We start from the raw sequence: 57,671 nt of genomic DNA, 5'->3' as shown, positions 1-57,671 counted from the left end.
TGCCATTTTAGCAATAACACCAACGCCAGCACCGAGTTTAACGTACGTTTTGATTAAGCCGGCATCTGCTGTATTAAAAACAATATTAGCAGACTTACCCGCTTCAATAAAGGTTTGCCCAATATCGGTTCCATCTTTAGTTGAATCATAACTAATTAATGGGTACTGGACTAATTCATCTAGTTGAATAATTGTTTTGTTAGCTAAAGGATGTTCTTTCGTAACGACAATAGCATGATTCCAATGATAGCAAGGTAGAGCTATCATTTCATCATTTAAATTACTAATGTCAGTCATTACTGCAAAATCGGTAACCCGATTTTTAAGATTACTAATACTTTGAGCTGCATCACCTTGCTCTATTTTTAAAGCGATTTCAGGATACACTTGCATAAATTTCTGGATCACTGATGGCAATGCATAACGGGCCTGAGTATAGGTCGTTGTGATCGAAAGTGTACCAAGATTGGGCTTGGTAAACTCTTGAGCAATGACTTTGATATCGTGAGTTTTATTAAGAATATCTCTGGCAACATCAATTATTTTCATGCCAATTGGTGTAATGTCTGATAAGTGTTTGCCCGAGCGCAGAAAAATTTGTACTCCGAGTTCTTCTTCTAATTGTTTAATCTGTTTGCTGATCCCCGGCTGTGAGGTATAAAGCTTTTCAGCAGTCAATGAAACATTAAGCTCATTATTGGCAACTTCAATAATATAGCGAAGCTGTTGTAGTTTCATTGCTGCCTTCTCCTAGCCATCAGATATTATTCAATATTCAATATTCATTTTTTACTATTGACCCATTTACCATCAATGTAGTTCATGACCCAACCAGTAGACTTACCATTAACTTCTGATGTGACGTATTGTTGCTTATTTTTACGACTAAAACGAACTATAGCATCATTGCCATCAGGATCTTTTTCTGGCGCCTGCGCTAAATAAATAAATTTATCAGATAAACGATCTTCAAAGCGTTTAAGCTCGGCAACTGACGGGGTTCTTGTCTCTCTAGATTTAGGGAAATTATGCGCTGCGAGGAAAATACCTGAAGCGCCATCACGAAGTACAAAATGCGCATCTGATTTAGTACATTTTAGTTCAGGTAAATCAACCGGATCTTCTTTTGGTGGCGCAACATCACCATTTTTAAGAATTTTACGGGTATTTTTACACTCAGCATTAGTGCATCCCATATAGAGGCCAAAACGCCCTGATTTAAGATGCATTTCACTGCCACATTTATCGCACTCAACAACCGGACCTTCATAAGTTTTAATTTTGAAAGTGCCTTCTTCAACGATAAATCCATCACAAATAGGATTGTTACCACAAATAAGAAGTTTATGGCTATTGTCAAGCAGGTAACTATCCATCGCAGTATGACATTTAGGGCAGCGCTTACGAGCCCGTAAGGCTTCTGTCTCAGCGGTGCTATTTTCGCTATCATCTTCTAAAATATTGAGTGCTTCGTGCTCTGGAATTAAATTAATGGTTTGTTTGCAGCGTTCTTTCGGCGGTAAACTATAACCAGAACATGCTAAAAATACGCCCGTACTCGCGGTTTTTATCCCCATTTCACGCTGGCAATTTGGGCATTTTACCTCTGGTGTTAAGACTAAAGGATTTAACTGCATGCCCCCTTCATTTGGTTCTTTTTCAGCAACATCAAGGTGAGATGAGAAATCTGCAAAAAAGGTATTGAGTACGTGTTTCCAATCATTCTTTTTATTCGCCACATCATCAAGCGTATCTTCCATGCGGGCGGTAAAGTCATAACTCATTAAATCATTGAAATTTTCACTTAATCTATCTGTTACTATTTCACCAATTTTTTCAGCATAAAAACGTCGACTATCAAGCCTTACGTAACCACGATCTTGTATTGTTGAAATAATCGTTGCATAAGTTGATGGACGACCTATTCCGCGTTTTTCAAGCTCACGAACTAAAGAGGCCTCATTATAACGAGCGGCTGGTTTAGTAAAGTGCTGCGTTGGTGTTAAGGTTAGTAGTTCCAACATTTCATCAATTTTAACTGCCGGTAAAATTTTATCGTCATTATTTTTCATTAATTGAGGTTGTACTTTTGTCCAACCATCAAAGCGTAACGTTCTACCTTTTGCTTTTAAGGTAAAATTACCCGCTTGAACACTAATTGTTGTAGAACTGTACTCAGCCACCGTCATTTGACATGCTACAAACTGGCGCCAAATAAGTTGATATAACTTACGCGCATCTGATTCTAGATCAGTTAAGTGTTCACCTAGTAATGACACGTCTGAAGGGCGAATTGCTTCATGCGCTTCTTGTGAATTTTGTTTACTCGCATAAAAATTAGGTTTCTCAGGCAAATATTTTTTACCAAATTCTTTTTCAACATAGCCTCTAACCATATTTAACGCATCTTGGCTTAAATTAGTTGAGTCTGTACGCATATAAGTAATATAACCAGCTTCATATAGGCGCTGAGCTAAAGTCATGGTCTTTTTAACCCCAAAACCAAGCCTTGTACTTGCTGCTTGCTGTAGTGTTGAAGTAATAAATGGCGCGGTAGGATTACTTTTAGTTGGCTTTTCTTCAATATTTTTAACTTGATATTGGCAATGATTTAACTCATCTAATGCCATATCAATTGCAACCCTATCTTTGGGTTCAAATGCTTTATTTTTAAAATGGGTCACTTGCATGGCAAGTTTATCTTTCGCTTTAGTTTTAAGATCAGCATAAAGATCCCAATACTCTTGCGGAATAAAGGCATGAATTTCACGTTCACGCTCAACAACTAGCGCAACGGCAACGGATTGAACTCGGCCGGCCGATAATCCTCTAGCCACTTTTTTCCATAATAGTGGTGATAACATAAAACCAACGACTCTATCCATAAAACGGCGCGCTTGTTGGGCATTAACACGATCTATGTCAAGTAAACTTGGCTTTTTAAATGCATTTTGGATTGCAGCTTTAGTAATTTCATTAAATACTACACGGCGATATTTTTCGTCCTCACCACCAATGACTTCTTTTAAATGCCAAGCAATGGCTTCCCCTTCTCTATCCAAGTCGGTCGCGAGATATATAGTGTCTGCATCTTTGGCGAGTTTTTTTAGTTCAGCAACAACCTTGCTTTTACCAGGTAAAATCTCATAATTTGCCTGCCAGTCATGATAAGGATCGACGCCCATACGATCTACAAGCACCTGCTGCGGTGAACGTTTTACTTTTTTGCCAGTTGCTTTTTTTGTCTCTTCAGATGTACTTGTAGACTTATTACCGCTAACAGGAAGATCGCGGATATGACCAATACTCGATTTAACAACATATTCTTTACCAAGATATTTGTTAATCGTCTTTGCTTTTGCTGGTGATTCCACAATAACTAGGGATTTTCCCATGATTCTTACCTATATTTTCAATATAATATATTATTTAACTTTCTACTCTTTAGTATCAAAAAGTAAAGACATTAAGTCATCTTTAATTGTTGAGACTTTATCAGCGTATAACTCTTTTTGTTCCGCATCATCAATTAGTTGAATGATAATTTCTGATAAAGTGACGTTACGGCGTTTAGCTAAATTCGCTAAACGCTGCCAAACTAAAAATTCAAGATCGATAGACTTTTTACGAGTATTTTGATGCTCAGCATTAAAATGACGTTTTCGTCTTGCTCGAATGGTTTGTTTCATTCGATTATCTAACTCAGGATTTAAGTGCTCAGTTATCCAGTCCGCCACTTTAGTCGGATTATGCTCTAAAGACAATAATTGTTGTATGGCATTTTTGGCTTCACTTCTTTCAAGATGACGGGTAATATCTTCACCTTCTTGGTGTTTTTTAGTTAAGTACTTCCATTTCCAACCATATTCTAAATTTTCTAACTGTTGATATTTCATACTATTTTCTTAGTGACGCTGTAACTTAGGCGTTATATTTAACACTGTTTTTTACTAAACTCAACCTATTAATTATTTTAATTAAGAAAACAGTAAAATTTTGCTTGTCAGACACCATAAATCTGCTATCTTCTCTTGTCCATTTTTTTCTTCAGTCAAATGTTACAAGGAATGTTATCAATGGTAACGGATCATTCTTACGCAGAATCAGTTTATATCAATGGTTATATCTATACTGCCGATAGTAAAAATACAGTTTGTGAGGCTATCGCAATTGCTGATGGCTATATTATAGCGTGCGGCTCGACTTCGCAAATTAAATCATTGGTCAATCAAGATACCGATATTATCGACCTACAAGGTAAAACGATGCTTCCAGGTATCATTGATGCCCACTTACATCCTTTTTGGGGCGGTATGCAGCTATCTGGGTGTCACCTTGATTATGCAAGTTTGACGGTTGAAGATACATTAACGAAAATTCAAAATTACTTAGACCGCGATCCTTGTAATAGTTCTAATGACTGGTTACAAGTTCGTGGTTGGCTACGCCAAGAAGTCTTACCATTAGGTACCGATATTACCCGTGCAGATTTAGATCGTCTGCAAACAGCAAGGCCGGTTATTTTATTCTCGAATGATTGCCATACATTAGTTGCCAATACTCGTGCTCTTGAAAAATTCGCTTTAGATCGCAATACGCCAGAACCTAAAGATGGTAAAATTGGAAGAACGGCAGATGGTGAGCTAAATGGAATTTTAGAAGATGCCCCTGCAATGCGAGCATTTGATAGTATTCCAGCATTAAATGATAAACAAGCAATTGAAGTTGCAAAATTAGTTCAGCATGAATTAAATAAACAAGGTGTTACAACAGCTATGGATGCAAGGGCTGCTGAGCTGCAATTTAATGCATTTAAAGCACTTTCTCATCAAGATAATTTAACTATCCGATTATTTGGCGCTGCCGAAATTACGCCTGATGATGCAATAACGCCGTCAGACATAGTTAAATCTATTCATAAAGTTAAGCTATTTGCAGAGAGTTATAGTGATACAAAAGCACAACCAAAACCTGGATTAAAAATATCATTAGTTAAATTTTTTGTTGATGGTGTTTTGCAAGCACCGTTAATGACCGCCTCATTATTAAAGCCTTACCGCATCAATCAAGGATCTTTTGAACAACCCAATTTTGTTGAGTCAAATCGCTTAGGTGATCTTTATTATGATAATGCTATTTTAGCGCAATTAATTATTGCAGCGAGTGAAGCTGGATTTAATCCTCATATGCATACCGTTGCTGATGGCGCAATTGAAACGGTACTTAACCATATTCAAACTATGCGTGAGCAATATCCACATTTAAATCACATTCGACCTAGCCTTGCACATAATGAACTTGCCGCACCCCATCAATATAAAAGGTTTGCCGATCTCAATGCGATTGCCACAGTTTCATTTCAATGGGCTGGGCCTACAAATGAAATGATGGAACAGTTTAATCTTATGCTTGGTGCTGAGCGTTATAATGACTTAGAACCATGTGCTAAATTTATCGATGCTGGCGCTAAAGTTGCTTTTGGTAGCGACTGGCCAATTGATCCATTAAATGAATGGTATAACTTTAAGGTGGCAATGACTCGCACTGGCTATAGCCATGTTGGTAAAAAGACTAAACGACTTGATAGTGACCGAAACTTGACCATTACAGAGGTGTTAAGGGCTGCAACTATTGATGCCGCATTTATGTTAAGCCAAGAGCAATATATTGGTTCAATTGAGACGGGTAAATTTGCAGATCTTATAATTGTTGATAAAAACCCATTTACAATTTCAGCTGATGAAATTGAACATATTAAAATTATCAAGACTATCGTTGGAGGAAAATTAGTTTATAAACATGAGTAAAACCATAACCAAATGATATATTTTCATCATCAACGGTTAAAAGGGAGTCATCAATATTGATTGACTCTGAACTTGAAGGCATAAAACTATATTAGTAGTTTTTTATTGTTAATCTGGACACAGGAGTAAAAGGTCAATGTCCGCAATAAAAATGAAACGAGTTTTAACCACTCCAGCATTAATTGCGTTTGGTTTAGCTTATATGGTTCCATTAGGAATATTTACGACTTATGGACAAGTAACCGTCATCAGTAATGGGCATTTACCTATTGCCTATGTTATTACATTGATGATGATTTTTTTTACCGCTCTAAGTTATTGTCGCATGGCGAATCGCTTACCGCTTGCCGGTTCAGCTTATTCTTATGTTTTACATACTTTCGGTGGCAAGATAGGTTTTTTAATCGGTTGGGCGCAGATCCTAGATTATCTCTTTTTACCTATTTTAAATTATATCGTGTTAGGACTTTACTTACATGAAGCCTTCCCCGCTATTCCTGCAAGTGTATTTGTTTTAGCATCATTAATTAGTGTTAGTATACTTAATTATTTAGGAATAAGATTAATCAATTCTGTTAACTTTACCTTAATCGTTATTCAATTAATTTTTATTGTGCTTTTTGTCGTATTGGCATTTACTAGCGTTTCACATACTAGCGATTCACTATTAAAACCACTACAATTTGGTTCTGGCCAATTAGGTGGACTCTTTTCGGGAGCAGCAATATTGTGCTTGGCATTTTTAGGTTTTGATGCAATTGCAACCCTAGCTGAAGAGTCTAATAATGCGAAAAAAACCTTACCTAAAGCTATTTTGTGGACGGTTGCTATTGCAGGAATTATTTTCCTTCTCGTTTCATATAGTGCACATCTTGCTTATCCATTATGGCAAGATTTTGTTGGTAACGAAAATATAGCAAGTTTAGATGTTGTTTACCGAGTAGGTGAAATCAGCCATTTCGGTGGGCAATTTATGTATAATTTCTTCCTTGCTGCCTACTTAACTGGTGTTTTTGCTTCAGCAATGACAGCGCAAACCAGTGTTTCTCGTATTTTTTATGCCATGGGCCGTGAAGGTGTACTGCCAAGGCGTATTTTTTATAAAATACATCATCGCTTTCGTACCCCACACTTATCTATTTTATTTGTGGCCGCGTTTTCATTACTATCCTTAATATTACCACTCGACTTAGTCGTTTCGATGATTAGCTTTGGTGCTTTAGTTGCATTTACTTTCGTTAATTTATGCGTAATTAAAAGCTATTTAAGTTCTGAGCGACTATCTATCATGGTACTAATTAAGTTTGGCCTATTACCGAGCATTGGTGTGCTATTATCGCTTTGGTTATGGACAAGTTTAGAAAAAATGGCAATGACAATCGGGGTTATCTGGCTTGCATTTGGTATTGTTTATTTATTAATTATTACTCGCATGTTTACTCGGGCGATCCCCTCACTAAGTGATGATGAAGTAAAAGCACTGATCACTTAATCTTAATTGCAGTTCATTTAATATCTTAGATGAACTGCACTACAAACGCACTATCTCGTTAAAATATTGTTGTAAGGTATTATTATAGTGTAACAATGGATGACAATTTAATACAAATAGATAGATATGACTTGCTTTTCAATGTGCTCAACACACCTTATTAGCTTTAAATAATTAGCGATAGATCCCTATAATTTTGCTTCTTTTATAATTTATATCCTCATGCTACACCGTAAAGAACAGATAAGAAGAAATAAAAAAGGGACTGTTTATGTCCCTTTTAATATCGAAGATTATTTAGCTTTACGCATTTCTTGTTCTCGGCGTTTCTCTCTTTGTCTCATTAATATCCATGAAATAAATCCAATGACAGTTACAATAAGTAAGATAATCGTTGCAAGAGCATTAATGTCAGGACTTACACCAAGCCTTACTTTTGAGAAAATTAACATCGGTAACGTTGTTGCACCAGGCCCTGCCACAAAGCTTGCAATAACTAGATCATCAAGAGATAGTGTGAATGCTAATAACCAACCTGAGATTAACGAAGGAATAATCATTGGTAAGGTAATGATAAAAAATACCTTGAGTGGATTTGCGCCCAAGTCCATTGCAGCCTCTTCAATCGAACTATCTAACTCGCGCAGCCTAGCACTGACGACAACAGTTACGTAAGCCGTACAAAATGTCACATGTGCAAGCCAAATTGTAATTGCACCTCTATCTTGTGGCCAACCGATCAATTGCCCCATCGCTACAAATAAAAGCAATAATGCTAAACCAGTAATTACATCGGGCATAACGAGTGGTGCCGTTGTCATAAAAGAGAATAAATTAGAGCCTTTAAAGCGCCTAAAACGCACAATTACATAAGATGCTAAAGTGCCTAATATAATTGCGGCTGTCGCAGAGGCTGCAGCAATTGATAAGCTTAACGCAACCGCTTTAAGTAACGCTGAGTTATCAAGTAATTCACTATACCATTTAGTTGAAAAACCAGCCCATACCGTTACTAATCGCGAACTATTAAATGAATAAATAATTAACATTAACATCGGAATATATAAAAAAGAGAAACTTATAAACAAAATAAATTGTTTAAGCCCTCTTAAATATAAGGCCAGCATAATTATCGCCGTTACAATAACAGTAAAAATAAGTACGCCTAGATAAAATTCAGCATACTCAATTGGGCTAAATATAATATCAAAACCCGTTGATGAAATTAATACGGTTAAAATAAATGAACCGATTAATGTACCAATAAATACGAAAAATGATGACCGAACCATAATAGGTAAATTTTTCATCGATTATTTACCCCCTACTTGGCTATTTTGAAATTTATTAAAATAGAATATCGGTATAATAAGAATTGCTAACATTACCGAAGCAACTGCAGAAGCTGCAGGCCAATCACGATTATTAAAGAACTCTAACCACAACTGTTTACCTATCATTAAAGTATCAGAACCACCTAAAAGTTCAGGGATCACATATTCACCTACGGCAGGTATAAAGACTAACATTCCGCCAGCAATCATGCCGCTTTTAGTTAATGGCACAATAATACTAAAAAATGTTTTCAAAGGTTTACAACCTAAATCAAGTGCGGCTTCAATTAACGTATTATCAATTTTACTCAATGATGTATAAATAGGTAATACCACAAACGGTAAATAAGAATATACAATACCAATATAAACCGCTAGGTTAGTATTTAAAATAATCAGCGGCTGATCAATTATACCAAGCCACATGAGGAAGTTATTCAATAAACCGTTATTCTTTAAGATCCCCATCCATGCATATACCCTAATTAAAAAAGATGTCCATGATGGTAGAATAACTAATAATAATAAAATATTTCTGGTTGATTGCTTACATTGTGTTATAGCCCATGCTAGAGGATAACCAATCAAAATACATAAAAAAGTTGAAATACATGCAATTTTTAGGGATTGTAAATAAGCATCAATATAGATAGTATCATCAACCAAATTAAGGTAATTACCAAAATTTAGGACGATATTAAATAATCCATCAGCATAACTAATTAGATTGGTATATGGCGGAATCGCTCTGATCATCTCAGAAAAACTGATCTTAAAGACAATCAAAAATGGTAATAAAAATAACAGTAGCATCCACATATAAGGAATACTCGTTACTAAAAGACGACCATATGAAGTCATTAGATCTGATTTATCTTGTAACTTTTTAATTCGCTTAATCACATAATAAATAGCAATTGCGCCAACTGGAATTAATGTCGGGATAAAAATAATATAACCCGCAATAATCACCCAATATGAGAAACGAGTTGTTTTATATTGTGTTAAAAATAGCCCAACGAAAGAAGTTATTAATCCAAATATCATCGCTGTAAATAATAGATCTACAGCTGTATTGGAAAACGCACCACTGTTAGTAAAACTAACGTAGCAACCTATTAAGACGAATACATTAAATAAAACACAAGACCCAATGATACGCACTGAGAGCCTCCTATTATCAAACGGGAAAATATATTATTCCGTTAATACAACACAACTATCAACATCCCAACTTAGGTACATATCATCTCCCCATGTTGGCATCCCTTTTCGATAACGATCTTCGTTTTGCAATTGAGCAATAATCGTTTGTCCACTATGTAAGCGAACGTGATAAATAGAAAGATCACCTAAATATGCGATATCAGCCACTTCACCAACAGCAAAGTTATAACCATCTTGAGGGATTTCTTCACATAAACGAATTTTTTCAGGTCTGAGTGCTACCATAATAGGTACACCTTCAGCGGCAGGGGAATCGTAATCAACTTTAATTGGATGTTTGAGCATCGGGCAATTAATCACTAAACCATCTTCTAAGGTTTCTTGTAAAATTCCTTCAAATATATTAACCGAGCCAATAAATTCAGCACTATAACGACTATTAGGGTGTTCATATAGTTCTTCTGGCTCACCAATTTGTACAAATTGGCCTTTATTCATAATAGCAATACGCCCAGCCATTGTCATTGCTTCTTCTTGATCATGGGTTACCATCACACAAGTTGCACCAACTTGTTCTAGAATTGATACGACTTCTAGTTGCATGCGATCACGTAGTTGCTTATCTAAAGCGCCCATTGGTTCATCAAGTAATAGTAATTTTGGTCTTTTAGCAAGGCTACGAGCCAGTGCTACACGCTGACGCTGTCCACCGGATAATTGATGCGGCTTTCTTTTACCATATTGTTCCATATGGACTAATGTTAGCATCTCTTTCACTCGCTGATGAATTTCGTCAGCCGGTAAGTTATCTTGCTTAAGCCCAAAAGCAATATTTTGTTCAACAGTCATATGAGGGAACAATGCATATGACTGAAACATCATATTTATTGGCCGTTTATAAGGTGGAACAGTTGAAAGATCTTTACCGTCTAAAATAATTTTTCCCGAAGTTGGTTGCTCAAAACCAGCAAGCATTCGTAATAATGTTGATTTACCACTACCCGATGCACCAAGCAAAGCAAATATTTCACCTTCATAAATGGTTAGATTTATGTCATCAACGGCATAATAATCATCATTAAATATTTTAGTGAGATTTTTAATCTCCAATAATGGAGTTATCATCTTCTTTTTAGGCTGAACCTGAACTGTTGCTTTATTGTTCATTAACCTTTTTCCTTATAACAACAAGCCAAAAAAAAGTAGACGGTAGGCTTTAAAAAAGCCTCCGTCTAAGTATTGTAAAGCAAATAGTATTACCTATTTACCTGTCTTAAATTTTGTCCATGTACGAGTAATAATACGTTCAAGTTTCGGATCTTGCACTTTTAACGTAAATAATTTTTCCATTGTTGCATCAGATGGATATACTGTAGGATCGTTTCTTATTTCAGCCTTAACAAAACCATCGTTCGCTGCTTTATTGGCACTAGCAAATTTAACATCATTAGTGACTTCGGCTGCAACTTGCGGCTCTAAAATAAAATTCAAAAATGCTAATGCTTCATCAACATTATCTGAATCTTTAGGGATGGCAAAGGTATCAAAAAATACTAGCGCCCCTTCTTTAGGGATAGAGTAACCAATATGCACGCCATTATTTGATTCATTCGCCCGATCTCGTGCTTGTAAAATATCACCAGACCAACCAAGAACAACACAAATATCGCCATTAGCTAAATCATTAATGTATTGAGAAGAGTGAAAATAACGAATGTCAGGTCTTACTTTTGATAATAAATCATAAGCTGGGCCAGTATAGTCTTTAGCATTCGTACTATTTGGATCTTTGCCTAAATATTGTAATGCACTGGCAAAAATTTCTGTTGGCGCATCCAAAAATGCGACGCCACAGTCTTTAAGTTTATCCGCATATTTAGGATTAAATACCAATTCCCAGCTATTAACAGGTGCATCTTCACCTAAACGGGCTTTAACCATATCGATATTATAGCCAATACCCGTTGTCATCCAAACATAGGGAATTGCATATTTATTGTCAGGATCATGCGTTGCCATTAATTTCATTAAATTAGGATCGAGATTACCCCAATTTGTTAATTTACTTTTATCTAATGGTAAATAGATATCTGACTGTATTTGTCTAGCTAAAAAGCTATCTGATGGTGAAACGACATCAAAACCTGAATGGCCAGCCATTAATTTTCCTTCTAACACTTCGTTAGAATCAAAAACATCATAGTTAACCTTAATTCCTGTTGTTTTTTGGAATTGAGAAACAGTCGTCGAACCAATTTGTCCTGCCCAGTTATAGATATTAACTGTTTGATCTTTAGCAATAGCGACTTGAGACAATGCCATTGATAGACCTGCAACGATTGAAAGAATTTTAATTGAAGATTTGCTATTTGATTGATTACGTTGAGCAAACATGTGCACCACTCCCTATCGGGTAATTACATGTTAAACACAATGTCTATTGCTCTAAGGAAGACCCTTAATTAAGCACAATAGACACCCAAATTTTGTCTACATAAGACGAAACCGAGGTAATGGGGTAGATCTAAATTAGACTATATTTAAATGCTACTTTTCTATTACGGTGGCATAACATACCTTATTTTGCAGATATGTCCAATCATAAATTATGAATGGTGATAATTATACAATCAAATGATTGTTTTTTAAACAAAAAAATCAAATTTTAGCGCAAGTAATAAAATACTTTAAATAACAATTATTTATCAATGGAATATATTTGAGGTTTGAAAATGCACTTCATCGCTGAGGTGATTGTTACTATTCAATAAATCACAGTTGTATAACTCACTAATAACTTGTAAAGCCTCCTCTTCTAAACTTGCAAGTGAAAGGCTAAATTGGTTAAATGTCAGTCCTTCAGCTACATGCATAGCGTAAGAGAAAACAATTTTAGGCTCATTATTATCATTCACATCTAAATATACTTTTGTTAAAAAAGTACTTTTATTAATTTGACTCAGCTCGCTTAGCAAACTCATTATAGCGGAGGTTTTAACCTCGGCCTCAATAGATATGATTAATATATCATCAATCAACTCAATTTTTGCATCATGCACACCTTCTATTTTCTGCAGATAAGAAAGATGAAGAGCAGCACAATTATCACATTGATAAAATTCTACATTTAGTTTTTTAAGCCATTGAGCAATGGTAGATAGATCCGAAATTATTATCATAATATACAAAGAGTGCTAAATTTGTCGCTATACTAATGAAAGCATTTTAATAAAGCAATAGCATTCATTCTTATGAATTTTATATAAACTCACATAAATAATTGTTTATTCAATTTACTTAATAGTAAATAACAAGTTAGATGTAACTTTTAAATCGCATTATTGTCACTTAAAATAATAACCTTGCGGCAGCTCACGATTTACAATTAATAGTCAATATCTATTTAAACAACCACTATTAACTGCTTCACTTTTTTCTTAAGTGAAGTATAGTAGTTGGCAGTATTTAAAATAAAGAGGTGTTTAATGTACGCAGTCATTTTTGGGAGACCTGGTTGCCCATATTGTGTCAGAGCAAAAGAGTTAGCTGAAAAATTATCACATGAAAGAGATGATTTTTCTTTTCGTTATGTCGATATCCATGCTGAAGGGATCACAAAAGAAGATTTATCTAAAAGTGTTGGTAAACCAGTTGAAACGGTTCCCCAAATCTTTATTGATGAAAAACCAATTGGTGGATGTACTGACTTTGAAGCTTATGCAAAAGAGAATTTAGGCTTATTTAAAGATCAAGAATAGTTGTTTTTATTCTCACTAAAAAAGGGAAATTTTTCCCTTTTTTATTCCCTTCCTGGTAATTTTTTCCATGTAACTTCATTACGTAAATAGGCTGCCTCAACATCTTGTACCGCAATCAAATTACCATTTATGTATTCTTGCTTTGCAATTATTAGCATATCCTCAGCCTTTGGTAATAAGGTTCCACCATCTTTTAGACCTATCATCATATCAGGATAAGTACTCCAACCAGTACCGGCATAATAAGTAATATTTTCTGTAAAAGAAAAAGAGGCTAAATGATTCGAAACGAGTTCAGGTTTAATAACACACTCTTCCATCATTAATTGCACATTACCCTCATCTGTCACTTGGTAAGCACCTAAATAGACCTCCCCCATGCGAGCATCAATTGCCGTAATAATTCTTGATGCACCTTTTACTCGATAGGCGCCTTGGGCAAGTGCTTTTAATGTCGATACACCAATCATCGGTTTATCAAGCCCCAAGGCTAGCCCTTGGGCAATACCAATACCAATTCTAACCCCAGTAAAACTACCAGGACCTTTAGCAAAAGCTATAGCATCAATTTGTGACAAAGGACAATTGGCTGCCTTTAATAAATTATCAATCATCGGTAATATTTGTTTGGTGTGATCTCTTTGAGATATAGCAAAATCACTACTCAACTCATTATTAAACATCAATGCAACTGAACACGCCTCTGTTGATGTATCTATCGCTAATATATTGGTCATAGTATTACTCGTTAAAAAAATTTTTGATTATTGATTGGTTAAAAGAAAATCAGTAACTCTTTCAATACTTCGGGTTCTTGGTGAAGGTGGTAAACTATTAATAAATATTGAACCATAAGATCTCATGACTAATCGATTATCACAAATAATAATCGCCCCTCTATCTTGATGATGTCGAATTAATCTTCCTACACCTTGTTTTAAAGTAATGACAGCCTCTGGAATTTGTATATCATTAAATGGTTCACCACCTTGCAATAAGCAGTCCTCAATCCTTGCTTTCATTAATGGGTCATCTGGTGAGGTAAACGGTAATTTATCGATAATAACGCAAGATAAAATATCGCCTCGCATATCAATACCTTCCCAAAAACTACTGGTTGCAACTAGTAAGGCATTCCCTTTATCAATAAACTGCTCAAGTAACTCTGTTTTACTCGTTTCACCTTGAACCAATACCGGCAATAATGTTCTTTGCTTAAATAACTTCGCCAATTCATTCATTATCATATATGACGTACATAAAAAGAAACAGCGTCCTTTATTTGCTTCAATCATAGGTAATAATATATCAACTAACTTACTTGCAATATTTTTATCATTTGGTGATGGAATATACCTTGGTACACAAAAAATAGTTTGGTTTGCATAATCAAAAGGGCTTTCTAAAATTAAAGATGCGGCATCTGAAAGCCCAAGTCGCTTAGTAAAATAGTCTAAATTATTATTTACCGATAACGTTGCCGAAGTAAAAATCCATGCGCCTTTTCTCTCTTCCATTAACTGGGTAAATTTATCTGCAATGGACAATGGTGTTACCGCTAAGCTAAAATGGTTACCAATGCATTCATACCAATAGCTATAACCTGTCACGGTTAAATTTAATAGACGCAACAATAATGTTTGATATTGATTTACACGTTCGAAGCAATTATCCAAAGTTGATGAGCGGCCAATATGTAATTGCAATACTTCTTGACAAAAGCTGAGTGCATTTTTTAGATAATCAATTTCAGCTTTGACTAACTGATGATGTAATAAGTCGCGTAAATTGCCTTTACTGCTGATATTACCAATTACAATGCGTAGATCCTGAGTACATTTTAGTAATTTATCTGCACATTTTTGAAGCTGCGCAGCATCACGAACTTCGGTATGATAGCAAAGCGATATTTCTTTTGCCAAATCAAATAGTTGACGACTATCTAATTGTTGGCCAAAATATTGGCACGCTAAATCAGGAAATTGATGCGCTTCATCAAAAATTAAGACATCAGCTTGAGGAATTAACTCACCAAATCCAGTATCTTTAACAACAATGTCAGCAAGAAATAAATGATGGTTTACAACGACAACATCGGCATTAAGTGCTCGCCTTCTCGCTTTAACTACGTAGCAATCATCATACTGCGGACACTCACTGCCTAAACAATTATCGTTAGTACTTGTTAAAATAGACCATATAGGATTGTTTTCAGTAACAAATGAACACCGACCGATATCACCATCCAAAGTTTTAATCGCCCACTGCTTAACGCGGGTTAAATCGACTTGCATTGTTTTCGATAATTCACCACCAGCGCCACTATTGTTGGCAAGCCTTTCTAAACAAAGATAATTAGACCGCCCTTTTAATAAGGCAATTTTACCTGAAAACTCTAATGCTTTTTTTATAATAGGTAAATCTTTACTATAGAGCTGATCTTGAAGATTTTTAGATCCGGTGGAAATGATGACTTTTTTACCGCTACGTAGTGCTGGCACTAAATAAGCAAATGTTTTACCGGTGCCGGTTCCTGCTTCAACGACAAGTGGCTGGCTATCATTAATGGCCTGCTTAATTTTTGCTGCCATTTTTTGTTGTGCGTCTCTAGGCGTAAAATCCTTTATTGCCTTAGCTAGCAAACCATCAGGAGCAAAATCGTCAACCACAAATATACCTACACTATCGAATTAATTATATTATTATGCCTGATTATTATTAAAATAGAAAATAGAGACCTAATTTTAGGCTCTAAGATATCAAAAATAGTATTAATTTTATCTGCGAATCAAAATTTTAATGATGCAGATCAAATTTAGACCCAAAAATCATTTAAAAGTTGCTCTTTATTAAACCTATCATATTCATACATAAAAACGATTATCTTTAACACGATATTTACACTATTCTCGTAATTGGAATACATTCTATTCCTTTTTTTTCATCATATTGCCCAATGTTTATTGGGCCTTTTTTTGAATGTTAGAATTTTTCTTAGTGAATATATCAATATTAATTATCTAATGACTAAATTCTTATCATAATAGCAGTAAACTATTCCGATGATTATGTAATATTAACAATTTAATCTATATTCATACCTCTCTATCAGTTAAAATAGGTTCTAAATTAAGAATATTGAATAATAGTTAACGTCTATGAACAATCTAAACCACCTTATTTCAATTATAATTCCCGCATATAATGCTGAAGAATATTTAGCAAAAACTCTTGAGTCTGTCTTCAATCAAACTTACACAAATATTGAGGTTATTGTTATTAATGATGGTTCTACCGATAAAACTCAAAGAATATTATTAGAAATACAAAAAGATGAACCTAGGCTAAAAACTTTTTCGCAATCAAATCAAGGGATCTCAGCAGCCCGAAATACCGGCATAAATCACGCCGTTGGTGAATTTATCACGTTTATTGATAGTGATGATATATGGGATATCTCTTTTCTAACCAAAATGATGGACCGCCAACAGCAAACAAAAGGTAATGTAATTTATTGTGGTAATGCTGATTTATCAAATAAAGGGATTCGTCCGAGAATCAGTGATTTTCGTGAACAAGCAAATTTACAGGGTTACCTAATACAAAAATCGTTACTACATATTGGCTGCTTATTGATAAAAAAATCATTCCTAAATGAAAAAAAGCTAAGATTTAATACAAACCTTAAAACAGGTGAAGATATTGTATTTATCTGTACACTATATTGCTTGACTGATGCCTTTAGTGTCCCAGAATATTTATACAACTATACCCACCGAGATGGTTCAATTATGCACCGACCATGGAATAAACAAGATTATTTTAATGATCTTAGTGCTTGGGAGGAACTCGAAAACATAATCAAAAACACTTATCAAAATAAGGATAGAGAAGAAGTAATTACACTTATTGAAGCTAAAATTGTCTATTATAAATTAAGATTACTTTGGATTTTATTATTAGCAGGCCGTAATCAAGACCTGCAATGCTTAATTGATAATAAATTTCTAATTTACTCGCCAAATATACTTTCTCACATTCCTCGAAAGTATGCTGGAATAAGAAGAATAATTATAGAGTCTCGCAGTAAATGCCTTTGGGCACTCGTAAAAGTGATTCATCGTAAAAAAGTTAATTTAATTTAATAGTTTCTAGTTGAATTTCATTGATATTATTCTGATAATAATAAATCGAAGCATTGTCGGCATTCATTGGCATCCACTTATTATATGGAATAGGTGAATTAGCTGCCATATAAAATGCAATGATTGGTTTATTAAATGCAGAAGCTATATGGACGATTGACGTATCTGGTGTAATTACCTTATAAGCATTACGGATCAATTCAATTGTGTCAAAAATTGTTTGAGTATTTTCATACATCAAATATTGGTCCTTAGGTAAGGATGATTTTAATTCTTGGGTTACTTTGGGATAGGTTAGAACAAGTATCGTTTTATCAGGATAAGCTTCTTTTAATTTAGCCAACCATTCTTGTTGTCGCTTTGATGAAAATTGTCTATGTTTTGCTGCCCCAAAAAAGTTAATTGCAATATAGCTATTTGATAAATGTTTTTGACAAAAATCACGTAATTCATTTCTAACTGGTATATTTGGAAATGAGAAATAGCGATTTATATTTTTTAATCCTAACATAATTAACGCTTTTTCATAATCAAGCGTTATATGTTCATTATTAACAGCAACATTAAAATTGAAAAGTTTTAAGTGTCTTTGATTATACCCGATATTAATTGCTGAGTTAGCACTTCGAATTAATACGATGTCTCGATTTCGAAGTGCCTCAGTTAGATCGAATATAACATCATAATTTTCTTTAGCTACCTGCCGGCCCACTTGCCAAAATGGCACTAAGGCTCTTTTAGGTACCACATATATTGAATCAATATAAGGATCACTACGGAATAATGCTTCAGTTTCAGATGCAGCAACAACACCTATATGAATATTAGGACATTGTTTCTTTATTTCACGATAAACAAAAGAAGATAAAATAAAGTCGCCAATCTTACCATCATGTCGAATGAATAGTATTTTACAATTTGACAAATTCTTTTGATCCCATTTTCTTGATGGTTTTTTATCTAAAATTAATCGACCTAAAAATAAACGAAACTGTCTTAAATATAATTTGATTTTTTTATGCAATTTTTTCATATTATTTTATCACTTCCCAATCCCATATTCTCTAAGCTTATTTGCAACTGCTGTGTGCGAAATACCTAATCGTTTAGACAACTTACGCGAACTTGGGTAACTTTTATACAAGTGAATTAATACTGTTTTTTCAAACTGCTTGGCCATCTCATCTAATGTTTTACCATCAATATCATCATTAAGTGAAGGTGAAATAGGCACATTTGGCAGCTCAATATCTTTTGCTGTTATTTCTGGCCCATTTAATTGAGCTAGCGTAGAATACAACACATTTTTAAGCTCTCTTACATTTCCAGGCCAATTATAACTAAGTAACATAACTTGAGCGTCTAACGTTAAAATGGGCGAAGCGATACTTTGCTTATTTGCAAACTCATTAATAAAATAATGTGCTAAATCGACAATATCTTCTTTTCGCTCATTGAGTAATGGCAAATGTAATGGTAAGACATTTAAACGATAGTAGAGATCTTCCCGAAACTTTCCTTGCTTAACTAAAGAAAAAAGATCGGCTTTAGTAATACAAATAACCCTAACATCAACACTAACCTCGTTATCATCACCAACGCGTCTAAATGAACCATCATTAATAAAACGAATTAGCTTCGTTTGCATTCTAAATGACATTTCATCAATACCATCTAATAATACCGAACCACCATTTGCTTGTTCAAAAAAACCTTTTTTACCATCTGTCGCGCCAAGATAAGCCCCTGCTGCGTGGCCATATAGCTCGCTTTCAACTACTTCATCTGGCATTGCTGCGCAATTTAAACTAAGAAGAACTTTATCACCTCTTTCGCTATACTGATGACACGCCAGTGCCAGCAAATCTTTACCTGTTCCCGTCGCGCCCGAAATCAATAATGGCTCTTTTTGCATGGCAAAGGCTTTTGCTTGTTTAAGCAATTTTTGCATAGACTCGCTTTTTGCACAAAATACATTAAATGCTTGCTGATTAGCGATGCCTCTTTGTGCTAATCGGCGTTTTAGATAGCCAATTGGCTGAATAACTAACACCAAGCGATTAATATCATCAAAAATTTGCAAAAAATAATATTGTTGATTAACAATGATCGTTGTACTTTCTAAGGTTGAAATTGACACATTAGGATTAAGGTTTAATAATTTATAATAATCAAAGTGATAACTAGCCATCTTAGCCGGCAATAATAACTCATCTGATAACGATAACAACGTTATAGCGGCTTTATTAATTGCCAATAGCTGCCCTTTTGGGCTAATTTCAATGATTGCAACTGGAGAATAATTATTTTCAGTCATAATATAACTCTAATTATTGGTTTGAAGAGTGTGCCACTCTTCGTTCAATTGATTTAATTTTTTGTTACGCAATTGCCATTCTTCACTTTCAATTAATGTTTGATAATCGACTTTATTTTCACAGAGTAATGTTTTAGGTTTATCACTAACGATATGCCCTAAGCTCTCTAAAATAGCAAGAGTTCCTGGGCGATTATTACATGCAAGTAAAATATCACATCCGGCATAAAAGGCAGCACTTGCTCTTTGCTCATAATTACCTAAAAATGCCGCGCCTTCCATCGATAAATCATCAGAAAAAATTACGCCATTAAAATTAAGCTGCTGCTTGAGTATCGTTTTTAACCAAAATGATGAACCACTTGCAGGCTTATCATCAAAAGCGAGATAAATAACATGAGCAGGCATAATAGCATCAAGTTTACCCGCTTTGATTAACTCAACAAAAATTTTCATATCTTGCTGAATTTCAATCTGGCTTCGGTTATCAATTGGCGTTTCTTTGTGAGAGTCGGCGAGCACAGCGCCATGACCTGGAAAATGTTTACCCGTTGTTTTCATGCCAGCACTATGCATGCCATCAATCATTGCACTAGCAACAACCTGCGCAATCTGACTATCTTGATGAAATGAACGAGATCCAATTGCCAAACAACTATGACCTAAATCTAAAACCGGCGCGAAACTCAGATCAATATCAAAAGCAATGAGTTCCATCGCAAGGACCCAACCCGCATCAAATGCAAGTTGCGCGGCTTGCTTAATGTCTCTTAACTGCGCGTAAGCTTGTGCCGGTGGAATGAGGGTAAAGCCTTCTTTAAAACGCTGAACCCTGCCCCCTTCATGATCAACACTAATGAGTAAACGTTCTGATGATGCCGCTCTTATTTCTTTAACTAAGGTAGTTAATTGATTTGGGTTTTGGTAATTTCGTCCAAATAAAATCACCCCAGCAACTGCATTATGTTGCAGTAATTTTTTATCTTCATCGCAAAGGCTTAACCCCTGCACATCAATCATTAATGGGCCCATGACGATCTCAATAGTTTAATTTTGATTAGTGGCAAGTTGATCTGACGAAAATTGCCAAATAATTTCACCGGTTTTCGTTAGAATTAATTCAAGCGATACTTCTGCTGGTGTATCGGGTAACTTAGGAACTTGATCAATTGTTGTAAACAGCACATAATCCGCATCCACCTTTCTTGCTAGCGCAACCATTTTAGCTCGTGAAACTAGCGCATCATCATTAGGAATACCTAAATTCTGCTTAGCTAAATTAACAATATTATTATCGATAACTTGAAAAATCGTTTGTCGATTAAGTAATTTTACTAAAATATCATTAATGGCTGTTGGTGAAATATATTGATTACTACGATTATTAACATCACTAATTAGCAAGGTATTATTACCGTTGACTGCCATCGTTTCCAGCAGCTCGTCAATTAATGGCGATAAAATAGTTTGCCAATCGGTGGTGATAAATTTAGGCGGATGCTCAACAACGTTCAATGCTTCTTGCTGCGTTGGTGAAGGATTATTATTAGGTTCAAGTCGATGACAGCCAGCCAAAATAGTTATAGCAATAGTCATGGCTATTGTCTGCAAATAACATTTCATAAATTATCCCCTGTCACTTATCGCTAAATTAATTAACTAATCGACCCAATTGTTTACCGCCTAATAAATGCATATGGATATGAAAAACATCTTGTCCGGCATCTTTATTACAGTTCATTATTAAACGATAACCACTCTCATCAATCCCTTCTTGTTTAGCTATTTTGGCTGCAACTACAAATAAACGCCCTAAAGCTTGTTCATCGTCAGCCGTAACATCATTAACCGTTGGGATCAGCTTATTTGGGATAATTAAGATATGCGTTGGAGCTTGAGGTGAAATATCACGAAAAGCCGTCACCAAATCATCTTGGAAAACAATATCAGCTGGAATTTCACCGCGGATAATTTTACTAAAAATCGTTTCATTAGCCATACTATGTTCCTTTTTATTTTTCAATACTTAACACAATATCAAAAATCACATACTAACATAATCTTACACCAAATAAATGGCAAAAATTCTCTGTTGTTTTTTCTGCAAGTACTTCAAGCGGAACTTGCTTTAAGACCGCTAAATATTCAGCAACTTGCCTAACATTTGCTGGATGATTCTCTTTACCACGAAAAGGGATCGGCGCTAAATATGGAGAATCGGTTTCAATTAGTAACCGCTCAGCAGGCACAAAACGAGCAACGTCGCGTAATGCCTCTGCATTTTTAAAGGTAACAATTCCTGAAAACGAAATATAAAAACCTAAATCCAATAACTGCCTTGCCGTATCGATATCTTCAGTAAAACAATGTAATACACCCGAATACGCATTTTCAGCCTTAATCATTGCCAAGGTATCTTCTTTTGCTTCGCGAGTATGAACAATAATCGGCTTTTTAAGTGCTCGGCCCAAATGAATATGCTCAGCAAAGGCTTGTTGTTGCTGCTTTACATTATCTTTCTGATAGTAATAATCAAGTCCCGTTTCACCTAATGCAACGACATGCTCGTCAGCTGCCAAAGACTTAAATAAAGCAATATCAAATTCCTCATCAGCCAAATTTAATGGGTGCACACCACATGATAATGAGATTTTATCAAAATGAGGCGATAACCATTTTCGCATTGACTGATAACCCGACAAGGTCGTTGCAACGCTAAGATAGTGCTTAACATCTCTTTTTTGTGCTTCTAATAAAACATCATCAATCGTTTTATCTTTATAATCTAAGCTGTCTAAATGACAGTGAGAATCAACCAAAAACATAACATCACTCTTTTAAATAAATTTAATGCTAAATTAGCACCTTACAACAATATTTTAACGAAAAATCATTTATCAACTAATCTGAATGCTGAGCAAAATCTCGAATAGGTTTAATTGTTGCCCACGAACGGCATGCTGGGCATAACCAATAAATTGAATTTACCGTAAAACCGCACCGCTCACAGCGATAGTTTGGGATCGCTTTAATTTGCTCGCCAACCATATTACGCAGCAGCAATAAACTTTCCTTTGCTCGCCCTTCTTCTGCGTCGGCGACATGATAATCCATTAAGCGATAAAAGCCTTTCAAATTAGGGTGCTTAACTAATTCCCGATAAATACAATATTGGGCTGCTTCTCTACCTGTTTGTTGCTCAATAATATCGGCAAGCATCAATTCAGCTGCATTACCCGAATCAAGTTCAACACATTTTTTTAAGAACTGCTTAAGTTCATCTTGCTGATCTAAAACTTGATAACATTCTTTAATAAACGGTAACGCTTCACCAATAAAAGCTTTATCTTGTACTAAAATTTGTGTTAAATACTGCGCCGCTTTAAGGTAATTACCTTGCGCCATCAGAACACGGCCAAACATCAATGACGTGCGGGCACAATTGGGATCAGCTGATATCGATTTTTGCAAATAAAGTAGCGATTTATTTAAATCATCTGCCGCAATGGCTAATGCGGCTAATTCACAGTAAAATTGCGCAATCTCTTGATTATATTTAGGATGGCCTGACTTAACTAATTTTGTCGCTGTGGCTATTGCTTTATTCCATTCTCGAATTGATTGGTAAATAACAATCAACTGCTGCAAGGCATATTGCTGAAAATCTTCTTCATCAATAAGTTGTAAAAACATATCTTCAGCGCGATCGTAAAAACCTGCTGTCATATAATCGCGGCCTAACTGCTGTATTGCTAATAAGCGTTGGTCAAAGGTTAATGATGAACTCTCCATTAACGCTTGATGAATTCGAATAGCGCGATCAACTTCGCCACGTGAACGAAATAAGTTCCCCAATGTTAAATGCGCTTCAAGTGTTCCTGAATCTTCTTTAAGCATATCAAGAAATAAATCAACCGCTTTATCTTTTTGATTTGACAATAAAAAATTCAAACCATCAACATATTCACGAGATAGACGGTTTGATTCATGTTGGTATTTTTGCTTAGCATTACGCCGTCCCATATACCAACCATAACTAGCTGCAATAGGTAATAACAAAAATAGGAGTTCAAACATAATTATTTACTGTCAGTTATTGGAATAGTTAATTCCGTTTTTTGACGGTTAGCAATTTCATCATCATACATTTTTTGAACTTTCTTAAGCTTACGCTGTGTTGATGAATGTCGTAGTTTTACGCGGACAAAAAAGAACCCGGTTACAAACCAACCTAGGATAAAACCTGAACCAAATAAAATAGCAAATAGTGTTGATAAACGGCATTCTGTTTGTGCTAATAAATAATTAAAAACCACAGTTTGATTATTATTGGCACCTAACGTTATTGAAATAGCAAAAATAACAATGAGCAATAAAAAAATTATAACGAATTTCATTGATCCTTCCTTCTTTCGGTCAATTTAGTATTCACTATGTGATCATAGCGTAATTATATACTAAAGCCGATTAAAGATGTATTGTATTGTTGACTTTATTCTTCAAGCAGATGCAATTTAGCCGCGCAATAATAAGTCAATAAAGCAATTAGCCAAGCAAGAATAGAGCCAGATATCACATCAATAGGATGATGCATTCCCAAAGCAAGGCGACTAATTTCAATTAAAATAGCCCACGTAATCATTAATATAATGATAATACGATGACGTTTAAAGTTAAGAAAAATCAATGCCAAAAATGCCCATGTTGCTGCAAAAAGAGTATGGCCAGATGGAAACGTATAGCCTGTTTCATTGCGCCAGTGCTGATAAAGCCAATTAGGAATTTTAGGTGACAAGTAGACATATTGTTTAATTATCTGTTGCCTTTCATCACGAGGTAAAGAGTAAAAATAATCATCATCAACTTGATAACTTTTTTCTATCCATAATACAAAGGGCCGTGACTCTGCCGTATAATTTTTAACAACTGATTTTATTCCCTGCCCAACGAGAACAGACAAGGCTAAAATAATTAGCAATATAATAAATTTACGTAAAGATGTAATTCGTAAGCAAAAAGCAAAAACGAGAGGTAGAATAACACACGTTAACAGCGCCCACGGCATACCTGCCATTTGAGTAAGCCAGAAAAGATACTGAGAAGAACTATTTAATGCTTCAGGTTGCCATTGCCAGCCAATAACAATTAAAAATGTCGGAACGATAAGAAATATAACAAGCGTAATAAATGTTTTTTTGATAGCTGGCAACATTATTTAATTCATAACCATTAAAAAAATAAGTACGCATAATAGCATAATTACTTAGCGCTGTACCGATTTTTACAAAAATTCAAAACAACGAAACTTGATGATAATAAAACGTAATTTTTGTTTAAAAAAGATTGAATATATATCATTATAAACAACTAATACAGTTATGTTAAACTACTTGCTATAGCACATAACGATTGTCGATATAATCAAAAGTAAATTTTAATAAATTGGAGTTTTTATGCAGTTAAAAAATGTTGCACAGGCAAAATTACCAACACCGTGGGGAGAATTTACCATTGTCGGTTTTGAAGAGCTTGCAACAGGAAAAGACCATGTTGCGATGGTATTTGGTGACATAGCCAAACAACAATCCGTTCTTACTCGCGTCCACTCAGAATGTTTAACTGGTGATGCGCTATTTAGTTTACGCTGCGATTGTGGATTTCAACTAGAAGCTGCTTTAAAACAAATTGCGCAAGCTGGATCAGGTATACTTCTTTACCACCGCCAAGAAGGCCGTAATATTGGCTTATTAAATAAAATAAGAGCCTATGCATTACAAGATACCGGTTTAGATACCGTACAAGCCAATCATCAGTTAGGATTTGCCGCAGATGAACGCGATTTTACTATTTGCGCAGATATGTTAACGCTACTTGACGTAAAAGTAATTAGATTACTAACCAATAATCCGGAAAAAATTCGGGTATTAGCGCAAGCAGGGATCAAGATCACCGAGCGCGTTCCGCTTGAAGTCGGTGAAAATCCAAATAACGAACATTATTTACAAACCAAAGCCGAAAAAATGGGGCATATTTTGCATCTCCACCCAATTAATCATGATTAGTTATGCATAATGACGAACTAGTTTAATGCCAAGGCGTCTAACCCTTGCCTTGGCATGATCAGCGCTAATGCTATTTACCTGCATCTTTTGGCACCAATAAAATAATCGATAGCGTCGAAAGGAAACAAAAACTGACGTTAACCAACAATCCGATTGTTGCTGCAATCTCATTAGAATATCGTAGCGAAAGTAATGCTGCATAAACAGATGCCGAAATAGCGATACCAAATGCCCCACCTAAAGAGCTCGCCATTTTATAAACACCTGATGCCATACCGATTTTATTCGCTGGTGCATTAGCGATTGCGGTATCAATTGATGGTGTTGCATAAAATCCTAGCCCTAGGCCAAAAAGAATAAAACCGATTAAAACAGCGGCCACATAAAATGTATCAGATAAAAATGTTAAAGCCATCAATGCAACCCCTGTTCCGGTCATTATCGTCCCTAAAATCATCGGTTTTTTAGCGCCAATTTTTTGTAATAATTTTTCACCAACGCGGATCATAGCAAGCACGGTGATTAAATAGCCAATTGAAAGTAAGCCGGTTTGAAAAGGACTAAATCCGCGGCCGGTTTGAATGTAAGTATTGGCGACGAGTAATGTACCAGCAACCGAATTTAGCAAAAAATTAGACAACGTTGCGCCGCGATAAGGTTTATTTTTAAACAACGAAAAATCGATAAATGCCGCTGCTCTTTTACTCCACTCAATAATAAAAAAACAGCTAATAGCAATCACACAAATTATTGCCAAACAAACAATCACACTGCTTGTCCAACCAAAAGCGGCGCCTTTGGTTATCACTAAATTTAAAGATAATAAAGCAATAACAAAAACGAATAGACCGCTATAATCGAATTTTGCCTTATTGCCCGTATCTTGCACTTTACTTTCGGGGATCCCTCTGATTAAATACATGCCTAATAACGCACATATTATTGAGAAAATAAAAATCCAACGCCATCCCAAATAAGTTGCAATAGCGCCGCCAGCAAGCGAGCAAAGCCCCGAGCCCCCCCATGAACCAATCGACCAAAAACTTAACGCACGCTGGCGCGCCGCCCCATTATAAAATGTTTTAACTAGCGCTAAGGTTGAGGGCATAATACAGGCCGCTGATAGTCCTTGAATTACTCTACCCAATGAAAAAAGCATCACATCATGTGCAAAGATAAGACAAAGTGAACCCATAATACTTAAAATAAAGCCTAAATAAGTAAATTTTACTCGGCCTAACTTATCTGCAAGTCCACCTGCAACAACGATAAAACAACCTGAAAAGAGCGCGGTCAAACTAATTGCTAAATTTAATGAACCAAGCTCTATACCAATACTTCGTTGAACATCTGGCGCAACATTAACTAACGATTGGGCGAATAACCAAAAAGTGATAACGCCAAGTACAATGCCACAGATTAACCTATCACTACCAACATATGATTCAACTAAATGGGGATTATTATTCTTCATTTATTAACTCCATTATTATCTCAGTGATATTAGATAAATGATTCTTTTACAAAACACGTTGAAGTAAAACTAATGCATTACCTTAAATAACGCTCGGTTATTGCAGCCCAATAAGCAGCAGCAGGCACAATACAATTATCATTAAAATCATAACCGGGATTATGGACATTACAAAAGCCCGGCTCATCGCCATTACCTATCATCATATAACAACCATTTGGAATTTTTTCTAGCATAAAAGCAAAATCTTCACTGCCCATTAGTGGTGGCGTATTAACATGCACTTTATTTGCCCCCACTAACTCTTTTGCAACATCAATTGCAAAATCAGTTGCCTCTTTGCCATTTACCAACACAGGGCTGCCATTCACATGGGTTATAACGGCCTTAGCGCCAAAGCTTTCCGCTTGGGTAATAACGAGCGCTTTAATGCGGTTTAATAGCAATTCACGCACCTCATTATTTAATGCTCTAACACTTAACTTCATTAATGCCGATGCATTAACGACATTAGGCGCATCACCAGATTGGATAGAGCCAATTGTAACAACCGCGGCCTGTGACGGAGATACATTACGAGAGACAATGCTTTGTAAAGCAGTCCCAATATAACAAGCGACAATCGTTGCATCGATACCTTTATCAGGCATTGCGCCGTGAGCACCAATACCTGACACTTCAATATGGATGGTATCTGAAGATGCCATCATTGCACCTTCTTTAAAATAAAACTCGCCTGCTTTTAACCCCGGCATATTATGAATACCAAAAATAATATCACATGGAAAAAGCTCGAATAATCCATCATCAATCATCACTTTACCGCCGTAAAGTAGCTCTTCAGCGGGCTGAAATATAACGTGGAGAGTGCCATCAAAATTGCGCGTTTGTGCTAGATATTTTGCTGCGCATAGCAAAATAGTAGTATGCCCATCATGACCGCAACCATGAAATTTTCCTTGAATTTTACTTGTCCAAGGTTTACCACTTGTTTCAACAATTGGTAAAGCATCGATATCAGCGCGAATACCGATACGTTTATCACTATTACCCACTTTTAATGTACCAACGACCCCTGTCTTTGCTAGCCCTCGATGTACCTCATAACCCCATTGGGATAGCTTTTGGGCCACCAAATCGCTGGTATTTTTTTCATCAAAACCGAGTTCTGGATGCTGATGGATTTGATGGCGAATATTAATAAAATCATTTTCAGATATCTTAATTGCTTCAATAATATTTTTCATAATGTTCTCTTATATAGCGACTAGATGATTAGAAATAACCCATTATTCATAAAGCACAATTATTTTTTAAACAGCACCTTTAGTACCTTAAATTAATTTGTATAAAACACAATAAAAAAATATTTATTGTGCTATTTGACTATTTTATCTTCAAATAATTGGAGCAATAAATGCAGTACGCGATGAATATGATTGACAAAGATAGCGGGCTCATTTTAAATAAACCCTCAATTTTCTAAGTGGCAGGCATCAAATTGAGTGATCATTTAAATAAAATCCATAAATTACGTTTAAATCTCGCGTTACAAAATAATGAGTTACATTCAGATGCAGCCAAACTTGCCCAAATCGCATTATTAAAAGAGATTGATTTAACCCCAAAACCTGGGCTTGTTGATCAAAGTAACAATGGTGCTCATACTGACATGAGCTTACTTACCTTTTTACAAAGCATTGCAGCTATTACGCCCTATCTTGATAAATTTTATGACTATGGCGTAAAATCGAATAATGACAATCGTGCTTTCTTAACAGATCTAAGAACGATTGGCTGTCAATGTGAAACAGCGATGTTTATCGCCACCAACAATGTTAACACGCATAAAGGTGCCATTTTTGCCTTTGGCCTTATTTTAGCCTCACTTGGCCGATTAACTGCGCAACATAAACCCCTTAACTATAGTAAGATTTGTGATGAAGTTGCCAGCTTGTGCCAAGGCATGGTTGAACGCGAACTTCTAACTAGCCAAGGCAATACCGTTGGTGAACGATTATTTAAGCAATATGGTTTTACTGGTGCCAGAGGTGAAGCACAAAGTGGCTATCAACTCATAACCACGTATGCACTACCCACCTATTTTGAATGTCTTAAGCAAGGTTATAGCGAGCAGCAAACGTTATGGCAAACTATGCTAAATCTATTTGCACATAATAATGATACCAATATTGTCTCTCGTGGTGGTATTGATGGACTAAATTATGTCAAAGCATATTCAGCTAAACTATTAAATGAAAAGAGCGCATTCGCACCCGATGCAAAAATAATCCTACAACAATTTGACCAACACTTAATTGAAAAAAATATTAGCCCTGGTGGAAGTGCTGATCTTATTGCCGTAACGTGGTTTTTATCGCATTACCCTTAAAATCGTAAAAGTTATTAAACGGCTATATGTTTATAATATCGTTCTGGCCGGCCAATTTTGCCATAACGAATTTCCACTCGAAGAAAATTAGTCTGAATACAATATTCAAGATAACGCCTAACGGTGGTTTTACTAATTTGCGCTTTATGCGTAACATCCTCAACGGTTAACTCATCTGCTGAATTAATAAATAATGACTGAATTCGTTGCAACGTCAATGCATCAATACCTTTAGTATTTTTCTTTGTCTCAATAAAATCTTTCGTTTGCAAATTAAATAGCTCATCAATTTGACGTTGACTCAGATTTTTAGGTGAGGATTGACGCAATAAAAATAGCTTAAATTTATGGAGTGAATAAGCAATTCGTTCATATGAAACTGGTTTAATCAAATAATCAAATGCGCCATGACGAATGGCATGACTACAAGTATCCATATCACTTGCAGCAGTAATAAATATGATATAGGTTGATAAATTTTTCTTAACTATATAATCAAATAACTCAATGCCTTGACCATCGGGCAAATAATTATCTAATAAAACTAAGTGTGGATTAAATTTTTCTAACATAATTTTAGCGTCACTTAATGTTGACGCAATTCCGGCCACTTTAATATTCGTATTACGTTGTACAAATTCAGCATTAACTTCAGCTAAGATTGGCTCATCTTCAACAATTAACGCTTTAATATCTATATTCATCTTTTACCTCTTATGTTCTTATTATAAGCAATCATATTCTTTAGGAATAAAAATAGAAAAAATAGTTCCTTGAGGTAGATTGTTATTCACTTCAATATAACCATTTGCCTTTTCTGTATAGGTTTTCACTAAATATAAACCAACCCCATCTCCTTTGGTTTTTGTCGTCACGCCGAGTTTAAATATTGATGATTTTACTGCCTCATCGATTTGGGTGCCCTCATCGCTGACCTCGATCACATATTCATCGGTTGCATCGCTTAAATATAGGTAAACAATTTTCTTCTCTTTAACCGCAGATTTTTGATATTGCGCAAGGCTGGCGGTAAAAGCGTTATCGAGTAGATTTGCAATAATTGACATAAATTCGGTTTCAATGAGTTTATCCGGTATCTGATTAAGTTGGCACATCGGATCAAATTGCAGTTCAAGCCCCATCTCGTTGGCTTTCGTAAATTTACCAATTAATAAACCTGCAATGGTTGGCACTTTTATTTTGTCAGTAATAAAATCAAGTTGCTGCTGATTATTAGTTGATTGGCGAGTAATAAACTCTTTAGCATCATCGTAGCGCTGCATATAAATCAACCCAAGTAACGTTGCTAACCAATTTTGATGTTCGTGACGCAAGGCCCGCAAATTATCGGCATACTGTTGCACTTGAGATAGACGTTTACTCAGCAAATTAATCTCATTCATATTCCTAAATGTGATAACCCAGCCTTGTATTTTTTCATTAAAAATAAGCCGAATGCGACTTGCTATAACGACCTCATCATTAAAATGACTAATGCGATCATAAACATCTTCAATTAAGCAATCATCATTACGCAATAAATCATTAGGACTAACGATATAAAGGAACAAATTTGTGCCATTTAAATTATCGACATGCTTTGGAATATTAAGAAACTGGCGAGCGAATTGATTAATATGGGTAATATTATAATTAAGATCAACCGCGATTAACCCTTCATTAATTGATTCCATAATCGCACTTTGCATTTTTACTAATAATGAAATTTCTTTAGGTTCAAGATTTAACATCTGCTTTTTTATTAAAAATGAAAAAATATAAGAAAAAACAAAAAGCACCACAAACAAAAGAACACAGAAAATAATAAATGGGTAAGATTGAATTTTATGTAACTCATCGAGCCTATCTAACATATAGCCAACAGAAACAATGCCAACAACGCCATCGTCAGAAATTATCGGTGATTTACCTCTTAATGATTGCCCTAAAGATCCTTGACTAATAATAATAATGCTTTTGCCTTTTAACACATCTTGATTATCATCGCCGACCATTGGCACATTTATAGCAACATTTTGTGTATGAAATAGCCGCGTTGCATGTTTATCGCCAATAACAATATAGCTTGCATCACTTTGTTTATTAATCAAACTAACGAGTTCATTTATCGCTTTAAGATCATGATTTTTCACGGCAAGTGCAAGTTCTGGAATAGCGGCGATCTCTTTTGCTTGTATCTGGGCTCGTTCACCTAAATTGGTATATAAATTGGTCTCGATAATGCCATTAATGTATTGATGCATAATAAAAACAGCGAGTGCAAATAATATTGATAACGCAATAAATAATTTTTGAGCAAAAAGCAGTGGAAACTTAGTCATTTTAAAATTCATAATACCTATTTAACTATCTTATTAACTACCAACGGTAACAATTATGTGCGGCTATTATAAATAGCTTTAAAACCTATAGCGACATTAAAACCTTTAAAACCACTAAAAAATGATGACCTATATCACAAAACCATTAGCTTTAATTCATTATTATGTGCGCCAACGTATTATTAAAATAAAATGGAGTAACATAATGAATAAAACAGAAAGTATAGATCGATCTGCCTCTACAAAAGAAAAAAAGCGCTTTTGGCCCACTGGCTGGTGGAATTTGTTAGATAATTATAAAGTTGGGATCATTCCGTTACCCTTCTTTATCATCGCCGGTGTGCTTATTTTTTCAGAAGTCTTTTATGCTGGTAAATTACCCTCTGACATAGTTGTTATGGTTGTTACCTGTGCTTTTTTTGGTTTTTTATGTGGTGAATTTGGCAAAAGATTACCTATTATTGGTAAAATGGGCGCCGCGGCAATTTGTGCGACCTTTATCCCTTCTGCATTAGTTTATTATGGCGTTCTACCTACCCCAATTATCGAAGCAACAACTAAATTTTATAAAGATACCCATATCCTTTATCTTTATATCTGCTGCATCATTGTCGGTAGTATTATGAGTATGGATCGCCGTACTTTAATTCAAGGTTTTTTACGTATTTTTGTTCCAATGCTATGTGGCGAAATTGTTGGAATGTTAGTCGGTGTTGGTATGGGCGTGTTACTTGGCCTATCACCTTTTGAAACATTCTTCTTTTTAGTGCTACCAATTATGGCTGGCGGCGTTGGTGAAGGTGCTATCCCATTATCAATTGGTTATGCTTCAATTTTAGGGATGGAACAAGGTGATGCATTAGGTAGAGTACTACCCATTGTAATGCTTGGTGGCTTAACAGGGATCATTTGCGCGGGGATCTTAAATCGTTTAGGAAAAATCTACCCACATTTAACGGGTAACGGTAAATTAATGCCGTCAGATGGCACTGAAGATAAAGTTTCATCAAATACTAAAACTGAAATAACCACTGACGTAACAGTATTTGCATCAGGCGTGTTACTTGCTGCGATGCTTTATATGGTTGGTATGCTTGGCCACAAATGGATTGGCTTACCCGCGCCTGTAGGTATGTTATTTGCCGCTGTATTTGTTAAATTAACCCACTGCGTTTCACCTAAAATTCTTGGTGGTTCACAAGTTGTTTACAAATTCTTCCAAACTTCGGTAACTTACCCAATTTTATTTGCTGTCGGTGTTGCGATAACGCCATGGGAAAGAATTGTTGAAGCATTTACTATCGTTAATATCATTGTCATTGCATGTACGGTTGTTTCATTAGTTGTTACAGGCTTTTTTGTTGCAAAAAAATTAGGCATGTACCCAATTGATGCAGCTGTCATTTCATGCTGTCAAAGCGGCCAAGGTGGAACCGGTGACGTTGCTATATTAACGGCGGCTGAAAGAATGGAACTAATGCCGTTTGCCCAAATTGCTACAAGAATTGGTGGCGCAATTAACGTTTCAGTTTCACTACTTATACTCGGCAATTTCTTAGTATAACCAATAAAATATCACGAAAAAAACAAATGCTATCGGCTAATTAATTAAAACAAAGCCGTTAGCATAAATAACCAAAGGCATTAAAATGAAATTTATTAGCTATCTTTTATCAAATAGTCCAAGTTATGGCATCTTTACTGATAAAGGAATTATTGATTTAAAATCACAATTAGGTGAAAACTATCCAGACCTAAAATCACTAATTGGATGCGCGAAGGGAATGGAAAAAGCAAAAATGCTTAGCCATAGCGCCGCAACAACCGATATGCGCTACATCACTTTTTTACCGGTGATCCCAAACCCGAATAAGATCCTCTGCGCAGGAATGAATTATGCTGATAAACGAAAAGAATTTGATGCATTAGACCAAGCTGTCACCCTATTTGTCCGTTTTCCTGATACACAAGTCGGCCACAACACACCAATACTAAAACCTACTGAAACCCAAGAATTCGACTACGAAGGCGAACTTGCCATTATTATTGGTAAACCTTGTTTTCGAATTTCAGCGCAAGATGCGTTGCAATATGTTGCGGGTTATAGTTGCTACATGGATGGTTCGGTTAGAGACTGGCAGCACACGTGGTTTACGGCAGGTAAAAACTGGCCAAAAACTGGTGCGCTTGGGCCTTATTTAACAACCATTGATGAGATCGATGATTTTGACTCATTAACCATTAAAACCTACTTAAATCATCAAATGGTGCAATCTGATGTACTGGGTAATATGGTGCATAAAGTTCCTGAAATTATCGCCTATATCAGTACATTTACCAAGTTATCACCGGGTGACGTTATTTTAACGGGATCACCGGGTGGAGTTGGTAAAAAGCGTACTCCACCACTCTTTATGCAAGCCGGTGATGTTATTGAAGTTGAAATTGAAAAAATTGGTCATTTAATCAATACCGTTATAGCTGAATAATATGATAGAGCCAACATTTAAAACATTCTCAGGCATTAACGATCAAGTCGTTTTAGACTCGATTAAAAATTTGCTACAAAGCGTTAACCTCAATCTCGATCCTAATCTTGATCATATCATTGTTGGGATCGTTGAAAAAGAAATCATCGCTTGTGCGGGACTGGATCATAATGTGATTAAGTGCGTTGCGGTGCACCCCAATTATCAAGGGAGTAATATCACCTTAAGCTTAATTAACCAAGTGCTTGAGTTAGCCCATGATAAAGGGCTGCATCATCTTTTTCTTTATACCAAGCCAGAGAATGTCCACTTATTTAAAGCCTGTGGGTTCTACCCTATCGCACAGTTACCGGGCATTATTACATTAATGGAAAATACGCCAGTTGGCATATCACATTACTGCAATACATTAGTTAAACAAAAAAAATCAGGAACGTGTGGCGCAATCGTTATGAATGCCAACCCATTTACCAGTGGTCACCTTTATTTAGCAGAGCAAGCAGCAAAAAAAGTAGATTGGTTATATATCTTTGTGGTTAGTGAAGATGCCTCATTATTTTCAAGTGAGGTGCGCTATAAACTTGTTAAAGAAGGTGTTAGTCATTTAAAAAATGTCATCGTATTGCCGGGATCAGCCTACATCATTTCAAAAGCAACCTTTCCAAGTTACTTTTTAAAAGAACAAACACTTATCGAACAAAGTTATATGGCTATCGATTTGCTCATCTTTAGGCAATATATCGCACCAGCCCTCTCGATTTCAAAAAGGTTTGTAGGCACAGAGCCATATAGTGAAGTGACAAACGCCTACAATCAGGCGATGAAAGAGTGGCTACAAAGTGAAGACAAATCAACATCACCAACGATTACTGTTATTGAAATAGCAAGAGTTACCCATGACGATGATGTGATCTCGGCATCAAGAGTGAGGTCATTATTAATGCAAAAAAAATATCAACAAGTTCATGCATTAGTTCCACCTTCCACATGGGCTTATATTGAGCAGCATTATGCGATTAAAAATCAATAGGTAAAAATATGAAAATAACCCAAACTGCCCTTGCTGGCACATTAGAATCAAGCGATTTACTGGTAAAAATAGAGCCAAGTGAGCAGCTAGAAATCGTCATTAATAGCGATGTCAATAAACAATTTGGCAAACAAATTCGGCACGTGGTTGAAAGCACCCTTGCTAGTTTAAATGTTAATAACGGGCTCATCATTATTGATGATAAAGGCGCGTTAGATTGTGTTATTACCGCAAGAATACAAAGCGCAGTACTAAGAGCATCAAAAGACAAAGCGCAATGGAGCGAACTATTATGAAAAAATTAAGACGCAGCATGTTATTCCTTCCCGGCGCAAATGCAGCCATGTTATCAACATCATTTGTCTACAAACCTGACTCAATTATGTTTGATCTTGAAGATGCCGTTTCAATTAAAGAAAAAGATACCGCCCGTTTATTAGTTGCGCACACCTTAAAGCTGGGTATTTACCAAAAAATGGGTATTGAAACTGTCGTTAGGATCAACGCACTTGATACACCATTTGGCCTAGATGATCTAGAAGCTGTAGTGCGCGCTGGAGTTGATGTAGTGCGCTTACCAATGACTCATAGCGCTGAGAATGTGCATCAATTAGAAGCCCATATAGTGCGTATTGAAAAAGAGCTAAATCGCCCAATTGGCTCCACTAAAATTATTGCAGCAATCGAATCAGCAGAAGGCGTAGTTAATGCGGTATCAATAGCCAAGTCAAGTTCACGAATGATTGCCATTGCTTTAGCCGCTTTTGACTATTTAGTTGATATGCAAACCGAGCGCGGTGATGGGCAAGAACTATTTTATGCACGCTGCGCAGTATTACATGCCGCTCGCGTTGCTAAAATTGATGCTTTTGATGTGGTTTATTCAAATGTGAATGACGACGAAGGATTTTTACGTGAAGTAAAACGCGTAAAACAACTCGGCTTTAACGGTAAATCATTAATCAACCCAAGACAAATAGAGCTATTACATAATGCTTACGCACCAAGCCAAAAAGATCTTGATAATGCGAAAGAAATTGTTGAAGCCGCAATTGAAGGTGAAAGACAAGGACTTGGCGTTGTGTCGCTAAATGGCAAAATGATTGATGCGCCGATAATTACCCGAGCCCAAATGGTAATTGAACTTGCTAACATGTCTGGTGTTCGTCAGGAATAAAAAGGAATAACGATTATGACTAAAAATATTGAGGTATTGGCGGCCCAATACCCACAGCTTAAAGGCCTTGCCCCTTTCACTGGCGCCAATACAACCACCCCTTACCTAGCTAATTTTGCGCAAAAACATGAACGTAAATTATGCCAATCAATTGAAGAGGCAATAACCAAATGTGGCTTAACCGATGGCATGACGATCTCTTTCCATCATGCGTTTCGTGAAGGTGATAAAATCATCAATTTGGTAATGGATATCATTGCTAAAAAAGGCATTAAAAATTTAACGTTAGCATCAAGCTCACTGCTTTCATGCAATACACCATTAATTGAACACATTAAATCTGGTGTTATCACTCAAATTTATACCTCAGGAATGCGTGGTAAACTGGCCGAAGCAATCTCAAATGGCTTAATGGAAAAACCGGTACATATTCATTCGCATGGCGGGCGAGTTAAACTAATCCAAAGTGGCGAAATTAATATTGATATCGCATTTTTAGCAGTTTCAACCAGCGATGAATTTGGTAATGCTAATGGAATATCGGGTAAATCACGTTGTGGCTCGCTTGGTTATGCAATGGTTGATGCGCAGTATGCTAAAAAAGTCATCTTATTAACGCAAGATATTGCGCCATTTCCTAATGAACCGGCGAGCATTAAACAAGATCAAGCGGATTACATTGTAAAAGTTGACGAAGTGGGAGATGCAACTAAAATTAGTGTTGGCGCTGCACGAATAACCAGTAATCCTCGTGAGCTTATGATTGCTAAATATGCGGCAAGAGTGATTGAGCATTCTGGTTACTTTAAAGATGGCTTTTCAATTCAAACCGGATCTGGCGCCTCATCAACAGCGGCAACAAGGTTCCTTGAAGATAAAATGGTAGCAAATAACATTACTGCCAGCTTCGCCTTAGGTGGGATAACGCAAAGCATTGTTGACCTCCATGAAAAAGGCTTAATTAAAACTTTACTTGATACACAAAGTTTTGATAATGCAGCGGGGATATCTTTAGCTAAAAACCCAAATCATATTGAAATATCAACTAATGTCTATGCAAATCCAGCCTCGAAAGCGGCATGCTGTGATCAGCTTGATATCGTGATCCTTAGTGCCCTTGAAATTGACCTTAATTTCAACGTCAATGTGTTAACAGGCTCAGATGGTGTTATGCGCGGCGCTTCTGGCGGCCACTGTGATACAGCGGCCGGTGCCAACTTAACTATTATTGTTGCGCCACTCATTCGTAGCCGCATTCCAACGGTTATCAAAAATGTGACTACCATTATCACCCCAGGTGAAAGCGTTGATGTTTTAGTTACCGATCACGGCATTGCCGTTAACCCAGCAAGGCCTGAAATTGCCGAGCGCTTAAAAGCGGCAGGATTACCGGTGATGACGATTAATGAACTATATACTAAAGCGACCGAACTAACAGGTGAACCGACACCGCTTGAATTTATGGATAAAATTGTTGGCGTCGTTCGTTATCGTGATGGATCGGTTATTGACGTAGTTAGGCAAGTAAAAGCATAATAAGCATCACTTAACGATAAAATCAAAATGGTAGGCATAAACGCCTATCATTTTATTTAGACGACGATAATTAATTATGAACAATCAATCTTTTGCAAACGCTCGCCAGATCACTTTAACCGAGTTACTCGCAGCTAAAGAGCAGCGCGCCGCTTTACAAAAAACATTAATTAACCAATATTCACTACCGTTAATTTCACTCACGACAACAATCCCCGGCCCCGTAAAACTAACGCCTTGCTCAATATTCTTATTTGATCAAGCCTGCGCACAAATTGAGGCCTATTATCAACAAAATCAAATACCATGCCTTCACGTAATTAAAAATACTGATATCAGCGGGCCTGAAGGCTTTTTTATTCTAAATCAAGCCGAGCAACCGTTAAAAAAAGCCTGCATGGCGATTGAAGATTCACATCCGCTTGGCAGACTTTGGGATATTGATGTTATTTCAGCAAAAAATCACATCGGCATATCAAGAAACGCGCTCGGCCATCCACCGCGAACATGCTTAATATGTGGTAATGAAGCCAAAGCTTGCGCCCGCGCTAGAACCCATAGCCTTGATGAGCTAATAGCTAAAATCGACGATATTGCAAGGCAAAATGGTTTTACAGACAAGCCATAAAGCGAATACCTAAAAATCAACGACCATAATCAATATCTTGTTAACTTTCGCCTTGTTAAGCCACCTTTTCAATCACAATATATTAAATCACGATAGTTTAAATATTCTAATTGTGAAACTATTATTGATTAGTGGTCGTATTTAAAATAAAAAAATTGAGAGTATTAAAAAAGTTATTTAAATTGTGCCCTTCATCTCTATCCGCTATCACAAGTGTCATTTTTTCTGTTTTAATATTTATTTCTTTAATGCGAGCTGCAAATTTAGCAGTTTGCCATGGCGATACTTTTTCATCTTTTAGACCAACAGCAAGAATGATCGAAGGGTATTTCACCCCATCTTGTAAATTAAGATAAGCATCAATTTTTAATAAATCTTTTGGTTGATTTAATGGCGAACCAAATTTTTTAAAATTTGCAAATCCAATCGGTATTTTATCTAAACGGCTCATATTAAGCATTCCAACATCGATCGCTGCCGCCGCGAACAAATCAGGGCGCTCAGTTATCGCCATACCAATCACAATACCACCGGCACTACGACCACTAATCACAAGTTTTGAGGAATTGGTATAGTTATTATCGATTAAGTATTGGGCACACTTGATAAAATCGATAATTGAGTTTTCTTTATTTGCCCCCTTCCCTCCTTCATGCCATGCGGGGCCAAGCTCGCCACCACCTCTAACATGTGCTATGGCGATGATACCGCCTCTTTCTAGCCAAATTAAACGATAAGGATCAAAATAGGCAAACTGACTGTCACCATATGCCCCATAGGTTGTTAGCCAAGTAGGTGAATTGCCATTTAATTTAATACCCTTTTGATGAATAATGGTTAATGGTACATGCACACCATCTTTTGACGTGACCCATTTTTGTTCAGATTCATATTTTGAAAATGAATAAACGTTAGAATTTATAATATTTGAATCTTTGATTATTTGACTATCTGGATCATAAATAAATATTTTAGGTGGTTTTATCCAACTTTGTAGTGTAAATAAAATATCTTTTCGATCTGCGCTTGAAAATAGTGCTGTAACTTCACTATCTATTGGTATAGTGATGTTTTTAATATTATGAATATCAGAAAAAGGGATATGTACAAATTTATGAGCGCCTGATTCATGGTAGGCGATATAAAGTGCATCGTTGCTAATATCAAATTGAGTGAGTTCACCACACTTCCATTCAAAAATTTTTTCTTCTAAATCTACTACTGTACCAAGTTTAAGACGTGAAACAGTATATCCAGAAAATTCATTATATCGAGCTAAGTATAACCAGTTATCTTTAACAATATATTGAGATACATTTTGACTAGCGTCAATAATTTTTACCCAGCGAGGTGCGCTTTTACTAACCGCATCATAACTCGATAAATATAGGTCGCTACTGTAGCCTGTTACCCAAGGTGATACCGCAACGACAAGCCAATTGGAACTTAAAGTGAAAGATAACGTTTTAGTGGTATCAAAATTAGTACTGGGTATATTTTCTTCGCCAAAAATTAATAAATCGTCGCCAATACTTTTCCCCAAATGATGAAAATATATTTCATTATTTAACTTTAATGTATCTGTTTTACTTTGTGTTTGTTTGGTATAAAAAAATGATACGTTATCCCTTGCCCACCCAACACTAGGATAACGTAACTGAGGGATAATATCGTGTAATGCCTCACCATTTTGTAGGTTAATTATTTTAATTGACGAAATCCCTGACTCGTTATCTGAAATGCCATAAGCGAGATACTTGCCATCACTTGAGGGGGAAAAGAAATCCACACCGTATCCAACGGGTGGATCAATGAGTAATGTTTCGTCTCCAGCCTGATTTTTGACAAACACACGATTATAAGAAAATTCCGGCGTCTGCATAAAATAGAAACAATTATCGCGGACATAAGTGATCCCCCAAATTATAGGCTGCAAATTGGACAATGAACTTACTCTTTTTTCAATCGATGATTTAAACGGTAGCGTATCTAGAATTTTTTCCGACCGTTCAGACTCAGATAAAAGCCAATTGGTAGTTAATGTCTGATCTGTTTCCATCCAGCGATATTTATCGACCACATCTTTTTCACTCAATTTAACGAAACAACCCAATAAAATAACAAAAATGATCGCTAAAAACGTGCAGATAATCATTATTAGTTTTTTTTTATTAAAATAAATCAAATTATCAATCACCTCGCCTGTTATAGAAAATTTGTTATTAATAATTTTAACGACCAACTAAGTCTAATAAGCCTATATGTTATACCCCATAATCATAGAAAAAATATCATGTGAAAAAAAATTAGTACAGCATTTAAACTGCAGTCGATTAATTATACTTTATCGAATTAACCTCGTTGAAAAGTTTATATTAGTAAAAAAACCGACATAATTTAACAATTAAGTCGGTTTTTCGATAATTACAGCTAAGATAAATCGGTTACAATATTTATGGTGTATCGTTACATTTTAGCTATTTTTAAAATACCGATACCTTAAATCAAGCCTGATAGCCTCGATCGACCAAATCCAAAATGCCGTACCGACAAATTCTGATATCAGTGCCTGAGGGCCCGCTATCCATAACCAACCAGATAAACCGAGTAAAGGCACAACTAAACCATGAGCAAATATAGAAACCCCAATACCAAACACAATCCCATGTAACATTTTTGCTTTTGGAAAAAATTCAGATGATACGCAGTAAATTATCGCGATAACAATTGAAAATAAAATATGAACGCCATTACCGCCCCAATTGATAGAAATGCCTAACCAATCATAATTCATAGTTGATACATCAAAGCCGAGCTTATCAAGTAAAACAACCGGAGGCGGCAGCGTTTCAACTGTCCGCGGCGGAATCAGTGTTTCAAACCCTGATTTAACTAATGCTGAAAATATTCCGGCAATTATTCCAATATAAACCATCGCGCTTACATGGCGATATTTTTTATCTGACATTTCAAATAAATTAATCATTTAACCCACCTTTCATGTTTATTTTCGACACTTTAGTGTACCCCCATAAATACTTATTTTAAACGTTAAAAATCATAAAATTCAAAATTTTCATGTTTATAAAATTGAAAAACCGCTAAAAAGCGTTATCAAATCATTCATCTGAAGGGGTTAAGATAAATGCTATAAATTATTTGATAGTAACTTTAATAATATTTGTAAAATTAAAATAAATAGCGTAACCATTGAAAGCAGGCAATTTTACGTATTAATTGCGAATCACACTGCTATAAAATTAACCATAAAGGTCAAAATATACGCATTGAATAGTTTATATGCTAAAATGATAAAACGCTAAACATCTGATATTTAATAAAATAGGTAAGTTAATGAAGATAATCTATTACAAAGATCCTATTGGAAATTTTGGTGATGATTTAAATGAATGGATTTGGAATGATATTGCACCTTTCCTGCATGGACAAAAAAGTGAGTATTCTTTACTTGGGATCGGATCTATTTTAGATATCAATATGATTAAAAATGAAAAAGTCATCGTTTTTAGTAGCGGCATTGGATATGGCCCCCCGCCCACGAGTGAAAATATAAAAATACAATGTGTGAGAGGAAAATTGACCGCAAAAGTGTTAGGTATTGACGAGTCATTAGCTATCGCAGATGGTGCGATTTTACTTAACTTACATCCGAAATTCACTCCAATTCCTAAAGACGAAAGGCATGGCATTATTTTTATTCCTCACCATAACACGATGGAACATCAAGCGTTATATGAAGTATGCAACAATGCCGGCATTGAACTGGTAAATCCATGTCAAAATGCTAAAGACGTTATAAATAAAATTCGTAATGCAAAATTAGTCATTGCAGAAGCTATGCATGCAGCAATAATCGCTGATGCAATGCGCGTTAACTGGGTTCCAGTTGTGTTAAATCACGATATAAATACCTTTAAATGGCTTGACTGGTTATCAACGTTTGATATGCCTTATAATCCTATTTATATCGGATTACCGAGTTTAAAAAGCTTCAAACGTAGTAAATTTTTAATTAAGCATAATATGGGGATGTTTAAACCAAACTATCATAAAATGAATGAAATTGAGCTGCTTTCTTCAAGCAAAAAGACGAGCCATTTTCATCTAACAAAAATATTATTAAAAATTCAGCAACTATTTATAACGAAAAAAGATAACAATAAACATAAAAAAACAATATCAAATTTACTTATTCAAGCGTCTCAATCGCAAGGATATTTAAGTGGTGACGATGTTTTTAATAAAAATCTTAATTTATTAAAAAATAAACTCAATGAATTAAATCATTAAGTCATATTTAATCGAATTAATGTCTTTTTATTTACTCAAAAAAATTATTTTTTAGTTAAACTATAATCAACTAAATATGATCCAAGTGCATTACTTTGAACTTTAACTAAAGCTTGTAATTTATATTCAGGCTGTTTTTCGCTACTAAAACAGAGGAAAAAATTTTTATTTGTAAACTTATCCTTTATTTTAATCCCAGCTTTACAATGTCCACCAGAACGCCCACTAGATGGGCCGGGTGTCGTAATTTCGCAATGGGTATAGTAGGTGTGAGTCTCTTTTGGGAAAAAATAAATATAAAAATCTATTGAACCTAAAAATATAAAAAAACAGACACAGCCAATACCCAAAAACCTTTCTATATATTGCTTCATACCATTATGAGTTGATTTTTCAATCATTAGCTCAATAAAAGAAGAAATTAAAAACGCAATTAATAATGAAAATAGTAAAGCAGCAATCCAAGCCCAATCAGGTAATAATGTAACCACTCGCCGAAAAATAAACATACAAAACAAAAGATATAAAAATAATACCCCAGTAAGGCTAAGCACCATAATAGTCTTAATGCGCCTTTTCGGTTATGGTTAGCTAACACATCTTGTTGCCAATTTTTTAATACAACCATTGATTAATTATTTACCTAATAACATCAAGTAAAATGGAACTCAAATATTAATGCCATATTAATTTTATTACTACTACATAAGTCAAACAAAACGAGTACTCTATTTAGCCTTATGCCATAAAAAGCCTAAACCAAAATTAACCTATCAATCTCGATTTATGAAGGAAGGAGCAATTTCATCTAATTCGGTGGTTGGGATATTTTTTATATTAAAAACATATATCACGATAACTTTTGAACGAGGTTTTTATTTTAGCAGATAGGCCATACTCTATTTAAATAACTTGCCAATAATAGGCTTTAGCCTTGCTACCTAAACGTTTTAATATTCCAGCCTGTTGTAGCAGCTTAAGGTTTCGTTCAACTGTTCGTGTACTTACATCTAATTGAACGGATAACTGAGCGATGGTTGCTGACGAATTATCTCGTAATATTGCCAATATCTTTTTCGCAGTTTGATTGGGCTTAATAGCACTGTTTTTTTTCCGACATATTACCGACATTTTTCCGTCATTCTTCTGATTTAAATTGTCGGTAATACTCGCTTTTAAACTATCATCAATAACACGTAACATAAAATCGGTAAAATCGGTACAATCACTCGCCTTATCAGCATCTCTAAGTGCTTGATAATAAATATCTTGATTTTCACAGATTACCGTTTCAACTGGTAGCCATGTTAATTCACGACTCTATTTACTTAATAGCAACGTCTGGTTTCAGTCCCCTTCAATATTGGGGTAGTTTGAATCTCTAGATTAAAAAGATGGAATGGTCGTAAACGTTTCAGTCCCCTTCAATATTGGGGTAGTTTGAATCTAAAAATCATTGCGGTTTTGTTTTTACGAGATGTTTCAGTCCCCTTCAATATTGGGGTAGTTTGAATCATCAAAGCTTCATATACAGAAAGTGTTAATTGGTTTCAGTCCCCTTCAATATTGGGGTAGTTTGAATCAATTTAGTGTGTCTTATGTGTGGGGAAATTGGGTTTCAGTCCCCTTCAATATTGGGGTAGTTTGAATCCCATAAATTATTACTAATAGATGATAAAGTCAAGCTAATTAGTATTATATTGCTAAAACCGAATTGTTTGTCTTGATAAGTTTTTCGCCCCATGTATCGTCCCCGATTACTAATTCTATAGCTAAAAATTGTTGGTACGTTAAAGTTAATGCCCTTATGTGACCTAAATCCGTTACGAGTTCTTTTATTTTATTAATATATTTTTGGTTAGCTTGCTTTTCAGATAACGGTTTAATATAAATTGAATTTTGTAGTAAATAAAATCCTGATTTTTGCAAAAAACTATTAAATTTCCGATAAGTTTGCTGTTCTTTTTTTTGATTAACCGGGACATCGTACATAATCATCAACACAAAATTAGTCTGTCCCATACTCAACATTACTCCAAATTATTGGTGATATTATATCACATTCACTCCCCATAAATCTAACAAAATCATTAAGATAATGATCTATTGCATTTTTTAAACTAACCATTTTTTGTTGCCATAACACCGGATGATGCAAAATGCTAAGTAACTGCTGCCGGTGGTTTCGAGTAAACTGTTGTTGATTATCTAGCATCATTTTTTTCACCGTTTGATCAACGAGTGGCCTCAATATTTCGATTAAATCATCGGCTAAATTAAAACGATTACGTACACTATGATGCCAAATACCTAACGTTGGATGTAAACCTCGACCAGTAATAGCAAGCAAAATAACACTACGTACAATACTATAACCATAATTAAGTGCAGCATTAATGCCATCTAACTCAAATCGTTTAAATTCATCACCAAATAGTGCATTAAAATAAAGTCGAGCACTAATCGATTCAATAGTATTAATTTGCTCTGCCACTAAATTAACTTGGTCTAATTTTTGCCGATACTCAGTGATTTTATTGATTGCCAGATGATGCGGCGAAAAAAGGCGTAAAACCATTAACTGATTGTCTAATTTATAACGGATTATGGTCAACCATGCTAAATATTGTTTTTCTATTGGCCAATTGATTTGTTCAGTAATTTGTTTCCTTAATTCACTATGAGTATAAAAATCTAAACAATATATCGCCGGTTGATGTTTATGATCACAGACTAATAATGGGATCTTTGATTCAACGCATAATAACATCGCAGGTATCGTAATTTGACAATAGATATTTTCAATCACTATTGCTAATATATCATCACAGTGTATGGTGTTCTCTTGATCATTAGAATCTTTGATAAGTAAACAACTATTATTAACGGATAACTGTTTTGCATTCTCAAGATAAAGTATATGTTGCATTTATCGCCAATCCCTTATTATTTTTATTTAAGTATGAGTAATGCCTTGACCATATCAATATAATTTGCATGAACTTGATCAGTCTCAATCGTGGTTTTTATTGTTTTTCCATTACTATTCTTACCATTATCAAAAATTCCGCCAGCAAGATGCTTAATTTTTTTAGACTTAATACTTTTCACCTTAAATATATGATTATATTCATGTAATGGTTTAAAACATAGAGTCATACCATGGCGATCAAATAGATCAATAAACGATTTCGCAACCGCATTTTTAAGTTTTCGGTCATAGCTTAAAAGTTGGCGAACATCGGCGATTAAATCAAGGACCGATTTTTTCCCCTCAAATTGGTCTAAATAATTAAAATGGGCAATATAGTTACGAATATTTATCACATCAATGTTATTACAAAAAAAATAGCGCTGATAAAACGCTCGTTTAATCTGTAGTTTTTTAAACATACCATCATTGTTTAATTCAACCGGATCTTCATCACTAAGAGAAGATATTTTCTTTAACTCTTCGCAGCCATTTTTGCTCTCTTTTTGATCAATTAAATACCAGAAATTAACCCATGCAGTTAAACGATAGGGATCATCTTGTCGATAATTGGATGAAGCGTGATCTAAAAATTGAAAATCACGTTCTATTAGATTAATAAACCCCGCTAGCCTAGCCAAAATATCAATTAATAAGTTGTGTATTTGGCGAATATAAACAAAGTGTAATTTATTATCGAGCCAGTTATATTGCTCCAGTTTATGACATAATTGCTGATAATATTGCCCATTAGTCAACTTGTTCAAATCGGTCGAAAACTGACAAGGAGAATTAAGCCAACCTTTCGTTTTTTTCTTATCCGTTTTGTTTTGATAAAAATCGACTTTACATGTAGATTGTGCCCACTGAAGATGTAATTGTTGTCGATGCTGACTCAATTTTGCCGGGTTATCAGGGTGTCCTTCTTTTATAACCCTTTCCCAATCATCAATATCTTTACCACTGATTTTAAATTTGGTTTGCTGCTCAAGTAATTTGCTTAAAATTCTATAAGTGGCATATTTTTTAGTTTGTTCAATCGCACCATGAATAATCGGTGTTTGCCCATCTGACTGGACAAAAAGATCTACTTTATTTTTAAGCTTATCTTCTTTTAGTAAGGTAAATGGCTGCAACTGGTTAAAATAATCAGGTTTTGTTTTATAAATGTTGAGATAGTTGGCAGGTGTAATATCGCTGGTAAGTAATACTAAACTTATAATTTGCTGAAAGACTGAGATATCCTTATCTAACTGAGTTTGAATATTTTGCTGAGCCTGTTGCCATTTACTGAATTGATTATGCAATTGATTTAAATAATTAGCATCAAGCATTTTACAAAATAACCAAAATGCAAGCTGACTATTACTATCAGGCTTAATTTGGCTACTAACATTTACATTCTTACTTAACTTTTCGACTTGTTGATGTTGCCAATTGGCATCTGGCTGGTTAGCTATTTGGTCATATTGCCACAACGGGTGGTGAATAAAGTCTAAGTCTTTTCGTGCTGTTAAAAAATCATCGAATCCCTTTACAAAAAGTTGCCAAATAAACTGCTGATAATGTCCGGTTTGATCCGCCTCTAGCTTACCAACATCACGTTTTTTATTTTCCTCGTTAATTAACTGTGCTTGTACGTTTCGTAAATAATCTTGCGGAGTCTGCTCAGTTTTATATGGAGAAATTTCACTAAACGCTTGTTTATGTTGATCAGCTTTTTTAGGTTTATCTACTGCACGCTTTTTGTTAGCGGCAAGAACGGCATTTACGGCCTGTAAAAAATCATTTCTATTGTCTAAAAAGGATTCAATAAACTGTTGTTCATAAATAATGGCGAGTAAATTATATTGCGCTTGGTACGCATTGTCAGTAATAACACTTTTATCTTTTAATACATAGTTCTTTTCAAAATAGTGGCTTAAATTTAAGTAATCAGTACTTTCCTGTTGGTAGGTTAAACCCCATTTAAATACTTTTTTAAAGCCCGGTATAAAAGCCAATGGTTTAGGGCTTAAGTTAATCTGTTTTAATTGTGTTGCAACCTCGTCAATATTATAAAAATCAATAATACCCGTTGTTCTTATTTTTTCGGCAAAAACGATATTTAAACGGTCTAAATCTTGATGAAATAGTGACAATAATAATGCTTGTTGTGTATAATCAACTGGCTCTTCTTTTGATAACTTTTTATTTTCTTCATTAAACTTAAAGGGCGTAAATTTTTCTGTTTGAAACAGCTCGGCTAAACCATGGTGATTAAAGTGAATAACATTATTACGTACCGCATAAATAGCACAACGAATTGTATTAATAGCTGATAGATATTGCTGATCGCTTTTAAGTTTTTTAATCAATTCATCATGATCGTCTTTTACCTTTTGCGTATCAAAATCAAAAGATTGGCTAAATAAAAATTGTGCTAAACGGTGAATGCCTGAATTTTTTAGCGCAGGATCGTTCAATACCACCTTACCAAAGGTATACACAAATGCTTTTTCTGTAAGAAGGTCATTTTTAACAGAGGAATCAATAATGTTGCGTAAGTTACTTGCAGCAAAACCACAAGCATTAGTAAATTGTAATGTAAAAGCTTCTTGTATTTTTATGCGTTGTAAGTCTTGGCTAGTGATTTGTTCACCGAGTTGGTAACTAAGGTACTTACCTTGTTGCAATAAATATTGCATTGTTGCATTTTTAAGTTGCTTTTCGATGGTGGTTTTAACCGTTTGTTCATTTAAATAATACTCAATATCTGCCACGGTTAAACGGCGAGCCGATTTTTTAAGTGGAAAATAGCGCTCTAAATATTTGGTTAGTTCTAAGCTGTATTGTTGTAGCAATTCGTTTTCAAACTTTCCTGCTTGATATTGTTTTGTCTGCTGATCTTTTAGCATTTTTTTTAATGATCGTTTAAATTCGAAGAAATCTTTTGGATAACCAACTACTTTATCCTTAGCTTTAAGTGCTTTATTATCCACATCTTGTTGGGTATATTTGGTGGTATCAGAAAAACAACCCCGCCATTGCGATATTACGGGGGTAAATTCCTCAAATAATCCGTCAAAACTCATTTGACTATTTACCATTTGCTCGGCTAATTTATCTAATACCTGTTGTCGTTTAGATTTTTCATCAATTGATCGTGATGCTTTAATTTTATTATTAATGATCGATTTTGTGAGGAATAATTGTTTATTTTCAATAAACCAATCAGCCCATTTTTTATAAGATTCGATGTGATTTTTATTTTGTTGTAATGTTGAGTAAAGATCATCTAATAAGTTAAATGACTTACTTTGTTTATTGTACAATAACGATTCATCATTAATAAATTTATGGGCTAGATACTCTTTCAATTGTTCTTTACTTAGAGATTTTAAAGCCGTCAGATCTAAATCATTGGTTTTCTTTGGAGTTGGATTAAGTGTATATTCAAACAACTGTTTTAATTTTATCAGGTTTTGCTGTTTTTGTTTACAACTAGCTTTTTCTTGCGGTGTGGTCCCGCTACATTTAAAGACATCATTTTTAACTAAGGTTTTACCAATAAGACTCATCATAAAGTTTTTTTGTTTTTTAACCAGCAAGGTGCTTATCTGCCGTTGTTTTTTTTCTTGTGAGCCATGAATTAAATATCCTTCATTACTATTACGCTGCATCAATACTATTTGATTGTCCAATTTTACTTTAGTAATTTTCATTTATACTCTCTTATAATAATTTTTGAGGGAATCTTTACGTTAAAATTAAAATGATAACTTCTATAAAAATTCAGTAATTTTCATCTTGGCATAACTGGTACAATTTTATGATACCAAAAAACACTAACCGGAGTCATGTTAAGATTAATAGTAACGCTAAAGCAAGTTAAATACTGAGTTAATAAAATATTCTTACTTTTACCTTGCTAATATTACTCCCCTATTTTTATCAGCATCAGTCACTTTCCCCACATATCATGTATAATGATACAATTGTAAAATTATTTAAGTTAACATATTTAAAAATATAAAAAGAGTTAACCATGACAGAAAACCAAACGCTATCTCACCACACACCAATGATGCAGCAGTATTTGAAGCTAAAAGCTGAAAATCCCGATATTTTATTATTTTATCGAATGGGTGATTTTTATGAGCTATTTTATGATGATGCCAAAAAAGCATCGCAGCTGTTAGATATTTCGCTAACCAAGCGAGGCGCATCAGCGGGTGAGCCGATCCCAATGGCAGGCGTTCCTTATCATGCGGTTGAAGGTTATCTGGCTAAATTAATTTCACTTGGTGAATCGGTGGCAATTTGTGAGCAAATTGGCGATCCGGCAACCAGTAAAGGTCCGCTTGAGCGTAAAGTGGTGCGCATTGTTACGCCAGGTACCGTTAGTGATGAGCGATTACTTGAAGATCGTAAAGACAATTTATTAGCCGCCATTTGGCAAGAGCCAAGCGGCTATGGCTATGCAACGTTAGATATTAGTTCTGGCCGTTTTCATGTCTTTGAGTGCGATAATAAAGAAACCATGCAAGCAGAGCTACAACGCACCAGCCCAGTTGAAATACTCTATCCTGAAGATTTTAAATCGATGGCTTTGATTGAAAATCGCCATGGCCTGCGCCGCAGGCCACTTTGGGAGTTTGATCTAAATACTGCCAAGCAGCAACTTAATATGCAATTTGGCACCAAAGATTTAATTGGCTTTGGCGTTGAGCAATCAATTAAAGCACTAAAAGCTGCCGGCTGCTTACTACAATATGTTAAAGATACCCAAAAAACGTCGCTACCGCATATTCGCTCAATCATCAAAGAATGCCATGATAAATTTATTATTTTAGATGCCGCAACGCGCCGTAATTTAGAAATAACCGAAAACTTATCGGGCACAACAGAAAATACCGTAGCATCAATCCTTGATCGCACACAAACAGCAATGGGTAGCCGCATGTTAAAGCGCTGGTTACATGCACCAATTCGTGATCTGATGATGTTAAACCAACGGCAAACCTCAATTTGTGAGCTACAAAATCATTATCACGATATTCAGCCACTATTAAAACAAATTGGCGATATTGAGCGCATTTTAGCAAGGCTTGCCCTGCGCTCAGCAAGGCCAAGAGACTTTGCCAGATTGCGTGACTCTTATAATATATTGCCCGTATTACAACAAAGCCTTAAGCATATCGAAAACCCCTATTTAATCGCCCTTGCGTCGCATATCAATAGTTTTGATGATATTGCAGCGCTACTAAATGAATCAATTATTGAGGCGCCGCCGGTATTAATTCGTGATGGTGGCGTGATTGCGCCAGGCTATAATGCTGAGCTTGATGAACTTAGGGCACTTTCTGCTGGCGCAACAAGCTACCTTGATCAGTTAGAAATTAGGGAGCGGCAAACATTAGGTATTGATACCTTAAAAATAGGCTTTAATGCCGTACATGGCTATTATATTCAAATCAGTCGTGGTCAAAGTCATTTAGCGCCAATCCATTATACGCGCAGGCAAACCCTAAAAAATGCCGAACGCTATATTATTCCTGAATTAAAAGAGTATGAAGATAAAGTTTTAACCTCAAAAGGTAAAGCATTAGCACTTGAAAAATCACTGTATGATGAACTTTTTGACCGATTATTACCGCATCTTGATAGCATGCTAAAAAGTGCTGAATCATTGGCTGAGCTTGATGTACTTGCAACATTAGCTGAGCGCAGCGAAACCTTAAATTATTGTTGCCCTAAGTTGATTGCTGAAAAAGGGATCCATATTGAAAATGGCCGTCACCTAGTGGTTGAAAACGTCTTATCAGAGCCATTTATTGCCAACTCACTCAATTTGTCGCCGCAGCGCCGTATGTTAATTATTACAGGCCCAAATATGGGCGGTAAAAGTACCTATATGCGGCAAACAGCGTTAATTGTGCTACTTGCTTATATGGGCAGTTTCGTGCCGGCAACGCAAGCCTCAATTGGCCCAATTGATCGCATATTTACCCGCATTGGCGCGTCCGATGATTTAGCATCAGGGCGCTCAACTTTTATGGTTGAAATGACTGAAACGGCCAACATTATGCATAATGCAACGGAGCATAGCCTAGTACTCATGGATGAAATTGGTCGAGGTACATCAACATACGATGGTTTATCACTCGCTTGGGCTTGTGTTGAGTCGCTTGCAAATCAAACCAAAGCAATGACACTTTTTGCAACCCACTATTTTGAATTAACCCAGCTTCCTGAAAGTATTGCTGGCGTACATAACGTACATTTTGATGCAATTGAACATGACAATACAATTGCCTTTATGCACACCGTTGCCGATGGCGCAGCCAGTAAAAGTTTTGGGATCGCCGTCGCAGGGCTTGCTGGTGTACCAAACAGCATTTTAAAGCGTGCTAAGCAAAAGCTTAAAGAGTTAGAGGCGTTATCGAAAAACTCATCACATAGTCATGTTGATAGCTCACAACTTAATTTTATCACTGAGCCTGAAGTATCAGAGGTTGAAATGGCACTACGCACTATCGACCCTGATTCATTAACGCCTAAACAAGCACTTGAAGCCTTATATAAATTAAAAAATTTGCTGTAATTAACGTCAAGATAGTTGGCTTAAGCAATTAAAAAAGGCACGCTAGGTGCCTTTTTAATTATCAAAGAGCCATAATATTTTAATTATTTAACGCAAGATGCCACTTGCCTAGCAGCAACTTCCGTATCGCTATCTTTCTCTGATATATTCATTCGGCAATAATTACCCGCCTTTTCATAATGAATTAAATAGTTCTTATTTTTTTCTGGTGTAAAGGCTTTCTCAAGCGGCCCACACGAAGAACCATCGCCATAAGTTGTGCCTGTAATCGTTATCTCCTTATCGCTTTCAACTGAGATTGATAAATTGGTCATCGGTTTATCAAATAAGAAAATACTATTTTCATATAATAAGAAACCAATTTCATCCGTATTTTTACACAATCGCTGCTCTGCCGGCGCATCACTATTTATCCAAAATTTAGTGTAATAGCCATAATCAGAAGAAAAGGTCAAAGTAGGATCAGCTGATTGAGCAGAATGTTCATACATTTTACCCGAATAAACACTACCACATCCCGTCAAGCTAATCATTAAAAAAGCAAGACTAATCATTACTAATTTTTTCATTTACATCCCTTAATTTGATATTTCTTTTTTCCAATCGTTAATTTCGGATATGATTTTTTCAGCATTATCGGCTGTTAATGCGTAATATTTAGTTTTCGCAAAAAAATCACAATTTTTACCTGAATAAACCAATAGTGGGGTTTTATTATCTTTATCGATAGTAAAAGATAAGTTCACTGTTTTTTTACTATCAATTTTTAACTGTATATTCTGAGCCATTGTTTCATTAGGATTTTGTTTACTCCAATCAATAAACTGATTGAGTAATATAATGTCAGAATCTATTGAATCTTTATAAAACCTAACCCCAGTAAAACAGTCTTCGCTATTACTCGATTCGCTCACGGCAAAGCCGATATACTCTTGCTTCTTACTTAACAACATAAAGTAGTTACGAAATGGGGGTTGTATCACTTGTTCTTTTTCATCAAAATATGCAAACTTCGCTTTACTCGTACTTACTTTATAATCATCGCCTATAATTGTTTTTCCTAAATCGATTGCATCAGGAAGAACGTTAGCCACAATGTTAGCTGCCATACATCCACATAAAGAACATGCAAAGGCAATTAACAATATTATTTTTTTCACTTATGATTCCTTTTCAAAATTTTATTAATCGTTAAGATCCAATTAGTTAAAATTGGCCGCTAATCTTAAAAGATTCAAATAAAGGTGTATATGAAGGAATGTGATTTTTAAAGATATTTAACTGATTTTTAATGAATAATTTCGATTTATAAATACTTTTTGCAGATGTGAATAATTAAAAAGGCACACAAGGTGCCTTTTAACGTAGATTTACTATCGCGTTTAAACCATACGATGATTGATTAAAAATTGATGTCTATCCGATTTTTTAATGAATGACCAAGCAATCATTCGGCTTATTTTTTGCCCCTGCGCCATCGTTATAATTTTAACGTCAGCTGCGCCAATATTATTTAATCGCTTAGTTAAAATAGTTAATGTCTCTTTCTTGGCAACGAGTGAAGTAAACCATAAACATTGATTTTGATAATCATAGCTTTCCATAATCATCTTACTAATAAATTCACGCTCGCCACCTTTACACCAAAGCTCATTATCTTGGCCCGAAAAGTTACGAACAGTGGCTGTTTGTAATTGCGATGACTTAGCCAAGTTTTTTATTTTTAGAGCATTATTTGCATCAGCTTCTTGCATCGATGCATAAAATGGCGGATTGCAAAGGCTTAACGCATAATACTCATTTGGCTTAATAATATTTTTAAAAATAGCCTCACTATCATGTTGTGATCGGCACTGTAATGCGTCTTTTAAACTTGGATTACTTTGCGCAATTAGCGTTGCCAGCTTAATTGCAGTAACATCGATATCACTTCCCACAAATGACCAACCATATTCACCATGGCCAACAATAGGATAAATCGCATTCGCACCAATACCAATATCAAGTACTCGGATCCGTTTACTTTGTGGAATGTTGCCTTGATTATCATCCGCCAATAAGTCAGCTAAATAGTGAATATAATCAACGCGTCCTGGCACTGGCGGGCACAAATACCCTTCAGGCAGATCCCAATAGATTAACTTATAAAAATGTAATAACAGCGCTTTATTTAGTGTTTTAACGGCAATAGGATCGGCAAAATCGACGGCTAAATTACCATATTGATTTTCAAAAACAAATGAAGCCAGCTCAGGTGAGGTTTGGGCTAGTTGTAAAAAATCATAACCAGTACGATGCCGATTACGGCTATGAAGCTGCGTTTTTACTGACTTAGTTGGTGCTTTATCCATGACATCCTAATACGCGAGACATAAAACGAGTCGGTATTATAGAGATTTTTGGCTGTAAAGCCAAAAAACATCATCAAAAATAAAATAATGGCGCATTATGCGCCATCTTAATCATTAACAGCATTAGTATTTATTCATATGCCATTGGCTCTTCAATCACGGTTGTTAGCTGCTCCCCTTGGATAGTTTTAATTTGGTTTTTATAATCATCTACCGCTTTTTTACCGGCAAGTAAGCGATATGTTAGTGTAAACTCGGCACTTTGCCCCGGCGCTAGCTTACGAACGCGTTGTTGCTCTCTTTCAATAGTAACTGGGTAGGCAAAACTGGTACCTGGTTCAAGGCCAGTTACATAACCTTGTTTTAAAGTATCGGTATTTTTCCATAATGATAAAACCGGTAGCTGATCAAGATTAAACTCAATGCCGGCACCTTTATCGCCTGTTTTATTTGCAACCATAACTTTAGTTTGATTTTTATCATCGCCATAAGGATAAATATTAAATACCATTTCATCGAATCCTTTGGTCGGCCCTAAATAGGTTTGCCATGTTTTTAGGCCTTCTTTAGCATAATCATTAAATGGTGAGATTTCTTTAACGGGTGCAATAAACTGAGCATCTTGCTCTAAAATTGGCATGCCAAAATTACTGTGATAAATAATTTGATAATCACGCTCATAATCGCCTTGGTTTGTAACAACGTCATGAACCGTAAACGATCTAGCGCCTGGCACATAACTTAACGATGCCCACGTTTCTAGATTGCTTTTTTTAAAGGTTTTTTCCTTAATTAATCCTTTAACGGTAATGGTGTATGGCGCAGTATCTTTCACATCAACGATTAATTTAGATACCGGCGTATTCCCGGCATTACCATGTAAAGTATACATCATGCCGTCAGCCTCAACTGCGTGCCCGGTCCATTCAAAACCGCACCGCACCATCATTTCATTAAACCCTTCAAGCCAGCCAATGCCGCCACGGCTTTCTAAATTAATATTCGCTGGATTCACCACTTCATTAACCGGTGAATCCCAGCCCATTCTAACCCCATCACCTTCAACCGACAAAATGCCCATGCCGCGAGTTGGGCTGAGTTTAATAACAAATCCGCCACTAGTAATAGTAATAACTTCACTGCCGGCTTGTTTCCCCCCTGTTAAGACTGCATTTTGAACCGTAAAAGCTGGAGCCTTAACACTGGTATCTTTATTTGATATTGACCAATTACCCGTTGAAATCCCCTGCTCATTATCAATTAGCACAAACTCTTTGGCAAATGCGTTACTTGAGGCAAAACTTAATATCATGGCTAACGAAATAATTTTTACTTTCATACTCTTATTCTCCGCAAAGTTAGGTATTTTTAATCCACACTGAATCGTTTCAGCCAATATGACATATAGCGCAAGAGATAAGCAAATATAAAACAATAATAATGAGAAGTGATTCACACTTTATTTTTAGTAACAGTATAATCAAAAATAACTAAAAGATAATATGGTGCAGCGCTAGCTGTAAATAGCACAGTTTATGAATAAATATCACTGTTTTGGTAAGTAGTTTAATGGATCAACTGATTTTGCTCGATAACGAACCTCAAAATGTAGGCGACTTGAACTTGCCCCGATATCCCCCATGGTTGCAATTTGTTGCCCAGCATAAAGAGTTTGCCCCTCTTTAACGAATATTGTTTGATTATGACCATAAGCCGTTAAATAATCATCGTCATGTTTGATAATAATTAAATTACCATAACCGGGTAAAGCATTACCGGCATAAACAACTTTGCCATCGGCTGCAGCAACAATTTTATCACCTAATGAGCCCGCAATATCAATTCCTCTATTTTTATTAGAGAACATTTCAATAATATTACCTTGTGCTGGCCACTGCCATTTGATATTAACCGCAGCAATTGATGAATTTGCATCATCTTTACTTGCTTCATTTTTTAAAGGCGCCGATATTGGCGCTGTTTGTCGGGTATTATTTGTTTGGTCAAGCACTTGAACTAAAGTGAGTGGATGGTGAGCGACCCCATAAAAATACTCAATGATGCCTTTTGATTGCTGAAAAATCGAATCAGCATTCGACTGAAAAATGGTACTATGCCAAACGTTATTGTCTTTGCAAGAAAATAATAAACAGCTTAAGCAACATGCTATAACGGCTCTATTCATGACATTATTTCCTCAAAATAAATAACCCAACCAAAAGTTGGGTTATGCTGTCGTAAGATAAACTAACGATAAAACTATTTTGCTTTACCTTGATTGGCAACCGCCGCTTCTTTGGCC

General features: G+C 35.5%; 51 protein-coding genes and 1 CRISPR repeat array (2 of these 52 running past the window's edge). Of the genes, 15 read left to right on the top strand and 36 right to left on the bottom strand.

Going from position 1 to position 57,671, the window contains the following annotated elements; translation table 11 throughout:
- The 3 genes in view from RHO14_06335 to matP are tightly spaced (at most 44 nt apart) and all read right to left on the bottom strand, a layout consistent with a single transcriptional unit that may run on beyond the window.
- Nucleotides 1-738, bottom strand: partial view of a LysR substrate-binding domain-containing protein gene (locus RHO14_06335; GenBank protein WVD72419.1) — the 5' portion only. Its footprint begins 234 nt before the window's first position; 738 of the gene's 972 nt are visible here — the first part of the coding sequence; its start codon is at nt 736-738; its stop codon lies beyond the left edge, outside the window.
- Nucleotides 739-782: 44 nt separating this feature from the next.
- Nucleotides 783-3,395 (bottom strand): type I DNA topoisomerase, encoded by a 2,613-nt coding sequence (gene topA / locus RHO14_06330; GenBank protein WVD72418.1) that lies wholly within the window; start codon nt 3,393-3,395, stop codon nt 783-785.
- A 42-nt stretch (nt 3,396-3,437) separates the two neighbouring features.
- A complete protein-coding gene (gene matP, locus RHO14_06325; GenBank protein WVD72417.1) occupies nt 3,438-3,896 on the bottom strand; it encodes a macrodomain Ter protein MatP in 459 nt (152 codons plus the stop codon).
- A 180-nt stretch (nt 3,897-4,076) separates the two neighbouring features.
- Here matP and RHO14_06320 point away from each other — a divergent pair, with 180 nt between their 5' ends.
- Nucleotides 4,077-5,807: an amidohydrolase gene (locus RHO14_06320; GenBank protein ID WVD72416.1), complete on the top strand. Its 1,731-nt coding sequence runs from the start codon at nt 4,077-4,079 to the stop codon at nt 5,805-5,807.
- 136 nt (nt 5,808-5,943) lie between these two features.
- Nucleotides 5,944-7,299, top strand: a complete 1,356-nt coding sequence (locus tag RHO14_06315; protein WVD72415.1) for an APC family permease — start codon at nt 5,944-5,946, stop codon at nt 7,297-7,299.
- A 293-nt stretch (nt 7,300-7,592) separates the two neighbouring features.
- On the opposite strand, the gene RHO14_06310 is transcribed toward RHO14_06315, so the two are convergent.
- From RHO14_06310 to RHO14_06290, 5 genes are all read right to left on the bottom strand, one after another.
- A complete protein-coding gene (locus RHO14_06310; protein ID WVD72414.1) occupies nt 7,593-8,609 on the bottom strand; it encodes an ABC transporter permease subunit in 1,017 nt (338 codons plus the stop codon).
- Between the two features lie 3 nt (nt 8,610-8,612).
- On the bottom strand, nt 8,613-9,797 hold the full coding sequence (gene potH, locus RHO14_06305) for a putrescine ABC transporter permease PotH (GenBank protein WVD72413.1): 1,185 nt from the start codon (nt 9,795-9,797) through the stop codon (nt 8,613-8,615).
- Between the two features lie 33 nt (nt 9,798-9,830).
- Nucleotides 9,831-10,967 (bottom strand): putrescine ABC transporter ATP-binding subunit PotG, encoded by a 1,137-nt coding sequence (gene potG, locus RHO14_06300; protein WVD72412.1) that lies wholly within the window; start codon nt 10,965-10,967, stop codon nt 9,831-9,833.
- Between the two features lie 93 nt (nt 10,968-11,060).
- The gene (locus RHO14_06295; protein WVD72411.1) at nt 11,061-12,194 is read right to left on the bottom strand and encodes an extracellular solute-binding protein; all 1,134 of its coding nucleotides are present in this window, start codon (nt 12,192-12,194) and stop codon (nt 11,061-11,063) included.
- 311 nt (nt 12,195-12,505) lie between these two features.
- A complete protein-coding gene (locus tag RHO14_06290; protein WVD72410.1) occupies nt 12,506-12,979 on the bottom strand; it encodes a YbjN domain-containing protein in 474 nt (157 codons plus the stop codon).
- Between the two features lie 306 nt (nt 12,980-13,285).
- On the opposite strand from RHO14_06290, the gene RHO14_06285 reads away from it, so the two are divergent.
- Nucleotides 13,286-13,558: a GrxA family glutaredoxin gene (locus RHO14_06285; protein WVD72409.1), complete on the top strand. Its 273-nt coding sequence runs from the start codon at nt 13,286-13,288 to the stop codon at nt 13,556-13,558.
- A 41-nt stretch (nt 13,559-13,599) separates the two neighbouring features.
- Here the strand turns inward: RHO14_06285 and tsaB are convergent, their stop codons facing one another.
- Both tsaB and RHO14_06275 read right to left on the bottom strand, forming a co-directional pair.
- A complete protein-coding gene (gene tsaB / locus RHO14_06280; GenBank protein ID WVD72408.1) occupies nt 13,600-14,295 on the bottom strand; it encodes a tRNA (adenosine(37)-N6)-threonylcarbamoyltransferase complex dimerization subunit type 1 TsaB in 696 nt (231 codons plus the stop codon).
- A gap of 27 nt (nt 14,296-14,322) precedes the next feature.
- Nucleotides 14,323-16,227, bottom strand: coding sequence for an ATP-dependent DNA helicase (locus RHO14_06275; GenBank protein WVD72407.1), 1,905 nt, complete (start codon nt 16,225-16,227; stop codon nt 14,323-14,325).
- Between the two features lie 489 nt (nt 16,228-16,716).
- Here RHO14_06275 and RHO14_06270 point away from each other — a divergent pair, with 489 nt between their 5' ends.
- Nucleotides 16,717-17,703 (top strand): glycosyltransferase family 2 protein, encoded by a 987-nt coding sequence (locus RHO14_06270; protein WVD72406.1) that lies wholly within the window; start codon nt 16,717-16,719, stop codon nt 17,701-17,703.
- Here the strand turns inward: RHO14_06270 and RHO14_06265 are convergent.
- The 9 genes from RHO14_06265 to RHO14_06225 all read right to left on the bottom strand — a co-directional run bounded on the left by RHO14_06265 (nt 17,690) and on the right by RHO14_06225 (nt 25,232).
- Nucleotides 17,690-18,736, bottom strand: a complete 1,047-nt coding sequence (locus tag RHO14_06265) for a glycosyltransferase family 9 protein (GenBank protein WVD72405.1) — start codon at nt 18,734-18,736, stop codon at nt 17,690-17,692. The two genes, RHO14_06270 and RHO14_06265, sit on opposite strands and share 14 nt — an antisense overlap.
- Before the next feature lie 9 nt (nt 18,737-18,745).
- The gene (locus tag RHO14_06260) at nt 18,746-20,020 is read right to left on the bottom strand and encodes a sigma 54-interacting transcriptional regulator (GenBank protein ID WVD72404.1); all 1,275 of its coding nucleotides are present in this window, start codon (nt 20,018-20,020) and stop codon (nt 18,746-18,748) included.
- Nucleotides 20,021-20,029: 9 nt separating this feature from the next.
- Nucleotides 20,030-21,052: a beta-N-acetylhexosaminidase gene (gene nagZ, locus RHO14_06255; protein WVD72403.1), complete on the bottom strand. Its 1,023-nt coding sequence runs from the start codon at nt 21,050-21,052 to the stop codon at nt 20,030-20,032.
- A 15-nt stretch (nt 21,053-21,067) separates the two neighbouring features.
- The gene (locus RHO14_06250; protein ID WVD72402.1) at nt 21,068-21,643 is read right to left on the bottom strand and encodes a hypothetical protein; all 576 of its coding nucleotides are present in this window, start codon (nt 21,641-21,643) and stop codon (nt 21,068-21,070) included.
- Between the two features lie 28 nt (nt 21,644-21,671).
- Nucleotides 21,672-22,019 carry a purine nucleoside phosphoramidase gene (hinT, locus tag RHO14_06245; protein ID WVD72401.1) on the bottom strand — a complete coding sequence of 116 codons (348 nt, stop codon included), beginning with the start codon at nt 22,017-22,019 and terminating at the stop codon, nt 21,672-21,674.
- Between the two features lie 52 nt (nt 22,020-22,071).
- The gene (locus tag RHO14_06240; GenBank protein ID WVD72400.1) at nt 22,072-22,845 is read right to left on the bottom strand and encodes a YchF/TatD family DNA exonuclease; all 774 of its coding nucleotides are present in this window, start codon (nt 22,843-22,845) and stop codon (nt 22,072-22,074) included.
- Between the two features lie 76 nt (nt 22,846-22,921).
- Nucleotides 22,922-24,097 (bottom strand): lipopolysaccharide assembly protein LapB, encoded by a 1,176-nt coding sequence (lapB, locus tag RHO14_06235; protein WVD72399.1) that lies wholly within the window; start codon nt 24,095-24,097, stop codon nt 22,922-22,924.
- A gap of 2 nt (nt 24,098-24,099) precedes the next feature.
- Complete coding sequence (locus tag RHO14_06230; GenBank protein ID WVD72398.1) at nt 24,100-24,417, bottom strand: lipopolysaccharide assembly protein LapA domain-containing protein; 318 nt, start codon at nt 24,415-24,417, stop codon at nt 24,100-24,102.
- A 95-nt stretch (nt 24,418-24,512) separates the two neighbouring features.
- Nucleotides 24,513-25,232, bottom strand: a complete 720-nt coding sequence (locus tag RHO14_06225; GenBank protein ID WVD72397.1) for a phosphatase PAP2 family protein — start codon at nt 25,230-25,232, stop codon at nt 24,513-24,515.
- A 241-nt stretch (nt 25,233-25,473) separates the two neighbouring features.
- Here RHO14_06225 and ribA point away from each other — a divergent pair, with 241 nt between their 5' ends.
- Complete coding sequence (gene ribA, locus RHO14_06220) at nt 25,474-26,082, top strand: GTP cyclohydrolase II (protein ID WVD72396.1); 609 nt, start codon at nt 25,474-25,476, stop codon at nt 26,080-26,082.
- A gap of 70 nt (nt 26,083-26,152) precedes the next feature.
- On the opposite strand, the gene RHO14_06215 is transcribed toward ribA, so the two are convergent.
- Both RHO14_06215 and RHO14_06210 read right to left on the bottom strand, forming a co-directional pair.
- A complete protein-coding gene (locus RHO14_06215; protein ID WVD72395.1) occupies nt 26,153-27,556 on the bottom strand; it encodes an MFS transporter in 1,404 nt (467 codons plus the stop codon).
- A gap of 77 nt (nt 27,557-27,633) precedes the next feature.
- On the bottom strand, nt 27,634-28,803 hold the full coding sequence (locus RHO14_06210; protein WVD72394.1) for a M20 aminoacylase family protein: 1,170 nt from the start codon (nt 28,801-28,803) through the stop codon (nt 27,634-27,636).
- 254 nt (nt 28,804-29,057) lie between these two features.
- On the opposite strand from RHO14_06210, the gene citG reads away from it, so the two are divergent.
- Nucleotides 29,058-29,948 carry a triphosphoribosyl-dephospho-CoA synthase CitG gene (citG, locus tag RHO14_06205; protein WVD72393.1) on the top strand — a complete coding sequence of 297 codons (891 nt, stop codon included), beginning with the start codon at nt 29,058-29,060 and terminating at the stop codon, nt 29,946-29,948.
- Between the two features lie 14 nt (nt 29,949-29,962).
- On the opposite strand, the gene RHO14_06200 is transcribed toward citG, so the two are convergent.
- Both RHO14_06200 and RHO14_06195 read right to left on the bottom strand, forming a co-directional pair.
- Nucleotides 29,963-30,652: a response regulator gene (locus RHO14_06200; protein WVD72392.1), complete on the bottom strand. Its 690-nt coding sequence runs from the start codon at nt 30,650-30,652 to the stop codon at nt 29,963-29,965.
- A 21-nt stretch (nt 30,653-30,673) separates the two neighbouring features.
- Nucleotides 30,674-32,290, bottom strand: coding sequence for a sensor histidine kinase (locus tag RHO14_06195; GenBank protein ID WVD72391.1), 1,617 nt, complete (start codon nt 32,288-32,290; stop codon nt 30,674-30,676).
- Nucleotides 32,291-32,495: 205 nt separating this feature from the next.
- On the opposite strand from RHO14_06195, the gene RHO14_06190 reads away from it, so the two are divergent.
- From RHO14_06190 to citX, 7 genes are all read left to right on the top strand, one after another.
- Nucleotides 32,496-33,854, top strand: a complete 1,359-nt coding sequence (locus tag RHO14_06190) for a 2-hydroxycarboxylate transporter family protein (GenBank protein ID WVD72390.1) — start codon at nt 32,496-32,498, stop codon at nt 33,852-33,854.
- An 85-nt stretch (nt 33,855-33,939) separates the two neighbouring features.
- Nucleotides 33,940-34,779 carry a fumarylacetoacetate hydrolase family protein gene (locus RHO14_06185; GenBank protein WVD72389.1) on the top strand — a complete coding sequence of 280 codons (840 nt, stop codon included), beginning with the start codon at nt 33,940-33,942 and terminating at the stop codon, nt 34,777-34,779.
- A 1-nt stretch (nt 34,780) separates the two neighbouring features.
- Nucleotides 34,781-35,809 carry a [citrate (pro-3S)-lyase] ligase gene (citC, locus tag RHO14_06180; GenBank protein WVD72388.1) on the top strand — a complete coding sequence of 343 codons (1,029 nt, stop codon included), beginning with the start codon at nt 34,781-34,783 and terminating at the stop codon, nt 35,807-35,809.
- 8 nt (nt 35,810-35,817) lie between these two features.
- Entirely contained in the window at nt 35,818-36,105 is a 288-nt protein-coding gene (citD, locus tag RHO14_06175) for a citrate lyase acyl carrier protein (protein ID WVD72387.1), read from the top strand.
- Entirely contained in the window at nt 36,102-36,986 is an 885-nt protein-coding gene (citE, locus tag RHO14_06170; GenBank protein ID WVD72386.1) for a citrate (pro-3S)-lyase subunit beta, read from the top strand. The genes citD and citE overlap by 4 nt, the downstream gene beginning before the upstream one ends.
- A gap of 15 nt (nt 36,987-37,001) precedes the next feature.
- A complete protein-coding gene (citF, locus tag RHO14_06165) occupies nt 37,002-38,522 on the top strand; it encodes a citrate lyase subunit alpha (protein WVD72385.1) in 1,521 nt (506 codons plus the stop codon).
- Nucleotides 38,523-38,598: 76 nt separating this feature from the next.
- Nucleotides 38,599-39,150, top strand: coding sequence for a citrate lyase holo-[acyl-carrier protein] synthase (citX, locus tag RHO14_06160; protein ID WVD72384.1), 552 nt, complete (start codon nt 38,599-38,601; stop codon nt 39,148-39,150).
- A gap of 121 nt (nt 39,151-39,271) precedes the next feature.
- Here citX and RHO14_06155 read toward each other — a convergent pair whose 3' ends face one another.
- Both RHO14_06155 and RHO14_06150 read right to left on the bottom strand, forming a co-directional pair.
- Nucleotides 39,272-41,305 (bottom strand): prolyl oligopeptidase family serine peptidase, encoded by a 2,034-nt coding sequence (locus RHO14_06155; GenBank protein ID WVD72383.1) that lies wholly within the window; start codon nt 41,303-41,305, stop codon nt 39,272-39,274.
- A gap of 318 nt (nt 41,306-41,623) precedes the next feature.
- Nucleotides 41,624-42,136, bottom strand: a complete 513-nt coding sequence (locus RHO14_06150) for a DUF1440 domain-containing protein (protein WVD72382.1) — start codon at nt 42,134-42,136, stop codon at nt 41,624-41,626.
- Between the two features lie 368 nt (nt 42,137-42,504).
- On the opposite strand from RHO14_06150, the gene RHO14_06145 reads away from it, so the two are divergent.
- Entirely contained in the window at nt 42,505-43,461 is a 957-nt protein-coding gene (locus RHO14_06145; GenBank protein ID WVD72381.1) for a polysaccharide pyruvyl transferase family protein, read from the top strand.
- Between the two features lie 44 nt (nt 43,462-43,505).
- On the opposite strand, the gene RHO14_06140 is transcribed toward RHO14_06145, so the two are convergent.
- The 5 genes from RHO14_06140 to cas13a all read right to left on the bottom strand — a co-directional run bounded on the left by RHO14_06140 (nt 43,506) and on the right by cas13a (nt 50,136).
- Nucleotides 43,506-43,970 carry a hypothetical protein gene (locus RHO14_06140; GenBank protein WVD72380.1) on the bottom strand — a complete coding sequence of 155 codons (465 nt, stop codon included), beginning with the start codon at nt 43,968-43,970 and terminating at the stop codon, nt 43,506-43,508.
- Between the two features lie 394 nt (nt 43,971-44,364).
- Nucleotides 44,365-44,664 (bottom strand): winged helix-turn-helix transcriptional regulator, encoded by a 300-nt coding sequence (locus RHO14_06135; protein ID WVD72379.1) that lies wholly within the window; start codon nt 44,662-44,664, stop codon nt 44,365-44,367.
- Between the two features lie 141 nt (nt 44,665-44,805).
- Nucleotides 44,806-45,112: direct repeats of the CRISPR family, unit length 36 nt; unit sequence GTTTCAGTCCCCTTCAATATTGGGGTAGTTTGAATC.
- Nucleotides 45,113-45,156: 44 nt separating this feature from the next.
- On the bottom strand, nt 45,157-45,483 hold the full coding sequence (gene cas2, locus RHO14_06130) for a CRISPR-associated endonuclease Cas2 (protein WVD72378.1): 327 nt from the start codon (nt 45,481-45,483) through the stop codon (nt 45,157-45,159).
- Nucleotides 45,470-46,390 (bottom strand): type II CRISPR-associated endonuclease Cas1, encoded by a 921-nt coding sequence (gene cas1 / locus RHO14_06125; GenBank protein WVD72377.1) that lies wholly within the window; start codon nt 46,388-46,390, stop codon nt 45,470-45,472. The genes cas2 and cas1 overlap by 14 nt, the downstream gene beginning before the upstream one ends.
- A gap of 23 nt (nt 46,391-46,413) precedes the next feature.
- On the bottom strand, nt 46,414-50,136 hold the full coding sequence (gene cas13a, locus RHO14_06120; protein ID WVD72376.1) for a type VI-A CRISPR-associated RNA-guided ribonuclease Cas13a: 3,723 nt from the start codon (nt 50,134-50,136) through the stop codon (nt 46,414-46,416).
- A 323-nt stretch (nt 50,137-50,459) separates the two neighbouring features.
- On the opposite strand from cas13a, the gene mutS reads away from it, so the two are divergent.
- A complete protein-coding gene (gene mutS, locus RHO14_06115) occupies nt 50,460-53,018 on the top strand; it encodes a DNA mismatch repair protein MutS (protein ID WVD72375.1) in 2,559 nt (852 codons plus the stop codon).
- Nucleotides 53,019-53,101: 83 nt separating this feature from the next.
- On the opposite strand, the gene RHO14_06110 is transcribed toward mutS, so the two are convergent.
- The 6 genes from RHO14_06110 to gpmA form a co-directional block, all read right to left on the bottom strand.
- Nucleotides 53,102-53,587, bottom strand: a complete 486-nt coding sequence (locus RHO14_06110; protein ID WVD72374.1) for a hypothetical protein — start codon at nt 53,585-53,587, stop codon at nt 53,102-53,104.
- Between the two features lie 9 nt (nt 53,588-53,596).
- On the bottom strand, nt 53,597-54,178 hold the full coding sequence (locus tag RHO14_06105) for a hypothetical protein (GenBank protein WVD72373.1): 582 nt from the start codon (nt 54,176-54,178) through the stop codon (nt 53,597-53,599).
- 222 nt (nt 54,179-54,400) lie between these two features.
- Complete coding sequence (rlmF, locus tag RHO14_06100) at nt 54,401-55,369, bottom strand: 23S rRNA (adenine(1618)-N(6))-methyltransferase RlmF (GenBank protein ID WVD72372.1); 969 nt, start codon at nt 55,367-55,369, stop codon at nt 54,401-54,403.
- 130 nt (nt 55,370-55,499) lie between these two features.
- Nucleotides 55,500-56,708, bottom strand: coding sequence for an aldose 1-epimerase family protein (locus RHO14_06095; protein WVD72371.1), 1,209 nt, complete (start codon nt 56,706-56,708; stop codon nt 55,500-55,502).
- Nucleotides 56,709-56,915: 207 nt separating this feature from the next.
- Nucleotides 56,916-57,554, bottom strand: a complete 639-nt coding sequence (locus RHO14_06090) for a peptidoglycan DD-metalloendopeptidase family protein (GenBank protein ID WVD72370.1) — start codon at nt 57,552-57,554, stop codon at nt 56,916-56,918.
- Nucleotides 57,555-57,628: 74 nt separating this feature from the next.
- A protein-coding gene (gene gpmA, locus RHO14_06085; GenBank protein ID WVD72369.1) for a 2,3-diphosphoglycerate-dependent phosphoglycerate mutase crosses the window boundary here: on the bottom strand, nt 57,629-57,671 show its end. It continues 710 nt past the right edge of the window; only the last 43 of its 753 coding nucleotides appear in the window; the start codon falls outside the window, past its right edge; the stop codon is at nt 57,629-57,631.

The sequence above is a fragment of the Orbaceae bacterium lpD04 genome (assembly GCA_036251935.1).
GTDB lineage: Bacteria > Pseudomonadota > Gammaproteobacteria > Enterobacterales > Orbaceae > Orbus > Orbus wheelerorum.
The sequence above is the reverse complement of the archived record's forward strand: the minus strand, read 5'-3'. Positions and strand labels throughout refer to the sequence as shown.

Excerpts from the sequence above, each read along its gene's own strand:
- topA (WVD72418.1), bottom strand. The coding sequence starts at position 3,395 with ATGGGAAAATCCCTAGTTATTGTGGAATCACCAGCAAAAGCAAAGACG.
- matP (WVD72417.1), bottom strand. The coding sequence starts at position 3,896 with ATGAAATATCAACAGTTAGAAAATTTAGAATATGGTTGGAAATGGAAG.
- RHO14_06320 (WVD72416.1), top strand. The coding sequence starts at position 4,077 with ATGGTAACGGATCATTCTTACGCAGAATCAGTTTATATCAATGGTTAT.
- RHO14_06315 (WVD72415.1), top strand. The coding sequence starts at position 5,944 with ATGTCCGCAATAAAAATGAAACGAGTTTTAACCACTCCAGCATTAATT.
- RHO14_06310 (WVD72414.1), bottom strand. The coding sequence starts at position 8,609 with ATGAAAAATTTACCTATTATGGTTCGGTCATCATTTTTCGTATTTATT.
- potG (WVD72412.1), bottom strand. The coding sequence starts at position 10,967 with ATGAACAATAAAGCAACAGTTCAGGTTCAGCCTAAAAAGAAGATGATA.
- RHO14_06295 (WVD72411.1), bottom strand. The coding sequence starts at position 12,194 with ATGTTTGCTCAACGTAATCAATCAAATAGCAAATCTTCAATTAAAATT.
- RHO14_06290 (WVD72410.1), bottom strand. The coding sequence starts at position 12,979 with ATGATAATAATTTCGGATCTATCTACCATTGCTCAATGGCTTAAAAAA.
- RHO14_06285 (WVD72409.1), top strand. The coding sequence starts at position 13,286 with ATGTACGCAGTCATTTTTGGGAGACCTGGTTGCCCATATTGTGTCAGA.
- tsaB (WVD72408.1), bottom strand. The coding sequence starts at position 14,295 with ATGACCAATATATTAGCGATAGATACATCAACAGAGGCGTGTTCAGTT.
- RHO14_06270 (WVD72406.1), top strand. The coding sequence starts at position 16,717 with ATGAACAATCTAAACCACCTTATTTCAATTATAATTCCCGCATATAAT.
- RHO14_06265 (WVD72405.1), bottom strand. The coding sequence starts at position 18,736 with ATGAAAAAATTGCATAAAAAAATCAAATTATATTTAAGACAGTTTCGT.
- RHO14_06260 (WVD72404.1), bottom strand. The coding sequence starts at position 20,020 with ATGACTGAAAATAATTATTCTCCAGTTGCAATCATTGAAATTAGCCCA.
- nagZ (WVD72403.1), bottom strand. The coding sequence starts at position 21,052 with ATGGGCCCATTAATGATTGATGTGCAGGGGTTAAGCCTTTGCGATGAA.
- RHO14_06250 (WVD72402.1), bottom strand. The coding sequence starts at position 21,643 with ATGAAATGTTATTTGCAGACAATAGCCATGACTATTGCTATAACTATT.
- hinT (WVD72401.1), bottom strand. The coding sequence starts at position 22,019 with ATGGCTAATGAAACGATTTTTAGTAAAATTATCCGCGGTGAAATTCCA.
- RHO14_06240 (WVD72400.1), bottom strand. The coding sequence starts at position 22,845 with ATGTTTTTGGTTGATTCTCACTGTCATTTAGACAGCTTAGATTATAAA.
- lapB (WVD72399.1), bottom strand. The coding sequence starts at position 24,097 with ATGTTTGAACTCCTATTTTTGTTATTACCTATTGCAGCTAGTTATGGT.
- RHO14_06230 (WVD72398.1), bottom strand. The coding sequence starts at position 24,417 with ATGAAATTCGTTATAATTTTTTTATTGCTCATTGTTATTTTTGCTATT.
- RHO14_06225 (WVD72397.1), bottom strand. The coding sequence starts at position 25,232 with ATGTTGCCAGCTATCAAAAAAACATTTATTACGCTTGTTATATTTCTT.
- ribA (WVD72396.1), top strand. The coding sequence starts at position 25,474 with ATGCAGTTAAAAAATGTTGCACAGGCAAAATTACCAACACCGTGGGGA.
- RHO14_06215 (WVD72395.1), bottom strand. The coding sequence starts at position 27,556 with ATGAAGAATAATAATCCCCATTTAGTTGAATCATATGTTGGTAGTGAT.
- RHO14_06210 (WVD72394.1), bottom strand. The coding sequence starts at position 28,803 with ATGAAAAATATTATTGAAGCAATTAAGATATCTGAAAATGATTTTATT.
- RHO14_06200 (WVD72392.1), bottom strand. The coding sequence starts at position 30,652 with ATGAATATAGATATTAAAGCGTTAATTGTTGAAGATGAGCCAATCTTA.
- RHO14_06195 (WVD72391.1), bottom strand. The coding sequence starts at position 32,290 with ATGACTAAGTTTCCACTGCTTTTTGCTCAAAAATTATTTATTGCGTTA.
- RHO14_06190 (WVD72390.1), top strand. The coding sequence starts at position 32,496 with ATGAATAAAACAGAAAGTATAGATCGATCTGCCTCTACAAAAGAAAAA.
- RHO14_06185 (WVD72389.1), top strand. The coding sequence starts at position 33,940 with ATGAAATTTATTAGCTATCTTTTATCAAATAGTCCAAGTTATGGCATC.
- citC (WVD72388.1), top strand. The coding sequence starts at position 34,781 with ATGATAGAGCCAACATTTAAAACATTCTCAGGCATTAACGATCAAGTC.
- citD (WVD72387.1), top strand. The coding sequence starts at position 35,818 with ATGAAAATAACCCAAACTGCCCTTGCTGGCACATTAGAATCAAGCGAT.
- citE (WVD72386.1), top strand. The coding sequence starts at position 36,102 with ATGAAAAAATTAAGACGCAGCATGTTATTCCTTCCCGGCGCAAATGCA.
- citF (WVD72385.1), top strand. The coding sequence starts at position 37,002 with ATGACTAAAAATATTGAGGTATTGGCGGCCCAATACCCACAGCTTAAA.
- citX (WVD72384.1), top strand. The coding sequence starts at position 38,599 with ATGAACAATCAATCTTTTGCAAACGCTCGCCAGATCACTTTAACCGAG.
- RHO14_06155 (WVD72383.1), bottom strand. The coding sequence starts at position 41,305 with ATGATTATCTGCACGTTTTTAGCGATCATTTTTGTTATTTTATTGGGT.
- RHO14_06150 (WVD72382.1), bottom strand. The coding sequence starts at position 42,136 with ATGATTAATTTATTTGAAATGTCAGATAAAAAATATCGCCATGTAAGC.
- RHO14_06145 (WVD72381.1), top strand. The coding sequence starts at position 42,505 with ATGAAGATAATCTATTACAAAGATCCTATTGGAAATTTTGGTGATGAT.
- RHO14_06140 (WVD72380.1), bottom strand. The coding sequence starts at position 43,970 with ATGTTTATTTTTCGGCGAGTGGTTACATTATTACCTGATTGGGCTTGG.
- RHO14_06135 (WVD72379.1), bottom strand. The coding sequence starts at position 44,664 with ATGTTACGTGTTATTGATGATAGTTTAAAAGCGAGTATTACCGACAAT.
- cas2 (WVD72378.1), bottom strand. The coding sequence starts at position 45,483 with ATGGGACAGACTAATTTTGTGTTGATGATTATGTACGATGTCCCGGTT.
- cas1 (WVD72377.1), bottom strand. The coding sequence starts at position 46,390 with ATGCAACATATACTTTATCTTGAGAATGCAAAACAGTTATCCGTTAAT.
- cas13a (WVD72376.1), bottom strand. The coding sequence starts at position 50,136 with ATGAAAATTACTAAAGTAAAATTGGACAATCAAATAGTATTGATGCAG.
- mutS (WVD72375.1), top strand. The coding sequence starts at position 50,460 with ATGACAGAAAACCAAACGCTATCTCACCACACACCAATGATGCAGCAG.
- RHO14_06110 (WVD72374.1), bottom strand. The coding sequence starts at position 53,587 with ATGAAAAAATTAGTAATGATTAGTCTTGCTTTTTTAATGATTAGCTTG.
- rlmF (WVD72372.1), bottom strand. The coding sequence starts at position 55,369 with ATGGATAAAGCACCAACTAAGTCAGTAAAAACGCAGCTTCATAGCCGT.
- RHO14_06095 (WVD72371.1), bottom strand. The coding sequence starts at position 56,708 with ATGAAAGTAAAAATTATTTCGTTAGCCATGATATTAAGTTTTGCCTCA.
- RHO14_06090 (WVD72370.1), bottom strand. The coding sequence starts at position 57,554 with ATGAATAGAGCCGTTATAGCATGTTGCTTAAGCTGTTTATTATTTTCT.